The sequence below is a fragment of the Pseudomonas fluorescens genome, assembly GCF_902497855.1.
In the GTDB taxonomy this organism is placed as follows: Bacteria; Pseudomonadota; Gammaproteobacteria; order Pseudomonadales; family Pseudomonadaceae; genus Aquipseudomonas; species Aquipseudomonas fluorescens_BI.
Window position 1 is genome coordinate 459415 of the sequence record NZ_CABVHU010000002.1, and the last position, 57466, is coordinate 516880.

The following is a 57466-nucleotide window of genomic DNA, read 5'->3' on the forward strand; positions in this document are numbered from 1 at the left end:
GCCCGAAGTTTTTCTACGACTGAATTCACGACGGTCGACGAGGTGATCACTGTTGGTTCCATGAGCATCCATAACGATTGAGGGCCGTGCCTGCCCGTGGGCAGGCACGGCGATTGTTCAGAATTCCTGCTGATGCGCCGGGCCTACTGGCTTCCTGGGCTGGAAGGTATAACCCAGCTGCCCGGAAAGTACTTTGTTCGCCCGTTCGATATCGATGTCTTTTTCCCAGCGCGCGATGGCCACTGTGGCGACGCAGTTGCCGATCAGGTTGGTCAGCGCCCGGCCGATGCCCATGAACCAGTCCACCGCCAGCACCAGCACCAGGCCCACCACCGGGATCGCCGGGATTGCCGTCAGGGTCGCCGCGAGAATCACCAGCGCCGAGCCGGGAATGCCATGGGCGCCCTTGGAGGTGATCAGCGACACTAGCAGAATCGTCAGCAGGTCGGTCATGGCCAGCGGCGTGCCGGTGGCATTGGCGATGAACACGATGGCCAGGGTGAGGTAGATCGAGAAGCCGTCGAGATTGAACGAGTAGCCGGTAGGAATCACCAGTCCGACGGTCGAACTGCCAATGCCCAGATGCTCAAGCTTGCGCATGATTTGTGGCAGCACGGCATCGGAAGACGCGGTGCCCATGACGATCAGCAATTCTTCGCGCAGGTACTTGAGCAGCGGCCACATCCGCAGGCCGGACAGGCGCATCACCAGGCCGAGAATCAAGGCCACGAACGCCACGCACGTCAGGTAAAACAGGCCGACCAGGCTGCCCAGATGCTGCAGCGAATCCAGGCCATATTTGCTGGTGGTGAAAGCGATGGCGCCGAACACACCGATCGGCGCCAGACGCACGATCATGCCCATGATGCGGAAGATCACGTGGCTCAGTTCATTGATCAGCCGGGAAATACCCGACGCTGCTTCGCCGACCAGGTTCAGCGCACTGCCGAACAGCACTGAAAACAGCAGGACTTGCAGAATGTTGTTCTCCGCGAAGGCACCGATTACCGAGGTCGGGATCAGGTTCATCAGGAACTGGGAGGTGGTTTGCATGTGCTGACCGCGCTGGGCGATGTCGCCCATGTCGGCAGCGGAAAGCTGATCCAGATGAATGTTCGCGCCGCTGCCGATGCCGGTGGTGAAAGCGAACACCAGACCAATCACCAAGGCGATGGTGGTCAGGATTTCGAAGTAGATGACTGATTTGAGGCCGATGCGTCCGACCTTTTTCAGGTCGCCGGCACCGCTGATGCCGCTGACCACTACGCAGAACACGATCAGACCGATGAGCATCTTGATCAGTTTGATGAAGCCATCGCCTAGAGGTTTGAGCTGGGCCGAGTATTCAGGAAGGGTCAGTCCGCAGACGATGCCGAGCACCAGTCCGAGAACCACTTGGAGGAAGATTGAACGCGAGCACCATCTGAGCATGGGAGGAATCCTGGTCGGTGTCCTGGCTGCCGACGCTTGAGCGCATCAGATTCAGGACTTAATTATTGTGGTCTTACCGGTATGTCCAGTGCAGGGCCAGTTTACGCTGGGTTTTTTCAGGATGACAAGTGAAATAACTAAAATTGGCATGACCGGTCTTACCAGTTGCCTCGATCCCTGTAGGAGCTGGCTTGCCAGCGAAGGCGGCCGAGAGATCAGCACAAGGCTCAAAGACGCCTTCGCCAGCAAGCCGGCTCCTACAGGGAAGGCGTCCGAAAGATCAACACAAGGCTCAAGGACGCCTTCGCCAGCAAGCCGGCTCCTACAGGGGAACGCGATAAATCGCGGACAAAAAAAACCGGCCATCTCTGGCCGGTTTTTTCATTGCTGCGGTTCAGCGGGCTGATTAAGCGCCGTACACCGGCAGCTTCTTGCAGATGGCCTTGACCTTCTCACGAACGGCGTCGATCACCGCTTCGTTGTTCAGGTCAGCCAGGATGTCGCAGATCCAGCCGGCCAGTTCCTTGCACTCTGCTTCCTTGAAGCCACGAGTGGTCACAGCCGGAGTACCGAAGCGCAGGCCGGAGGTGACGAACGGGGAGCGTGGATCGTTCGGCACGGAGTTCTTGTTCACGGTGATGAACGCTTTGCCCAGAGCGGCGTCTGCGTCTTTACCGGAGATTTCCTGCTTGATCAGCGACAGCAGGAACAGGTGGTTTTCAGTACCGCCGGAGACCACGTCGAACCCGCGCTCGATGAACACGCTGGCCATGGCCTGGGCGTTTTTCACCACTTGTTGCTGGTAGGTCTTGAACTCAGGTTGCAGCGCTTCCTTGAAGCAGATCGCTTTAGCGGCGATCACGTGCTCCAGCGGGCCACCTTGGGCGCCCGGGAATACTGCGGAGTTCAGCTTCTTCTCGATGTCGGCGTTGGCGCGAGCCAGGATCAGGCCGCCACGTGGACCGCGCAGGGTCTTGTGGGTGGTGGTGGTCACCACGTCAGCGAAAGGAACCGGGTTCGGGTAGACGCCAGCGGCGACCAGACCGGCCACGTGGGCCATGTCGACGAACAGGTAGGCACCGACTTTGTCAGCGATTTCGCGGAAGCGCGGGAAGTCCAGGATCTGCGAGTAGGCAGAGAAACCGGCCACGATCATTTTCGGCTTGTGCTCGACCGCCAGGCGCTCGACTTCGTCGTAGTCGATCAGGCCATTGGCGTCGATGCCGTACTGAACGGCGTTGTACAGCTTGCCGGAGGACGAAACGCTGGCGCCGTGGGTCAGGTGACCGCCGTGGGCCAGGCTCATGCCCAGGATGGTGTCGCCGGCTTGCAGCAGGGCCAGGTACACGGCGCTGTTGGCTTGGGAACCGGCGTGCGGCTGAACGTTGGCGTAATCGGCGCCGAACAGTTCTTTTGCACGGTCGATGGCAAGCTGCTCGACCACGTCGACGAACTCGCAACCACCGTAGTAGCGCTTGCCCGGGTAGCCTTCGGCGTACTTGTTGGTCAGTACCGAGCCTTGAGCTTCCATCACCGCAGGGCTGGTGTAGTTTTCCGAAGCGATCAGCTCAATATGCTCTTCCTGGCGCTGAGCTTCTTGCTCCATGGCGGCAAAGAGATCGGCGTCGTACTTGGCAATAGTCAAATCACGGCTGAACATGGCGGTCCTCAAGGATCGGGGGCAGAAAAGGGGGGCATTCTAACCTAATGGGTTTTAGATGGCATATGAAAGGACATCATGTCGCAGACAAGTGGTGTTCATGCGCAGGATTTGCGGTGTCTGGGTAGACGTCTTCGCGGGCAAGCCTCGCTCCTACAGATATCACCGGCTGTAGGAGCGAGGCTTGCCCGCGAAGGGGCCGCCAGCCTCACTACAAGGTCAGTTCGAACACGAAGAGCGCATCATCACTGAGCTGCGCTTCAAACTGGCTCGCCGGCATCGGCCGCCCGAACAGGTACCCCTGAACCTCATCGCACCCATGCTCGCGCAGGAACTCGAGCTGCTCATGGGTCTCCACTCCCTCGGCAATCACCGCCAGATTCAGGCTGTGGGCCATGGCGATGATCGCCCGGGCAATCTGCGCATCCTGCTCGCCCGACGGCAGGCCGTCGACGAAGGAACGGTCGATTTTCAGCACGTCGATCGGGAATTGCTTGAGGTAGTTGAGCGATGAGTAACCGGTGCCGAAGTCGTCGACCGCAATGCTCAGGCCGAGGTTTTTCAGCCCGGCAAGGATCTGCATCGCCTCGCTGACTTCGCGCATCAGGATGCTTTCAGTCAACTCCAGCTCCAGGCATGCCGGCGGCAGGCCGGTCTCCTTGAGGATGGTAGCGATCCGCGTGCCGAGCTGACCGTCGGAGAACTGCCGGGCGGAAATGTTCACCGAGACCTTCGGCACCCGCACCTTGGCCTGATGCCAGGTCTTGAGCTGGCGGCAGGCCTCGCCGATCACCCAGTCGCCGACATCCACCACCAGCCCCAGCTCTTCGAGCACTGGAATGAAATCCACCGGCGGCACCAGGCCGCGACGCGGGTGACGCCAGCGCAGCAGTGCTTCGGCGCCGGTCAGGCGTTTGCCGTCGCCGCTGAACTGCGGTTGGTAGTACAACATGAATTCGTTTTGCTCCAGGGCGTGGCGCAAGTCGCTTTCCAGTTCCAGGCGCTCCAGGGCGCTGGCATTCATGTCCGCCTGATAAAACTGGAAGTTGTTCTTGCCGCGTTCCTTGGCGTGGTACATCGCGGTGTCGGCGTTTTTCATCAGCTGACTGAGCTCGTTGCCATCCTGCGGGCTCAAGGCGATGCCGATACTGGCCGTGACGAAGAACTCGCGGCCTTCGAGGACGAAGGGTTTCACCAGGCTGGCGAGAATCTGTTCCGCCACGTGAATCGCCCGGTTCAGCGCGGTTTCGCGGTTGACGCGCGGCTGCAGCAGCAAGGTGAATTCGTCACCACCCATGCGCGCCACGGTGTCGTCATCGTCGACGCAACCGAGCAAACGCGTGGCCATTTCCTTGAGCATGCGATCGCCGGCCGCATGGCCCAGGGAGTCGTTGATCGGCTTGAAGCGGTCCAGGTCGAGGAACATCAGCACCACCCAGGACTTCTGTCGCTCGGCCGATTGCAGGGCCGTGTGCAGGCGATCCTGGAACAGTGTGCGGTTGGGGAGGTGGGTCAGGGCGTCGTAATAGGCTAGGCGGTGAATCCGCTGTTCACTGGCCTTGCGCTCGCTGATGTCGGTGAAGAAGCACACATAACTGGCCAGATCGCCTTCGTCGTCCAGCACCGCGGTAATCCCGACCCAGGCGGGGTAGTGCTCGCCATTGCGTCGTTTGAGCCAGACTTCACCTTCCCAGGTGCTGTGCTGGTGCAATTGCTTGAGTACATAGCGCAGATGGGCTTCCTGCTGCTCGTCGACGGTCAGCATGCTCGGCAGCTGATCGAGCACCTGCTCCACGGCATACCCGCTGACGCGACTGAACGCTTCATTGGCCTGGACGATATAACCCGCCGGGTCGGTGATCAGGATCGCCGAAGTCGAGTGCTCGAATACCGTCGCGGCCATGCGCAGGTCTTTCTCGGCCCGGCGTTGCTGGCTGATGTCGCGACCGACACCCAGCACGCCTTCGAACCCGCCGAGTTCATCCCAGACCAGCACCAGCCTCAGTTCGATCGGAATCTTGCGCCCGTCGGCCCGCAGGCAATCGAACAGGAACAATTGGGTCTGCACCTGGTTGCGCAATAAAGTCAGTTGCTCAGGTTTGTCCAGCGCCTTGCCGATCCGGTCCATCAGGCTGTAAATGCCGCTCAGCTGTTGCGGGTTGGCGATGGTCGATTGCCAGCCGTTGCGGAAAATCCACTCGACGTCGTAACCCAGCACGACCTGTACCGACGGGCTGACGTAATTGAGGGACATCTGGCTGTCGGTGGAAAAGATCACGTCGCTGATGCTTTCGGCCAGCATCCGGTAGCGCTGCTCGCTGTCGTGCAGGGATTCGCTGGCTTCGATCTGCTCGGTGATGTCCTTGGCGACGCCTATGATCCGGGTGACCTGACCCTGTGCATCCCGCGCCAGGACCTGCTCGCGAATCTCGAACCGTCGCCACTTGCCGTCCCGGTGGCGGAAGCGCAGTTGGCACTGCAGCAATTGTCGGTAACCGGCCTGTCGCTGGGTTTGACGCGAGCGGTGATAGAAGTCGGCATCTTCGGCGTGCAGCAGAATCTCCCAGAAGTATTCGCCCATCTGCTGCAGTTCGGTACGGTTGTAACCGAGTGTCTGCCCCAGGTGGTGGTTGCTGAAGATCATGCGCTGGCTGATCACGTCCTGGACGTACAGGTGGTCTGGCACGGTGCGCACCACCTCGGACCAGAAACCTTCGCGCTCCAGCAGCGACAGTTCAACGAGCTTGCGGCGGGTGATGTCGGTGATGCTCAGGATCACCGCGTTGCAGTCGTCCTGGTCTTCCGGCAGGCGTAACACCAGCCACAGGTGTTGGTCGCGACCATTGGTGTCCTGAAGCTTGATTTCCAGTTCCAGCTGCTTGTGCTGATTGAGCACCGCTTCGAGCACTTGATTGCCAACGGTATTACCGTCCTGCGGATGGCCGTCGATCAGCAGCTTCCAGGCATGTTCGGTGGAGTTTACGTCGAGCAGTTGCAGGGCGACCTGATTGACCTCGGTAATGCGCAATTCCCGCAACAGTTGCTGACGTTGCTCCGGGATCTCCAGCCAGGCCTGCAAGCGTTCGGTGCTGTGCAGCCGGGCTTTGTCGAAGAAGCGCTTGAGCCCGGACACATCCAGTACGCACAGGGCGACACCGGTGCCTTCGAAAATATCCTGATAGCGTCGGCGGCCTTCATGCAGCTGGCGCTGGCGCCGGCGCATGTTCAACAGCGCGATGAACGGCAGCAGAGAGAGGCCCAGGCCCAGCAGGCATTTGCCGATGAACGCCGGCAGCAGTTGCTCAATCACTCGTTGCCGGTCGAACAGCCCGCGCAGTTGCCAATCGCTGCCGCTCAGGGGCACCGTCAACACGCTGTTGGCCAGCTCGTCCTGGGTCAGCGCACCGGGCTTGGCCAGGGGCAGCGTCTGATCGCGGCTGATGATCTGGTGATTGACGCGGTTTTCCACCCGCCAGAGAGGGCGGATACCGGCTTCGTTCTGTTTGGTCAGTGCTGCGAAAAACGTCGGCGCCAGGCGCAAGGCCCAGTAGCCACGGGAGCTGCCGCTGGCTTGATGCAACAGCAGGTACACCACTGAGCCATCATTGGCATTGCTGAAGTAGTGTGCCTGGGCGCGGCTGCGCCGGACCAGCTTGGCCAGGTAGTCGGCGTCCTGACTGTCGGCGGCACTGTCGCTGAGGATTTTCCCGGAGGGGCTGAGCAGTGCCAGGCTACGCAGGTCGGGTAAGGACTGTTGCAGTTTGCGCAGCAGGACCTGCTGTTCGTCGGCGCTGTGCGGTTGTTCGACGATCGGTAGCAGGTTGAGGGCGATTCGGGCGTTCAGCGCCATGTTCAGGCTGACTTGCGAAGCCAGGTCAGCGGTGTAGTCGATGGTGTATTGACGCTGGGTTTTCTGAGCTTCGCGAAGCTGATCCAGCAACTGCCAGAACAGCAGTGCGAGCAGCAATAGAACCAGTGCCGCCAGTGCGCCTTTCAGGGTTCCGCGCAGGGGCGATCCGGTCGCAGGGTCGAGTGCGCTCACGGACGCTGGCGGGGTGGCGTTAGACAAATTGTAATCCTGCGGTTGGGCTGGACTGACGCGACGTGCACTATAAGCCGGACGCCCGAAGGGCGGCTAGCATGCCTTGAGCTGTGGCAAAGTGCCAGCCCTGCCCGGCTGGACTGCCCTTCGTCATTCAGGTAGCGTTGCCGGTTACGCGGGAGCGTTCCAGCTCCTAGAATCAGACTTTTTCAGCGCGCACCTGTTGGTCTCTATCAATCGGACAACGCGCACAGTCTGGCCGGGCATCGCCTGCGCTCCAATCATTCATCAGTCACTGACCCAAGGTTCTCCATGGCTCAATACGTCTTCACCATGCATCGGCTGGGTAAAGTTGTTCCGCCGAAGCGGGAAATCCTGAAAAACATTTCGCTGTCGTTCTTCCCGGGCGCCAAGATTGGCGTACTCGGCCTTAACGGCTCGGGTAAATCCACGCTGTTGAAAATCATGGCGGGCGTCGATACCGAGTTCGACGGTGAAGCCCGTCCGATGCCGGACCTGAACATCGGCTACCTGCCGCAGGAACCGATCCTGGACCCGACCAAGACCGTACGTGAAGTGGTCGAGGAGGCGGTCAGCGTGATCAAGAACGCCCAGGCGCGCCTGGACGAGGTCTACGCGGCTTATGCTGAGGAAGATGCCGACTTCGACAAGCTTGCGGCAGAGCAAGCCAAGCTCGAAGCCATCCTGCAGGCCAGCGACGGCCACAACCTGGATCGCCAACTGGAAGTCGCCGCCGATGCGCTGCGTCTGCCGGCCTGGGATGCCAAGGTTGAATTCCTGTCCGGTGGTGAGAAGCGTCGTGTGGCCCTGTGCCGCCTGCTGCTGTCTGCCCCCGACATGCTGTTGCTCGACGAACCGACCAACCACCTGGACGCCGATTCCGTCGCCTGGCTGGAGCACTTCCTGCACGATTTCCCAGGCACCGTGGTCGCGATCACGCACGACCGTTACTTCCTGGACAACGTTGCCGGCTGGATCCTCGAGCTCGACCGCGGCGCCGGTATCCCGTACGAGGGCAACTATTCGGGTTGGCTTGAAGCCAAGTCCGATCGTCTGGCTGCCGAATCCAAGCAGCAGTCGGCCCACGAAAAAGCCATGAAGGAAGAACTGGAGTGGGTGCGCAAAGGCGCCAAGGCCCGCCAGTCAAAATCCAAGGCTCGTCTGCAACGCTTCGAAGAAATGCAATCGCAGGAATTCCAGAAGCGCAGCGAAACCAACGAGATCTACATCCCGGCCGGTCCACGCCTGGGCGACAAGGTCATCGAGTTCAAGAACGTATCCAAGGGTTATGGCGATCGCGTGTTGATCGACAACCTGTCGTTCTCCATGCCTAAAGGCGCCATCGTTGGCGTGATCGGCGGTAACGGTGCCGGTAAATCGACCCTGTTCCGCATGCTGATGGGCAAGGAAACACCGGACTCGGGCACCATCGAAGTCGGCGAAACCGTGCAGCTTGCCTGTGTGGATCAGAGCCGCGAAGACCTGGACGGCAGCAAGACGGTGTTCCAGCAAGTCTCCGAGGGCTCCGACCAGATCCGCATCGGCAACTACGAGATTCCGTCGCGTACCTACGTCGGTCGCTTCAACTTCAAGGGCGGCGATCAGCAGAAGTTCGTCAAGGACCTGTCCGGTGGTGAGCGCGGTCGCTTGCACCTGGCCCTGACCCTGAAAGAGGGCGGCAACGTCCTGCTGCTCGACGAACCGTCCAACGACCTCGACGTTGAAACCCTGCGCTCCCTGGAAGAAGCCCTGCTGGACTTCCCGGGCGCCGCCATTGTGATCTCTCACGATCGGTGGTTCCTTGACCGCGTCGCGACTCACATCCTGGCGTACGAAGACGACTCGCAAGCCGTGTTCTTCGAAGGCAACTACACCGAGTACGAAGCCGATCGTCGCAAGCGCCTTGGCGAAGCGGCTACGCAGCCGCATCGTGTACGGCACAAGAAACTGGCCTGATTTTCAGGTTGCATGAAAAACGGAGCCTTCGGGCTCCGTTTTTTTTTTGGTTTCGGATAGAGCGCGGGTGCGGCCTTCGCCGGCAAGCCGGTATACCAGATGGTGCAAACTCAAAATTGCGAATCCCCTTTAAGGTGCAAAAACATCGGTAAAACGGATTAATTTATATCCTGTGCACCATTTAATTTCACATTCGCGACATTTGGCGCTGTCATGGTGCGCATTCAGTTTGTTAAAGTCCGGCCCAATCTCTTCCAACGACAACAAATTTGCCGAGACTTTTCCATGATCGAATCCGTCGAATCCTTCCTTGCCCGACTGAAAAAGCGCGACCCTGACCAACCTGAATTCCATCAGGCCGTGGAAGAAGTCCTGCGCAGTCTCTGGCCGTTTCTTGAAGCCAATCCGCACTATCTGACCTCCGGCATCCTGGAGCGCATGTGCGAACCGGAGCGGGCAATTGTTTTCCGGATTTCCTGGGTCGATGATCAAGGCAAGGTCCAGGTCAATCGCGGTTTCCGTATCCAGATGAACAGCGCCATCGGCCCTTACAAGGGCGGTTTGCGCTTCCATCCTTCGGTGAACCTCGGCGTATTGAAGTTCCTCGCATTCGAACAGACCTTCAAAAACTCGCTGACCTCGTTGCCCATGGGTGGCGGCAAGGGTGGTTCGGACTTCGACCCTAAAGGCAAAAGCGACGCTGAAGTCATGCGTTTCTGCCAGGCCTTCATGAGCGAGTTGTATCGTCACATCGGCGCGGACGTTGACGTTCCCGCCGGTGATATCGGCGTCGGTGCCCGGGAGATCGGTTTCCTGTTCGGCCAGTACAAGCGCCTGAGCAACCAGTTCACCAGCGTGCTGACCGGCAAGGGCCCGAGCTACGGTGGCAGCCTGATCCGTCCGGAAGCCACCGGTTTCGGCTGTGTGTACTTCGCTGAAGAAATGCTCAAGCGCCGCGGCGAAACCGTCGAAGGCAAGCGCGTCGCCATCTCGGGCTCCGGTAACGTTGCCCAATACGCGGCACGCAAGGTCATGGACCTGGGCGGCAAAGTGATCTCCCTGTCGGACTCCGAAGGCACCTTGTACTGCGAGGCGGGTTTGACCGAGGAACAATGGCTGGCGTTGTTGGAGTTGAAGAACGTCAAGCGTGGACGGATCAGCGAGCTGGCCAGCGGTTTTGGCCTGGAGTTCCGTGTCGGCCAGTGCCCGTGGGAGTTGCCCTGCGATATCGCGCTGCCGTGCGCCACCCAGAACGAGCTCGACCTCGAGGCTGCCCGCGCGCTGTTGCGCAACGGTTGTGGCTGTGTGGCGGAAGGCGCGAACATGCCGACCACCCTGGAAGCGGTGGACCTGTTCATCGAGGCGGGCATTCTGTTCGCGCCGGGCAAGGCTTCCAACGCCGGCGGTGTCGCGGTGAGCGGCCTGGAGATGTCGCAAAACGCCATGCGCCTGCTGTGGACCGGTGGTGAAGTGGACAGCAAGCTCCACGCCATCATGCAATCGATCCACCACGCTTGCGTGCATTACGGCGAGGAAAACGGCCGGATCAACTACGTCAAAGGTGCCAACATCGCCGGCTTCGTCAAAGTCGCCGACGCCATGCTCGCCCAAGGCGTGGTTTAAGCCGGTTCGATCCGGATGATCTCGATCAGCTGATCGCCGGCCGGGCGTTGCCACAGCACCTCGTCACCGAGTTGCGCCCCGAGCAGCGCCCGGCCCAGCGGCGAACCCCAGTTGATCAGGCCTGCCGCGGCGTCGGCCTGATCTTCACCGACCAGTTGTACCCTTTGCTCATTATCGTGTTCATCGGCGAAGGTCACCCGGCTGCCGATCTGCACTTTTTCTGTCGAGCTGGCGGCGGTCACCACCTGAGCGCTGTGCAGCCGCTGGTTGAAATACCTCAAATCCCGTTCAAGGTCGGCCAGGCGCTGTTTGTCTTCCTGTTCGCCTTTGGCCGATTGCTCACTGTGCAGCTGTTGCAGTTCAGCGACTTTCGCCTGCAACTGGGCCAGGCCCATGGGTGTGACGTAATTGGGCTGATCGCTGACCTGCCGTTCGACCGGCTGGTCGGCTTGCGCGGCGGCGTTATCTTCATTGACGAAGGCACGACTCATGGTTTTCTCCCGTTATAGGGGTTGGGCCATGGTTGCAGGCTTTTAGTTTCGATGGATGCCTGTGAGCGACTTATTGCTGACACCAGACCCGTTCCACGACTTGTAACGAATCCATCAAACTCCACAAAACCACTGTAGGAGCTGGCTTGCCAGCGAAAGCGGTGGATCAGTCAACATCATCGTTGAATGTGAAATCGCCTTCGCCGGCAAGCCAGCTCCTACAATTGGAATGGTGGTGTATGCCGGGTCAGTAGTGATACCACTTCAGCTCAAGCATCACTTCGTTCTCGGGTGAGGCCAGGTGGCTGAATTCGCGCTGTGCGCTCAGGCGAAGCCCCAGGTTGCGCGACAATTCCCACTGCTGATTCAGGCTGACGCTACGGCGCACTTCACCATTGGTGAAGAAATCGCCCTTGGCCTCCAGGCTGAAGTTGCCCAGCGGGTTTTTCCACAGCAGGCCGCTGTTGAAACCGGCCGCCGGGGCAATGAAACCAGCGAAGTCATTGTTGTGCTCCACGCGCACGGTGCCCAGGGCGAAACCGAGCAAGTCGTCGCCCAGTTGCCAGGTACCGCCGCCCCCGCCGTTGACGTGGCTGACCAGGGTTTCGTCGTCGTGCTTGCCCGGCACGCGTTCCAGGCCGCCGGTGACTTGCCACGAGAGCGGTTGCAACAGCTCGTTGCGCGGGGTCAGGGAGCGGATGGTCGCCAGGTCCAGTTGCTGCAACTGCCACTGATTGCCTTCGTACTGGCGCAGTTTCATCTGCAGGATTTCAATCTGCGCCCCCAGCGGGAAACTCTCAGCGTTGTCGTTGAGGTCGTGATAGGCCATGCGCAGACCATATTCGCCGAAAGCCTGGTCGCCCCGGGTGCCGATACCTGCCTGCCAGGTGCGGGATTCATGGCCGTCCTCGGGCAGGCCGGGTTGCGGGATGTCCAGCTCCGGTGCGGGATTGCGGTTGATCGCCCGCAGCAGTTCGAAACTGCGCTGTGCCCGTTGCGGGTCGCGTTCCTGGCCATTGGCGCGGTAGCGCTCCAGTCGGTACGCGGCATCGATGATCAGCGCCTGGCGGTCGCGGGCCTGAGCCTTGAACGCCGGGGCTTGCAATTGCTGCTGGTCGGCGCTGACCTTCAACACCCACTGCTGCTCTTCATCGGTCAAGGGTTCGGCGCGGCTGAGCAACTCACGCTCCCGGGACGGACGATACTCAATGGATTCAACCAGCCCGGCTTCTTTCACCGCCTTCACGGTGTCGGTGGGGATCGCGGTCAGCGGGAATTGTTCGGTCAGACGCAGGCTCGGGCGGGCCACCTGCAGCAGTTCCAGCAGGCGATAAGAGCAGTTTTCGTCGAAGAAAAAGTAGTCGAACTGGATCTGTTTCAATTCCCAGACATGCTCGACCATGCGCTCGGTTTCTTGTTGAGTCAGATTCAACCGGTATTCCCACAGGTCACGATTTTCCAGACTGCGGTACTCCGAGAGTTTTTCCTGGTAAGGCACCAGCGCAAACAGGCCCGGATAGCCGCCCATCAACCCCTTCCAGGCATACAGGATGCTGTTGTCCGAGCCTTCGATATAGGCACCGAAGTTGATCGCGTAACTGAGCAGGGCGGTTTGATCGCGCTGCACGTCCGCCTGGTCGATGCGCAGCAGGGTATGGCCGAACATCGATGAAGGGCTGTTCAGATAGGCCGCTGGGAAAATCATCACCGCGCTGTGGGGCGAGACATCCTTGAACCATTGCTTGAATTCGCTGCAGTCCCGCGCCGGCAGATCGTTCAGGTCGAGCTGTGCCTTCAGCCAGCGGGTGCGGGCGGGATAGACGCATTGGGCATGCTGTTCGCCGGCAGTTGCGGGGGCATACAGCGCCTGGACCGTCGCGGCCAGTTCACGGTCGGGGTGTTCGTTGCCGTCGGGCGCGAGAAAGAATTTGCTGTCACTGACATAGCTGCGCCAGCCGCCAAGCTTGGCAGTTTCGTAATGGCCCAGGGAGATCCAGAAAGGGTCGTTGGCCAGCTGCTGCAAACGTTGATTGTCGATGTGTGGCGCGGCGGACAGCGGGGCACAGACACAGAGCGCCAGCCAGGCAAGGCGTTTGAGCATAAATGGCAACTTAAGTCGAAAAAATACAAAGACCCGGCGCGGTAGACCGCTCCACTGTAGGAGCTGGCTTGCCAGCGATGGTCGTTAACGATAACGCGCACGATCTGGTTCAACGCGGCGCCCTTGAGACCATCGCTGGCAAGCCAGCTCCTACAGTTGATTGACATACCAAAGAGGGCAGGTTCAAAAAATAAAGCCCGCTCCCGAAAAGGTGCGGGCGGGTCGAGCTTAAGCTTGAGTGGCGTACTTGACCAGACGAGGATCGTTTTTCAGGACTGCCAGGGTGTTGGTATGCACGTCTTCAGCGGTTACGTCCGCCTTGCTGAAGATCTGCTGGAAGTGCTCGTGAGTCACGGCGGCGAAGTGCGCACGGTCTTCCGGCGCCACGCCCAGTACCACGGCATAGGTCGTCAGCGCTTCGCCCTGACCTTTAGCCATGTCTTCGGACAGCTCGTTCATCATGCCATTCATGGCCAACCAGGATTTGCCGCCATAAGTCAGCGACGCATTAGTCGAGCAACCGTTGGTACCGGAGGTCATACCGAAGGTCGCGTTGCCGGAAGTGCCGTTGGTGGTGGATGCCAGGAAGTGAGCCGGGGTGCCACGCTGACCTTCGAACAGCATGTTGCCCCAACCGCAATCCGGGCCGCCTGGCGCCTGAGCCATGGCGTTGATGGATACAGCGGTGAAGAGAGTACCAAGAAGAATCCGTTTCATAGCTATGTTCTCTTTGTGTGCATACCAATGGACAGGGTCTGGCCCGATATGGCGCCAGTGGGCCGGTTATTGTTCCAGCCGCGCAGTTTGGAGTTTAGGCACGTTCCAGGGGTTCCGTGATTTTTTGCAATATATTCGCTGAAAACCTTGATTTAGACCCGGCCTGCCTGGAGATGCCGCTTTGACTATGCTTTGGCTTGAGGCGCGCCTTGCAAGTGATGCATGGGCAGCGCCAGAATGCCGCTATCTGCCCCGCCTGATGTAAGGAAGCCCGATGCCTGATCCTGTTGCTGCCAGCTTGCGTCTAGCGCCCGAAGCGCTGACCCGTCCGTTTTCCGCTGAACAGTTCAGCTTCTCTACCACCAATGATCTGGAGCCCTTTCGCGGTGTGCTTGGCCAGGAACGTGCGGTCGAAGCCTTGCAGTTCGGTGTGGCCATGCCACGCCCCGGTTACAACGTATTCGTCATGGGCGAGCCCGGCACTGGCCGGTTTTCGTTCGTCAAACGCTACCTGAAGGCCGAAGGCAAACGCCTGCAGACCCCGGCGGACTGGGTCTACGTCAACAATTTCGAAGATCCTCGCGAGCCGCGCGCCCTGGAACTGCCCGCAGGTACCGCCGGTGCCTTCATCGATGACATCAACGGTCTGATCGATAACCTGCTGGCGACGTTCCCGGCCGTGTTCGAGCACCCGTCGTACCAGCAGAAGAAAAGCGCCATCGATCGCGCGTTCAATCAACGTTATGACCGCGCGCTGGATGTGATCGAGCGCCTGGCACTCGAGAAAGACGTCGCGCTGTATCGCGACAGCAGCAACATCGCGTTCACCCCGATGTTTGAAGGCAAGGCGGTGGACGAAGCGGAATTCGCCCAGTTGCCGGAAGCCGATCGCGAGCGCTTCCACGACGACATTTCGTGGCTGGAAGAGCGGCTGAACGAAGAACTCGCCAGCCTGGCGCAGTGGAAGCGCGAGTCGAGCAATCAACTGCGCCAGCTCAACGAAGAAACCATCACCCTGGCCTTGCAGCCATTGCTCGCGCCGCTGTCGGAAAAATACGCGGAAAACGCCGGTGTTTGCGGCTACCTGCAAGCGATGCAGGTGTACCTGCTCAAGACCGTGGTCGAGCAACTGGTGGATGACAGCAAGCCTGACGCGGTCGCGCGCAAACTGCTGGAAGAGCAGTACGCGCCGAGCCTGGTGGTCGGTCATCCGGCCAGCGGCGGTGCGCCAGTGGTCTTCGAGCCGCACCCGACTTACGAAAACCTGTTCGGCCGAATCGAGTACACCACCGATCAGGGCGCTTTGTACACGACCTATCGGCAGCTGCGACCGGGGGCCTTTCACCGGGCCAACGGCGGGTTTCTGATCCTGGAAGCGGACAAAATGCTCAGCGAGCCGTTCGTATGGGATGCGCTCAAGCGCGCCCTGCAATCGCGCAAACTGAAAATGGAATCGCCGCTGGGCGAGATGGGGCGTTTCGCCACCGTGACCCTGACACCGCAACACATTCCGTTGCAGGTTAAAGTCATCATCATCGGCGCCCGGCAGCTGTACTACACGCTGCAAGACCTCGATCCGGACTTCCAGGAGATGTTCCGCGTCCTGGTGGATTTCGACGAAGACATTCCGATGGTCGACGAGAGCCTGGAGCAGTTCGCCCAGTTGCTCAAGACCCGCACCTCCGAAGAAGGCATGGCGCCGCTGACCGCCGATGCGGTGGCGCGCCTGGCGACGTACAGCGCGCGCCTTGCCGAACACCAGGGGCGTTTGTCGGCACGGATCGGTGATCTGTTCCAGCTGGTCAGCGAGGCGGATTTCATTCGTCAACTGGCGGGGGACGAGATGACCGACGCCGGGCACATCGAGCGTGCGCTGAAAGCCAAGGCCACCCGCACCGGGCGCGTCTCGGCGCGGATTCTCGATGACATGCTGGCCGGGATCATTCTCATCGACACGGACGGTGCCGCGGTGGGCAAGTGCAACGGGCTGACGGTACTGGAAGTGGGCGACTCGGCCTTTGGTGTGCCGGCGCGGATTTCCGCCACGGTCTATCCGGGTGGCAGCGGCATCGTCGACATCGAGCGCGAGGTCAACCTCGGCCAGCCGATTCACTCCAAGGGCGTGATGATCCTCACCGGGTATCTGGGCAGCCGTTATGCCCAGGAATTCCCCCTGGCGATTTCCGCCAGTATCGCTCTGGAGCAATCCTACGGTTACGTCGATGGCGACAGTGCATCGCTGGGCGAGGCCTGCACCCTGATTTCGGCCCTGTCGAAAACCCCGCTCAAGCAGTGCTTTGCGATTACCGGCTCGATCAACCAGTTCGGTGAAGTGCAGGCGGTGGGCGGGGTCAACGAGAAAATCGAAGGCTTCTTCCGACTCTGCGAAGCCCGCGGACTGACCGGTGAGCAGGGCGCGATCATTCCACAGGCCAACGTTGCCACGCTGATGCTCGACGAGAAGGTGCTGGCCGCAGTGCGCGCTGGGCAGTTCCATGTCTACGCGGTACGCCAGGCCGACGAGGCGCTGAGCCTGTTGGTCGGTGAACCGGCGGGTGCACCGGATGAGAATGGCGAATTCCCTGAAGGCAGCGTTAACGCGCGGGTGGTGGAGCGTTTGCGCGTGATCGCGGAAATGATCAGCGAGGAAGATCTCAAGGAGGCCGAGAAGGAGGCTGCGCAGGAAGCGTTGGCCGAAGCCAAACCGGCCTGACACCCACCTGAGGTCACACCCAACCCCCCTGTGGGAGCGAGCCTGCTCGCGAAGGCAATCTGTCATTCGACATGGATGTTGACTGACACACCGCTTTCGCGAGCAGGCTCGCTCCCACATTTGTATTATGTGAATACTGAATAGGTGCCATCACTCTGACGTCAATATTCACACAATGACCATTCGGCGCCTTGTGGTCTTACTTGACGTGCTAGTCAGATTTTTCTTCTATGATCAGCTCAAGGATATCGACAGTAATCACTGGATCGAGACAGCCTTCCCGTGGGGGCTGAATACCGGATCTACCGAGGGTCGCCGCCATGTCGCGCAACCTCTGCCTCACCCGTCAATGCCTGGGTCTTGTGACCCGTATCGAGTGTGCCATCCGCCCATTGGCGGGAGATACGGGCATGTGGACCTTGCTTTTCGCCGCCGGAATGGCCGGCGAACAACCTTCAGCCATCAAAGCCCAGGGCCCTTTCCATGGTCCCTTCGTGGCGGAATCGATCCTCGACACCATCGTTGAAAGCCTGACCTTGCATGGTTACGAGCTGGCTGATGACCCACAAATCTGGTGCCTGCACCTGCAAGCCCAGCTGCGGGAAATCAATGGTGGCCGTTCGCGCAATCTCGGCTTCGAGTTCCGGCCCGACCACTGAGATGACTATTGGGCAAGGTCAGCCTTGTCCAGTTTGACCTCGAAACCATATTGCACGGTGACGAGGTCAGTGCGCTGGTAAGTTTCCAGTTGGGTGGGCTGGCCGTAGAAGTAATGCACAGCGAATATCGCCGGGCCTTCTGCGCTCGCATCGTGACTGACCGACAAGATCTCCTTCAGATAATGGCCGCTGCCGTCCCTGGCGAAGAAACGCCAGTCCTGGGCGGGGAACAATTTCGAGTCGACCACCAGTGTGTTGCCTTTGATCTTCAGTCCTTTGGGTAATTGGTGGGCGTCGATGGTTTTCTTGTCGACGGTGGCCATGAACAGGGGAAAGGAGCCGACCACGTAGGCCGGCGTTTCCGGAAACAGGTTCAGGTCATAGGTGATCGTGCCGCGCGGGGGATCGACCTGGTATGCCTGCGGCGGCAATTCGATCGGCCCGTCGCGTTTGCCGTCAGCGTCTTCGGTAAAGAAAGTGACCGGGCTTTTGCCTGCGTTCAAGGCGGTGCCGAGCAGTTCATCATTGAAGCTTCTGGGATGATCGAACTCAATGCGCGCGGCACTCGGATCATCGACGGACTGACTGATGGTGACACTCTTTTTCAGTTGTTCCTCGCCCAGCGTTGCCCCCTGGAGCCAGGCCGGGGCCTGGTCGTCGTACACCACCACCGGCAACGTCAGCGGCTGGATGGATTTTGCCGTGGTGTGCCGGTCGAAGCGGCGTACCGGCAAGTTCAGGTTTTTGCGGGTTACTGTGGCAGCCGAAAAATCCAGCACGCTGACTTCCAGCGTTTCGATCGGCCCGTTGAAGTAAACCTTGGAGTAATGCTGTTTCTGTTGCTGCTCAAAGGTGCGTTGCTCCTCATCGAGCTGTTTTTCGAATGCCTCGCTCCAGGCCTTCTGCTGTTGCATATTCGCCAGTTGCTTTTGATAGAAGGCTATTTGCGCAGCGGTTTCATTGATCGAGCCCGAGCGCGAGAGGAATTGCCCGGTGCTGTCCCTGGCCTGGACGATCAACGGGTTCAACGCTGCGTCGCTGAGCTCGGCGGCCAGGGGCGCGCTGTTGCTGAATTCGATTTCGGCGTAGTTGTTGTCCATGTTCAGCAGGGTGACGCTGAGGTTATCGTTGGTACGGGTTTGACCGACGTCCTTTTGCGTCAGGTCGAAGCTGTAGAGCCGGCGCGGCGCGATGACTTCCACTTTGCCCTGCAGGCTCACCGGTTGTGGCTGGTTCTTGTTTTCGACGTCCAGGCCATCAATGAACGGGTAGGTTACCGTCAAGTCATCGGGGTTGGTCAGGTTGGAGCTCGACGGACTCAACTGAATGCCGGGATCGGTTTCCGACCATTCCGGCTGGAACGGGATGACGCGCTTGTTGCTCAAGGTCACCGACTGCCACTCCACGCCATGGGGAAAGAGAAACGCGGCCGGAATGTTGAAGTTGAAGGGGAACACTGGCTGCAGGTCGGTCAAGTAATCGGAGCTGGAGTCTTTGTGCAGCACGAACAGACCGTTGATGTAGGTGTCGACCAGATCTTGTGGCGCAGGGTAGTGCTTGAGCACGGCGAGGACGTCTTCGTCGTATTCGGTTTCCACAGGTTTGCTCTCGAGCTTGAGCTGAGCACGCTCGAGCAACAACAGTGAACCGCCGAGTTCGGCCACGGCATTCTTGAGTTTCGGATCCTGAATCGCGTCCAGAGACTTCTCGAACTGCGCCGTCTTCTCCTCGAGGCTGACCGGGTTCTTGGCATCACTCGGTGAGCAGCCGCTCAACAGCAGGGCCAGGCAAATTCCGGCGCTCGTTAAAGGCAATCGCACATCCATTTTCCCGTCTTCCTGTCCGATGTCGCTGAGCTGTCAATAGTTTGGACACTAGCAGAAAAACCTTGTCACACACGCGCAGGTTACGGATTTTTCGGTTGTTTCTGGGTGTAACGGGTGACTGGTATACTCGCGTCCATTTCCAGCCTACCTGTGAGATTCAATGGAACGCTTTATCGAAAATGCAATGTATGCCTCCCGCTGGCTGCTGGCGCCAATCTACTTCGGTCTGTCCCTTGGACTGTTGGCCCTGGCGCTGAAATTCTTCCAGGAAGTGTTTCACGTCATCCCTAACGTATTCTCGATGGTCGAGTCGGAACTGATTCTGGTGCTGCTGTCGCTGATCGACATGGCGCTGGTGGGCGGTTTGCTGGTGATGGTGATGATCTCCGGGTACGAAAACTTCGTTTCCCAACTCGACATCGATGACAACAAGGAGAAACTCAACTGGCTGGGCACCATGGATTCGTCTTCGTTGAAGATGAAGGTGGCGGCCTCCATCGTGGCGATTTCCTCCATTCACCTGCTGCGGATCTTCATGGATGCACAGAACATCGATCCCGCGCATTTGATGTGGTATGTGATCATTCACATGACCTTCGTGATCTCGGCGTTTGCCATGGGTTACCTGGACAAGCTGACCAAGCACTGATCGGTTTTTTTGCATTCCATACCGCCCGTCCGTTGCGAAACAGACGGGCGGTATCGTTTGTGGCTTGTGCTTTGAAGCGTCGAAGCCTATGCCTGTAAGAAACCTGGGTCGCCACAGTGTGAGGTGTGTTCATGAACCTGCAAGAATTGAGTGCCTATGCCATCGCCGGCAAAGTCGATGAGCTCAACCTGATCTCGATGGAAGGGGGAATCTATCTGCTGGAAGCGCGCATGCACGGCGCGGCCTATCCCCTGAGCGACGCGCGCGGCCAGGCATTTCATCTGCGCTCGGTCGAGCATGCCCGTGAAGTGCTTCATGCCTTTCCCTCCTTGCTGTTCAACGTTGTGCACACCTCGGTTCATGACGAAATGTGCGGACTCGTTGCCAGTTCGGAAGAAAGCCTGAAGATACCGATCACCTTCCGTACCGGGTGGCAGCACTGACCCCCTGATCAACGCGATGGCATCTGTGCTAGTCTGCTGGCCCTTTTGGTTCCGGGCGCTCCGGGACGCGCTGTGCACGCACGGCAAGTTCCCGGGCCGTCCGCACAGCGGAGCAGTGTCATGTCCGAAGTAAATCTGTCCACCGACGAAACCCGCGTCAGCTACGGTATTGGCCGTCAGCTGGGCGACCAACTGCGCGACAACCCGCCACCGGGTGTAAGCCTGGACGCGATCCTGGCAGGTCTGACCGACGCTTTCGCCGGCAAGCCAAGCCGTGTGGGTCAGGAAGAAATGTCCGCCAGCTTCAAGGTTATCCGCGAAATCATGCAAGCCGAAGCGGCAGCCAAGGCTGAAGCGGCGGCGGGCGAAGGCCTGGCCTTCCTGGCTGAAAACGCCAAGCGTGACGGCATCACTACCCTGGCTTCCGGCCTGCAATTTGAAGTGTTGACCGCAGGTGAAGGCGCCAAGCCATCCCGTGAAGACACCGTGCGCACCCACTACCACGGCACGCTGATCGACGGCACTGTGTTCGACAGCTCCTATGATCGTGGCCAGCCTGCAGAATTCCCGGTTGGCGGCGTGATCGCTGGCTGGACCGAAGCCCTGCAACTGATGAACGCCGGCAGCAAATGGCGTCTGTACGTGCCGAGCGAACTGGCTTACGGCGCTCAAGGCGTTGGCAGCATTGCGCCGCACAGCGTACTGGTGTTCGACGTCGAGCTGCTCGACGTTCTGTAAGCCCTTGATCCTGTAGGAGCGAAGCTTGCTCGCGAAAGCATCACCTCGGTGTCAAGTCGGAACCGAGTCGACTGCTTCGCGAGCAAGCTTCGCTCCTACAGGGTTTTGTGGTGTGTCTCATAGCTCAATCCTGTGGTGCAGATCGCTGGTCGGGCGCAACGCCCTGGCATAGCAGAACAGAAACAGATTACGCACCAGTTCCTTGAGCACCACCGGCTCGCTGGAACTCAAGCCGTTGACGTCCAGGTCACCCTGATCCTGCAGCTCGTTCAAGGCTTCTTCTTCAAGCACTGCACAGACTTCCCCGGTTTCCCGATGCAGGATCCTGAGGTAAGGGTGTGGGCGGTCCAGCCAGGCGTCGATCAAATAAGTCATGGTTCTCATCTCCATTGAAGGGTTCAATGAGAATAATTCTTATTCATTAAATAGCAAGGACCTATTGGCCGTTTGTGCTTTTTTCCGGATGTAACCTGTAGGAGCCGGCAGTGCTGGCGATGCAGGCGACGGGGTTCAGACTTGGAACCGAGTGGATGCCATTCGCCAGCAAGCCGGCTCCTACGATCACGAGGCGAGGAGGGTGAAGCACCATCCCACGCAGGGCGCAGGATGGTAATACAGCAGAATCAGACTTTTCTGACGAACTCGGATTTGAGTTTCATCGGGCCGATGCCGTCGATTTTGCAGTCGATGTCGTGATCGCCCTCGCACAGGCGGATGTTCTTGACCTTGGTGCCGACCTTGACCACCAGCGACGTGCCCTTGACCTTGAGGTCCTTGATCACGGTGATGGTGTCGCCATCCTGCAGGACGTTGCCGACCGAATCTTTTTTCACGGTGTCATCGGACGCTGCTTCGGCTTCACCACCCGCGGACCACTCGTGGGCGCACTCGGGGCAGATCAGCTGGGCGCCGTCTTCGTAGGTGTATTCGGAATTGCATTTCGGGCAGGGTGGCAACGTGCTCACTAAAGCTCCTTGGATTCAGGATCGCTAAAAAGCGCACATTATATAGGGTTTTAGGCGCCGTAGGAGCCGGCTTGCTGGCGAATGCATATACCACGGTGTTTCAGGAGCCTCGGGGTGATGCATTCGCTGTAGGAGCCGGCTTGCTGGCGATGCATACGCCACGGTGTTTCAGAAGTACCGTGGTGATGCATTCGCCAGCAAGCCGGCTCCTACGAAGGGCGGTCAGTGCGTGCGGGCGACCGCAAACTCGCTCAACTCGACCAGCGCATCGCGATACTCGCTGGCAGGCAGCGCATCGAGGCACTTGATCGCACGGGCCACGTAGTCGCGGGCCAGCTGTGCGGTGTACTCGAGGGAGCCGGACGCTTCGACGGCCTCGCGGATGCTTTCCAGGTCTTCGATGCCACCTTTCTGGATCGCCTTGCGCACCAGGGCAGCCTGTTCCGGCGTACCTTCGCGCATGGTGTAGATCAGCGGCAGGGTCGGCTTGCCTTCGGCCAGATCGTCACCGACGTTCTTGCCGAGGGTTTGCGCGTCCCCTTTATAGTCCAGCAGGTCATCGACCAACTGGAAGGCGACACCCAGGTGATCGCCGAAGGTGCGCAGCGCTTCACTCTGTTCCTGTGTGGCGCCGGCCAGGGCCGCGGCACTGTGGGTCGAGGCTTCGAAGAGCATCGCCGTCTTGCCGCGGATGACTTCCATGTAGGTTTCTTCGGTGGTGCTGGCGTCACGGACCTTCGACAGCTGCAGCACTTCGCCTTCGGCGATGATCCGCGTGGCCTGCGAAAGGATCTTCATCACCGGCATGGAGCCCAGTTCGACCATCATTTCGAAGGAGCGCGAATACAGGAAGTCGCCGACCAGCACGCTCGGAGCGTTGCCCCACATGGCGTTGGCCGTCGAGCGGCCCCGGCGCATGCCGGACATGTCGACCACGTCGTCATGCAGCAGGGTCGCGGTGTGCAGGAACTCGATGGTCGCGGCCAGCAGGCGCATGTCATCGCCTTCGCGACCCAGGGCCTTGCCACACAGCAACACTAATAACGGGCGCAGGCGTTTACCGCCGGCCGAGGTAATGTAGTCGCCGATCTTCGAGACCAGCGGCACTCGGGAAGTCAGCTGCTTCTTGATGATGCCGTCGACGGCTTTGAAATCGTCCGCCACCGCGCGGTAGAAAGCTTGGGGTTGCATCAGAGACAGTTGCTCCAGAAGGGTTGCGCGGCATGCTAGGACCCACGTCGGCGGGTGTCAAGGCACGATGGACGGCCCCTTGCATCGCCCTGTCAGCTTGCGTACAATCGCGCACCCTGAACTTCCTGGGCAGCACCTGCCTTACGCAATTGCAAACGGGCCTTCCAGCCTTATGCAGCCATGCCAGCCAATACCTCTTCTTATAAAGAGCTGGGTGAGCAGGATTATCGGAGAAATACCATGTCTTATGCAGTAATCGTTACTGGTGGCAAGCAGTACAAAGTTGCTCCAGGTGAATACCTGAAGATCGAAAAACTGGAAATCGCTACCGGCGAATCCGTTACTTTTGATCGCGTTCTGTTGGTTGCCAATGGCGACGACGTGAATATCGGCGCTCCAGTTGTTGCTGGCGCTACCGTTGTGGCTGAAGTGATCTCCCAAGGTCGTCACGATAAAGTCCGCATCATCAAGTTCCGTCGCCGTAAGCACCACATGAAGCGTATGGGCCACCGCCAGTGGTACACCGAGATCAAAATCACCGGTATTCAGGCTTAATTTCAGCCTAATTCCTCACTAGGAGAATTGAACTCATGGCACACAAAAAAGCTGGTGGTAGTACCCGTAACGGTCGCGACTCAGAAGCCAAACGCCTTGGCGTGAAGATGTATGGCGGCCAGGTTATCATTCCGGGCAACATCATCGTGCGTCAGCGCGGCACCCAATTCCACGCTGGCTACGGCGTTGGCATGGGCAAGGATCACACTCTGTTCGCTAAAATCGACGGCGTGATCAAGTTCGAAGTAAAAGGCGCCTTCGGTCGCCGTTACGTGAGCATTGTCCCGAAGACTGACGTCGTCGCGGCATAATTACGTAGTTGCTGGAAAAGCCCTGTCTCGCGACGGGGCTTTTTCGTTTGTGGGGTGAGTCTCTTGCAAAGCTGTTTGTAATGGGCGAAAGCAGCTGGATTTGCGGTCGTTGCTTGAGGTCGCTGCGCTCATTTTTGCAAGAGTCTTATGTCTTGGTTTTTTCGGCTCGTCCGTATGGCGAGAGGCGTTTTGTTATGAAGTTTGTTGATGAAGTATCGATTCGAGTAAAGGCCGGTGACGGCGGCAACGGTTGCATGAGCTTCCGTCGCGAGAAATTCATTGAAAACGGTGGCCCGAACGGCGGCGACGGTGGTGATGGCGGCTCGGTCTACATGATCGCCGACGAAAACCTCAATACCCTGGTGGACTACCGTTACACCCGGCACTTCGATGCCGAGCGTGGTTCCAACGGCGGCAGCACCGACTGCACTGGCAAGAAAGGTGAAGAGCTGGTGCTGCGTGTACCGGTCGGCACCACTGTTATCGACGCTGGTACCCAGGAAGTGATCGGCGACCTGACCAAGGCTGGCCAGAAACTGCTGGTGGCTCATGGTGGCTGGCACGGTCTGGGCAACACTCGTTTCAAGTCCAGTACCAACCGCGCTCCGCGTCAGACCACTCCGGGTAAGCCGGGTGAGGCGCGTGACCTCAAGCTGGAAATGAAGGTGTTGGCTGACGTCGGCCTGCTGGGCTTGCCAAATGCCGGCAAAAGTACCTTCATCCGTTCGGTGTCGGCCGCCAAGCCGAAAGTTGCCGACTACCCGTTCACCACGCTGGTGCCAAACCTGGGCGTGGTCAGCGTCGATCGCTGGAAGAGCTTCGTGGTTGCGGACATTCCGGGCCTGATCGAAGGCGCTTCCGATGGTGCGGGCCTGGGGATTCGCTTCCTCAAGCACTTGTCCCGTACCCGTTTGCTGCTGCACCTCGTCGACATGGCGCCACTGGATGACAACAGTGCCCCGGATGCGGCTGAAGTGATCGTCAGCGAGCTGACCAAGTTCAGCCCGTCCCTGGCCGAGCGTGACCGTTGGTTGGTGCTGAACAAGTGTGACCAGATCCTTGAGGAAGAGCACGACGCTCGCGTCAAGGAAATCGTCGATCGCCTGGAGTGGACGGGGCCGGTGTACGTGATCTCGGCCATCTCCAAGCTGGGCACCGAGCGTCTGTGCCACGACATCATGCGCTACATGGAAGATCGTGCCGATCGCCTGGCCAACGACCCGGCCTACAAGGAAGAGCTGGCCGATCTCGATCAGCGCATCGAAGACGAAGCCCGTGCCCAGTTGCAGGCCTTGGATGACCAGCGTGCCCTGCGCCGCAGCGGCGTGAAGTCGGTCCATGACATCGGCGACGATGATTGGGACGAAGAAGATGTGGATGACGAAGACGGTCCGGAAATCATTTACGTGCGTGATTGATTCGTTGCGATAAACTTAAGCGCCGCTCACATGAGCGGCGTTTTAGTATCTGGAAATCGATCGTTGGTCACAAATAACCACGATTAACGTCACGGGCAGTGCCAGGTCGCGCTGTCCTCAAGCTAAGGTTGAAGATGATGCGGAGCAAGGTGGCAGGTGCGCAGCGTTGGGTCGTGAAAATCGGCAGCGCGTTGCTGACGGCGGACGGCAAGGGCCTGGATCGCGCGGCAATGGGGGTCTGGGTCGAGCAGATGGTGGCGTTGCATGAGGCGGGCGTCGAGTTGGTGCTGGTGTCCTCCGGGGCGGTAGCCGCAGGCATGAGCCGTCTGGGCTGGACCGTGCGACCCAGTGCGATGCACGAGTTGCAGGCGGCTGCCGCCATCGGCCAGATGGGCCTGGTGCAGGCCTGGGAGTCGAGCTTTGCCGAGCATGGCCGGCATACCGCGCAGATTCTCCTGACGCACGATGACCTGTCTGACCGCAAACGCTACCTGAACGCCCGCAGTACCTTGCGTGCGCTGGTCGAGCTCAAGGTTATCCCGGTCATCAACGAGAACGACACGGTGGTCACTGATGAAATTCGTTTCGGCGACAACGATACCCTCGCGGCGCTGGTGGCCAACCTGGTCGAAGCTGACTTGCTGGTGATCCTCACCGATCGCGATGGCATGTTCGACGCCGACCCGCGTAACAACCCTGGCGCCAACCTAATTTACGAAGCCCGTGCCGATGATCCGGCGCTGGATGCGGTGGCCGGTGGTACCGGTGGCGCGCTGGGGCGCGGCGGCATGCAGACCAAATTGCGCGCTGCGCGACTGGCGGCGCGCTCCGGTGCGCACACGATCATTGTGGGCGGGCGCCTTGAGCGGGTGCTGGATCGCCTCAAGGCGGGCGAGCGGATCGGCACCTTGCTGTCGCCTGAGCGCGGCATGCTGGCGGCGCGCAAGCAATGGCTGGCCGGGCATCTGCAGACCCGCGGCACGCTGGTGCTGGATGCGGGCGCGGTGACGGCGTTGTCCAAGGGCAACAAGAGTTTGTTGCCGGTGGGTGTCAAGCTCGTCCAGGGTAGTTTTCGGCGTGGCGAAATGGTGGTCTGCGTCGCGCCGGACGGTCGTGAAATTGCCCGTGGCTTGGCCAACTACAGCGCGCTGGAGGCACAAAAAATCATTGGTCAGTCGTCTGAGGCGATTGTCAGTCTGTTGGGTTACATGGCGGAGCCGGAGTTGGTTCACCGCGATAACCTGATCCTGGTCTAAGGAATACCTGAATGCGCGTGGCAAAAGGATGGTTGGGTCTGCTGTTGGCGATGCCGCTGCTGGCCTCGGCCGAGGAGATCGGTCAGGTGTCGACAGTGTTCAAGTTTGTCGGCCCGAACGACCGTATCGTGGTCGAAGCCTTTGATGATCCCAAGGTCGAGGGCGTGACCTGCTACCTGTCGCGCGCCAAGACGGGTGGGGTGAAGGGCGGTCTGGGGCTGGCTGAAGATCGTGCGGAGGCGTCGATTGCTTGCCGTCAGGTCGGGCCAATCAGCTTCAAGGGGGAGCTGAAGGATGGCGACGAAGTGTTCAAGGAGCGCACTTCGCTGGTATTCAAGACCATGCAGGTGGTGCGGTTCCTCGACAAGAAGCGCAATACCCTGGTTTATCTGGTCTACAGCGATCGTTTGATTGAAGGCAGTCCGCAGAATGCGGTGACAGCCATTCCTATCCTGCCATGGGCGCACGTTCAATAAGCTGACGCAAATCGAAATGTGGGAGCGGCGGTGCGACGATTCGACTTGCTCGCGAAGGCGGTGTGTCAGGCGACATTAATGTCATCTGATGCTCCCTCTTCGCGAGCAAGTCGAATCGTCGCACCGCCGCTCCCACATTTTTTTGCGGTGTGCCTGGTAAATCGCAGGCAATAAAAAACCGACCCTGAGGTCGGTTTTTTAACAAGCTTATCGCTTATGCGGCAACAGCAAGGTTCAGAGCCTTGACGTGACCGTTCAGGCGGCTCTTATGACGAGCGGCCTTGTTCTTGTGGATGATGCCTTTATCGGCCATACGGTCGATAACTGGCACGGCCAGAACGTAAGCAGCTTGAGCTTTTTCAGCGTCTTTTGCGTCAATGGCCTTAACTACATTCTTGATGTAGGTACGAACCATGGAACGCAGGCTGGCGTTGTGGCTGCGACGCTTCTCAGCCTGTTTTGCACGTTTTTTGGCGGAAGGTGTGTTGGCCACCGTCGAGCTCCTCGAAAGACTTTTTAGGAAATAGCAAACAAAATAGGCCGCGAATCATGCCGATGAGTTGATGTCTTGTCAAGGGCGGTTGAGACGTTCCGCTAAGTGGTAGGTATAAAGAGGCGGGATATTTATTTCCGGCGCTTGACCTGTAAACTCGCGAGCTTTGGCTCTGTGCTGCTGCGGCGCGGAGTATCGCATAAGTGGGCGCTTTGTTCGCCTGCTGTTTATCGACAGGCACAAACTCTTTCAATGAATCTGCTCAAATCGTTGGCCGCCGTCAGCTCTATCACGATGATTTCCCGGGTTCTGGGGTTCGTCAGGGACACTTTAATCGCACGGGCATTTGGCGCGGGGATGGCGACCGACGCCTTCTTTATCGCCTTCAAATTGCCCAATCTGCTGCGCAGGATCTTCGCCGAGGGGGCGTTTTCCCAAGCCTTCGTGCCGATTCTGGCGGAATACAAAAGCCAGAAGGGCGAGGAGGCGACGCGGACCTTTATCGCTTATGTCTGCGGCCTGCTGACGCTGGTGCTGGCGCTGGTCACCGTGCTGGGCATGGTTGCCGCGCCGTGGGTCATCTGGGCGACTGCGCCGGGTTTCACCGATACCCCGGAAAAGTTCGAGCTGACCGTGAGCCTGTTGCGGGTCACTTTCCCGTATATATTGCTGATCTCCCTGTCTTCATTGGCCGGCGCGATCCTCAATACGTATAACCGCTTCTCGGTGCCGGCCTTTGTGCCGACGCTGCTCAACGTCAGCATGATCATCTTTGCGGTGTTCCTGACGCCGTACTTCGATCCGCCGGTCATGGCCCTGGGCTGGGCGGTACTGGTGGGTGGCCTGGCGCAATTGCTCTACCAACTGCCGCACCTGAAAAAGATCGGCATGCTGGTACTGCCGCGCCTGAATTTGCGCGACAGCGGGGTCTGGCGGGTGTTGAAGCAGATGGCGCCAGCGATTCTCGGTGTTTCGGTGAGCCAGATTTCACTGATCATCAACACCATCTTCGCCTCCTTTCTGGTCGCCGGTTCCGTGTCCTGGATGTATTACGCCGACCGCTTGATGGAATTGCCGTCCGGTGTGCTGGGCGTGGCTTTGGGCACGATTTTGCTGCCGACCCTTGCCAAGTCCTATGCCAGCAAGGATCGTCACGAATATTCGCGAATCCTCGACTGGGGTCTGCGCCTGTGCTTCATACTGGTGTTGCCGTGCTCGCTGGCGCTGGGGATCCTGGCGGAGCCGCTGACGGTCTCACTGTTCCAGTACGGGCAGTTCAGTGCATTCGATGCGGCCATGACTCAGCGCGCTCTGGTCGCCTATTCGATCGGTCTGCTGGGGATTATCGTCATCAAAGTGTTGGCTCCGGGCTTTTATGCGCAACAAAACATCCGAACCCCGGTAAAAATCGCGATTTTCACCCTGGTCTGCACCCAGCTGTTCAACCTGGCGTTGATCGGCCCGCTGGCGCACGCCGGCCTGGCCCTGGCTATCAGCGCCGGTGCCTGCCTCAACGCCGGCCTGTTGTTCTATCAACTGCGCAAGCAGCAGATGTACCAGCCGCAGCCTGGCTGGGCGAAATTCGGAGTTAAACTGGTGGTCGCGGTGCTGGTGATGTCCGCGGTCTTGCTGGGCGCGATGCATTTCATGCCAGCCTGGGATCAGGGGCACATGCTCGAACGATTCCTGCGTCTGGGCGCGCTGGTAACGGCCGGCGTAGTGGCGTATTTCGGCATGTTGCTGTTGATGGGCTTCCGTTTGCGCGACTTCAATCGCAAGGCGCTGAGCTGAGGTTTCGGCCTCGATAAACATGGGCGGGCCGGCAGTTTTGTCGGTTCGATCACTTTGGGTTACGGTGTTGCCTGTCGTCGGCCGCCGTGTGTGGTTATAATCGACCACTTTATGAGCAAGAAGCGCGTTATGCAGCTGGTTCGAGGCCTCCACAACCTGCGCCCCCAGCATCGGGGCTGTGTCGCCACTATTGGCAACTTTGACGGTGTTCACCGTGGTCACCAGGCAATCCTGGCAAGGCTGCGTGAACGTGCGCTCGAGTTGGGCGTGCCCAGCTGCGTGGTGATTTTCGAGCCGCAGCCGCGAGAATTCTTCGCCCCGGACACGGCACCCGCCCGCCTGGCCCGCCTGCGAGACAAATTGCAGCTGCTGGCCCTGGAAGGTGTCGACCGGGTGTTATGCCTGGCGTTCAACCAGCGCTTGAGCAAGCTCAGCGCCAGCGAATTCGTCGATACCATTCTGGTGGACGGCCTCGGCGTCCAGCATCTGGAGGTCGGTGACGACTTCCGGTTCGGCTGTGACCGGGTAGGGGATTTCGTTTTCCTGCAGCAGGCCGGCGTCCTGCAAGGCTTTTCTGTCGAAGCCGCGCAAACGGTCGAACTGGACGGCATTCGAGTCAGCAGCACCCAGGTCCGCAATGCCTTGGCCGCTGCCGATTTTGCCTTGGCCGAGCAGCTGCTCGGTCGCCCGTTCCGGATTGCCGGACGCGTCTTGCACGGCCAGAAGCTGGCCCGCCAGTTGGGTACGCCCACGGCCAACATACAACTCAAGCGTCGTCGCGTGCCGTTGACCGGGGTTTACCTGGTCAATGTCGACATCGACGGCAAGACCTGGCCAGGCGTCGCCAATATCGGCGTGCGACCCACGGTCCAGGGTGATGGCAAAGCCCACCTTGAAGTGCATCTTTTAGATTTTGCCGGCGATCTGTATGACCGGCGTTTGACGGTGGTTTTCCACCACAAGCTGCGTGAAGAGCAGCGTTTCGCCTCTCTGGAGGCGCTTAAGACGGCGATCAATGCGGATGTTGCCGCCGCCCGTGCCCTGTCGCACCTAGCGCCAATCGCTAATGAAGAGCCTTAAATGACCGACTATAAAGCCACGCTAAACCTTCCGGACACCGCCTTCCCTATGAAGGCCGGCCTGCCTCAGCGCGAACCGCAGATTCTGCAGCGCTGGGACAGCATTGGCCTGTACGGTAAGTTGCGCGAGATTGGCAAGGATCGTCCGAAGTTCGTCCTGCACGACGGTCCTCCGTACGCCAACGGCACGATTCACATCGGTCATGCGCTGAACAAGATTCTCAAGGACATGATCATTCGCTCGAAAACCCTGTCGGGTTTCGATGCGCCTTATGTTCCGGGCTGGGACTGCCACGGTCTGCCGATCGAGCACAAAGTCGAAGTGACCCACGGTAAAAACCTGGGCGCGGACAAAACCCGCGAACTGTGCCGTGCCTACGCCACCGAGCAGATCGAAGGCCAGAAGTCCGAATTCATCCGTCTGGGCGTGTTGGGCGATTTCGCCAACCCGTACAAGACCATGGACTTCAAAAACGAGGCCGGTGAAATCCGTGCCCTGGCGGAAATCGTCAAGGGCGGTTTCGTGTTCAAGGGTCTGAAGCCTGTGAACTGGTGCTTCGACTGCGGTTCGGCCCTGGCTGAAGCGGAAGTCGAGTACGAGAACAAGAAGTCCTCGACCATCGACGTGGCGTTCCCGATTGCCGACGAAGCCAAGCTGGCTGCCGCTTTCGGTCTGCCGTCGCTGGGCAAGCCGGCTTCGATCGTGATCTGGACCACCACCCCGTGGACCATCCCGGCCAACCAGGCACTGAACGTTCACCCGGAATTCAACTACGCCCTGGTCGACGTCGGCGACAAGCTGCTGGTACTGGCTGAAGAGCTGGTCGAGTCGTGCCTGGCGCGTTACAGCCTGGAAGGCTCGGTCATCGCGACCACTACCGGTAAAGCGCTGGAACTGATCAATTTCCGTCACCCGTTCTACGATCGCCTGTCGCCGGTTTACCTGGCCGAGTACGTTGAACTGGGCGCCGGCACCGGCGTGGTTCACTCCGCCCCGGCTTACGGCGTAGACGACTTCGTGACCTGCAAGAAGTACGGCATGGTCAACGACGACATCCTCAATCCGGTCCAAAGCAATGGCGTTTACGCGACCTCGCTGGAGTTCTTCGGCGGCCAGTTCATCTGGAAGGCCAACCCGGCCATCGTCGACAAGCTGACCGAAGTGGGTGCGCTGCTGCACACCACCATCATCGAACACAGCTACATGCACTGCTGGCGTCACAAGACTCCGCTGATCTACCGCGCCACCGCGCAGTGGTTCATCGGCATGGACAAAGAGCCTGTCAGCGGCGACACCCTGCGCAAGCGGGCGATCAAGGCCATCGAAGAGACAAAGTTCGTTCCGGCCTGGGGTCAGGCGCGCCTGCACTCGATGATTGCCAACCGTCCGGACTGGTGCATCTCCCGTCAGCGCAACTGGGGCGTGCCGATCCCGTTCTTCCTGAACAAGGAAAGCGGCGAACTGCACCCACGCACCGCCGAGCTGATGGAAGAAGTCGCCAAGCGCGTCGAAGTCGAAGGCATCGAAGCCTGGTTCAAGATGGACGCCGCCGAGCTGCTCGGTGACGAAGCGCCGCAGTACGACAAGATCAGCGACACCCTGGATGTCTGGTTCGATTCGGGCACCACGCACTGGCATGTCCTGCGCGGTTCGCACCCGATGGGCCACGAGACCGGTCCGCGTGCCGACCTGTACCTGGAAGGCTCTGACCAACACCGTGGCTGGTTCCACTCGTCGTTGCTGACCGGTTGCGCCATCGACAACCACGCGCCATACCGCGAACTGCTGACCCACGGCTTCACCGTCGATGAGTCCGGCCGCAAGATGTCCAAGTCCTTGGGTAACGTGATCGCGCCGCAAAAGGTCAACGACACCTTGGGCGCCGACATCATGCGTCTGTGGGTGGCTTCTACCGATTACTCGGGTGAAATGGCGGTTTCCGAGCAGATCCTGCAGCGCAGTGCGGACGCCTACCGGCGTATCCGTAACACCGCGCGCTTCCTGCTCTCGAACCTGACCGGCTTCAACCCGGCCACCGACATCCTGCCGGCCGAAGAAATGCTGGCACTGGACCGTTGGGCCGTGGACCGCACCCTGCTGCTGCAACGCGAGTTGCAAGAGCACTACGGCGAATACCGCTTCTGGAACGTCTACTCCAAGATCCACAACTTCTGCGTGCAGGAGCTTGGCGGTTTCTACCTGGACATCATCAAGGATCGCCAGTACACCACTGGCGCCAACAGTAAGGCCCGCCGTTCGGCGCAAACCGCGCTGTACCACATCTCCGAAGCGCTGGTGCGCTGGATCGCGCCGATCCTCGCATTCACTGCCGACGAACTGTGGCAGTACCTGCCGGGCGATCGCAACGAGTCCGTGATGCTCAACACCTGGTACGAAGGCCTGACCGAGCTGCCGGAAGGCGTCGAACTGGACCGCGCCTACTGGGAGCGGATCATGGCCGTCAAAGTGGCCGTCAACAAAGAAATGGAAATCCAGCGCGCGGCCAAGGCCGTCGGCGGCAACCTGCAAGCCGAAGTGACGCTGTTCGCCGAAGAGGCGCTGAGCGCCGACCTGGCCAAGCTGAGCAACGAACTACGCTTCGTGCTGATCACCTCGACCGCTACCGTCGCGCCTTTTGTTCAGGCGCCAGCGGACGCGGTAGTCACCGAAGTCGGCGGTTTGAAGCTGCAAGTGGTCAAGTCGAGCCACGCCAAGTGCGCCCGTTGCTGGCACTGCCGTGAAGACGTCGGCGTGAACCCGGAGCATCCGGAAATCTGCGGTCGTTGCGTCGACAACATCAGCGGCGCCGGCGAGGTTCGTCACTATGCCTAATGCTGCTGGCCGTTTCGGACGGCTGAGCTGGCTCTGGTTGAGTTTGCTGGTCCTGGTCATTGACCAGGCCAGCAAGTTCTACTTCGAAGGCAAGCTCGAAATGTTCCAGCAGATCGTGGTGATCCCCGATCTGTTCAGCTGGACCCTGGCCTACAACACGGGCGCGGCATTCAGTTTCCTCGCCGACAGTTCCGGCTGGCAGCGCTGGCTGTTCGCACTGATCGCGATTGTGGTCAGTGCGGTTCTGGTGGTCTGGCTCAAGCGCCTTGGCCGCAACGAAACCTGGCTGGCCGTCGCGTTGGCGCTGGTGCTGGGTGGCGCGCTGGGCAACCTGTATGACCGCATTGCTTATGGCCATGTGATCGATTTTATCCTGGTGCATTGGCAGAACCAGTGGCACTTCCCGGCGTTCAACTTCGCCGATAGCGCGATTACTGTAGGTGCTGTCATGCTGGCGCTGGATATGTTCAAAACCAAGAAAACCGGAGAAACCGTTCATGACTGAACAGGTATTGGCTGAGCAACGCATCCGCCAGAACACGGAAGTCACCTTGCACTTTGCACTGCGCCTGGAGAACGGCGACACCGTCGACAGCACCTTCGACAAAGCCCCGGCGACCTTCAAGGTCGGCGACGGTAACCTGTTGCCAGGTTTCGAAGCTGCGCTGTTCGGCTTCAAGGCCGGCGACAAGCGTACGCTGACGATTCAACCGGAAAACGCGTTTGGCCAGCCCAACCCGCAGAACGTGCAGATCATCCCGCGCTCGCAGTTCAAGGACATGGAACTGTCACCGGGTTTGCTGGTGATCTTCAACGATGCGGCCAATACTGAGTTGCCGGGCGTGGTAAAGGAATTCGATGACGAGCAAGTGACCATCGACTTCAACCATCCGCTGGCTGGCAAGGCATTGACCTTTGACGTCGAGATCATCAGCGTCAAATCGCTGTAACTGACGAAACCGGCTCGCGGTAACATACGTTCTTTCTGAATCTACGCGGTGTCCTGTAGGAGCGAGCTTGCTCGCGATGATCGTTAACGATAGCGCGTTCGTTCTGAATTAACGCGGTGTCCTGAAGTCCATCGTCGGAACGCCGCCCGGAGCAAGCTCGCTCCTGCACAGGGCAAGACACGAGGCACAGCATGCAAATCAAACTCGCCAACCCCCGTGGCTTCTGCGCCGGCGTGGACCGGGCGATCGAAATCGTCAACCGCGCCCTGGAAGTCTTCGGGCCGCCGATCTATGTGCGTCACGAAGTGGTGCACAACAAGTTCGTCGTCGAAGACCTGCGTGCTCGCGGCGCGATTTTCGTTGAAGAACTGGATCAGGTGCCGGACGACGTCATCGTGATCTTCAGCGCCCACGGTGTTTCCCAGGCTGTACGTACCGAAGCGGCCGGCCGTGGCCTCAAGGTTTTCGACGCGACCTGCCCGCTGGTGACCAAGGTGCACATCGAGGTGGCGCGCTACAGCCGCGACGGCCGTGAATGCATCCTCATCGGCCACGCCGGTCACCCGGAAGTCGAAGGCACCATGGGCCAGTACGACGGCAGCAATGGTGGAGCGATCTACCTGGTGGAAGACGAAAAAGACGTCGCTGAGTTGCAAGTGAGCAATCCCGAAAAACTGGCGTTCGTGACCCAGACCACGCTGTCCATGGATGACACCAGTCGCGTCATCGATGCCCTGCGTGCGCGCTTCCCGGCGATCGGCGGTCCGCGCAAGGACGACATCTGCTACGCCACGCAAAACCGTCAGGATGCGGTCAAGCAACTGGCCGACGAATGCGACGTGGTATTGGTGGTCGGTAGCCCGAACAGCTCCAACTCCAATCGCCTGCGTGAGCTTGCCGAACGCATGGGGACGCCGGCTTACCTGATCGACGGCGCCGAAGATCTGCAGAAGAGCTGGTTCGACGGTGTCGGGCGCATCGGCATCACCGCTGGCGCCTCCGCACCGGAAGTCCTGGTGCGTGGCGTGATCCAGCAGTTGCAGGCGTGGGGCGCTACCGGGGCCGATGAACTGGCGGGTCGCGAGGAGAACATCACGTTCTCCATGCCTAAGGAATTACGCGTGCGCTCTTTGCTCTGAGTCTTTTCCTCCCGCGCACAATGCCTGTACGGTTTTTTGACTGCGCAGGCTGACACGACCGTTCGAGGCCAGCACCACCTGGTGTTGGCTGATCGGCTCGCGGTCCGCGCAAACATGCAATGTCCCCGCTTGAAAGCCATTGTGCAGCGGTTCGCCCAGATTGCTGAAGCGTATGGACGTCCTGACATATTGATTGCCGAAAATCGGCACCCGGGTGCCACTCCGGCGTTCGACCAGCAACGGATTGCTGCTGTCCTCGTATCCCTTACCATTAACATCCACAATGATCCGCCAGCCTTGGCTCCAGTCGCCGTCGATGGCGTGAATCATGACGGTCTGGCTACGTGTGATCGCTTCGCTCCTGGCGCTGCGCAGGCCAGCGACCAGCGAGTTCGCCGCTTCCTCGCGATGGTTCGCCTCGGTGAGTGCCGCCAAAGCCGGACTGACCAATGACAGAACAATCCCGGTAATTGTCAGTCCCATGAGCAGTTCGATCAGGCTGAAACCTTGCTGACGCATGACAACTCCCTCCCTGGAGTGGTACCCCGCACGATCCATGCGCAGGTAATGGCAAATCAACCGTACATCTGCCGGTCGAATGTTCTAGCGTGTAGAAGCAGGTATAGCCGACGGCTACGGAGGGCAACGATGGATCATCGTACAAAAGGTTTCACGCTGATCGAGTTGCTGGTCGCACTCGCGGTTTTTCTGATCCTGATCACGATAGCTGTTCCGGCATTTACCCGTTCAGTGCAAAGTACCAAGGCCGACACCGAAATGGGCGATCTGCAACGCGCTCTGAACTTCGCCCGACTGGAAGCCATCGACCGGGGCATTACCACCCAGCTCCGTCCGACAGAAACAGGCAAAGTCTGGACCGGTGAGCTGGCTGTTTACGACGCTAGTGTCAAACCGCCCATTGTATTGCGGGTTGTTCCGGCAATGAGCAGCGGTGCGGGTCTGACGCTAACCTCAGGCGTGACCGCGATCGATTTCAACAATCTGGGCGGGTTGGCGGCACCCTCTGCGCCGGTCGTGATCAGCTACGTATTGGGGGCGCAAAGCAGGACGCTGAATGTGTGTTTGAATGGACGAATTCTATTGGGTGGAAGTTGCGGATGAGGGGATGGAGCAAGCGTGCACAGGAGGGCATGACGCTGATCGAGGTTTTGGTGGCGTTGGTGATACTGAGCGTCGGTCTGTTGGGGGCTGCGGCGATTCAGCTCAATGCGCTGAAGTACACGGACAGCTCGCGGATGACCACCCAGGCCAGCTTTATCGCCTACGACCTGATGGACCGCATTCGCGCCAACTCCACTGAGGATTACACCGTCACACCGCCGACCTCGAGTAACCCGCAGGTCGCCCGGGATCAGGACCTCTATGAGTTTACCTCCAACATTGTCAATTCCCTCGGCGCCAGCGCGACAGGCAGCGTCACGCTCAAGCAGCGCGTGTACACCATCACCATCACTTGGGACGACTCGCGGGCGGCCAATACCGCCAATTCGCGACGCAGCTATGTGCTGACCAGTCGCGCCACAGTCGACCCTGTGTCCAAACCATGAATAAAGCTAACAAAGGCTTCGGCCTGATCGAATTGTTGATCGCCATGGCGTTGAGCCTGATCGTGGTGCTGGGCGTTGCACAGGTTTTTATCGCCGCCAAGAACACTTATGTCAGCCAGAACGCCGCAGCCAACATGCAGGAAGACGCACGATTCGTGCTGAGCAAGATGATTCAGGAAATCCGCATGGTAGGGATGTTTGGTTGTCAGGGGACTATCAAAGACTCAGTCTCGACGGGTGATTTCAGTCTCAGAAAGAAGGAGCCTATCAATTGGGACAATGCGAGCCAGAAATTGACCCTGTTGACAGCGGATGTCGGCCGCAGTGGGACGCCGACCTGGACGGTGATATCCAGATGTGGACTAGGCGGCACCGTCACCAGCCCGGGCACCGACGACCCTGCAATCGCTTACCCGGGAGTACGGGAACCTGGTGATGGGCAAATTGCATTTCCAATCCGACGGCTGATCTACAGCCTTAAGAATAACCAGCTGACAATGGGAGTCGGCAACGGTACACCGACTCAGGCGGTGCTGATTGACAACGTCAGTGCCTTCAATGTGAGCTTCGGCGTCGAGGGTTCGACCGGAGCCTTGAGTTACATCAGCAACCCGTCTGATACGAGCTTGATTCGGAGCGTGCATCTGACGTTGACCCTCTCTGACCCGAATAACCGGGTACGCAATCAAACCTTCAAAGTGGTTGCTGCTTTGCGCAACCGGTTACCATGAGAGAAGGGCTGATGAAGGTTTCGATGACTTCTCATCATCAGCGCGGCATGGCGTTGCTGGTCAGCCTGGTGTTTCTCTTGCTGCTGACATTGATCGGCATTTCATCAATGCAGAATGCCACCCTGCAAGAAAAAATGGCCGGCAGCGTGGCCTTGCGCAATCAATCGTTCCAGACCGCCGAAGCCGCACTGCGTATTGGTGAAAGTGCCGTGCAGCTGGACACTTATGTGCTGCCGGTCTGCAGTGGTAACCAATGCGCGCCACCGGGCGAATCCAAGACGATCACCGGCGCCGGATTCAACTCTACTTCGGGGGTGACCTGGATCGCCGCCGGTGGTGGTTTCTACGGCGTGCAAAATATCGGCACCACATGGGACGCCGTGAACATGCCTAGCGGCTCGACAACGCTGTACCGGGTGACCGCCGTGGCCATTGCAGGTAACAACGTTCGCACCGTGGTGGAAAGTATTTATGCGAAGCAGTGAATGGGGCACCTGCGTGTGGAGAATGTTTTACGGCCTCGTGCTGGGGTTGTATCTGTCAGCCCCGGTTTATGCGTTCACCCCCTCGGACTCACCGCTGCTGAGTGCCGCCGCCGTTCCGCCCAACGTGATGCTGCTGATCGATGACTCGGGAAGCATGAACAACATCATCTGGGCGCCAGGGTTCGATCCGACGGTCAACCGCGCGCAGGTCGCCAATTGCAGTTCCAACACCTCATGCTTCAGCGGTCAGAATCTGGACATGAGCGACACCAATATCCTCCTGTCCAGCCTCAATCGGGGCGGGTGCTCAACCAGCGGTAACTGGTACGGTTTCTATCGCGGCTTTCTTGGGCTGTCATCCGTATGCCTGAAGCTGCCCGACCCGGTGGGCAACGAAAATACTCGCTACACCGCCAACTACTTGTCTTATCTGGTGGGCCTGGCCAATGGTTCGAACCGGGATTTCACCACTGGCACCGGTGCGATCCCCAACGATTACCGGATGAGCGTGGCACAGGATGTGTCGACAAACCTGGTCAGCAGCAATCGCGCGCTGCGAATCGGCCTGGCGACGTTTAACCCGCCCAACAGCAGCAACTCCGGCCCCGGCGGTTTCATTGCCCGCCCGGTCAGTGACCTGGCTCCCGTCAGCGGCAGCGTCACCCAGACCCAGGCCAACACCAACTACAGCGCCCTGATCGCCTCGATCAGTGGCTTGAGTGCAATTGCCAATACCCCATTGGCGGAATCCTATTACGAGATAACCCGGTACATGCGCGGCATGGCGCCGTACCACAACTCGACACCGACCACCTACACCAGCCCGATCCAGTATCGCTGCCAAAAGAACTACGGCGTGGTGATCACCGATGGCTTGCCCACGTTCGACCGGACCTTTCCCACCAATGATCCGCTCGGCGGCAGCCGTTTGCCGAACTGGGATGGCATCGCCACCAACGATGGCGACAACCTGTTCGGTGACGCAGAGGGCGATACCCTGTACCTGGACGACATCGCCAAATTCGCCTTTGACATCGACATGCGCACCACCGGCACCGATGCCGCGGGCAAAAGCTGGAACGCGGTGGACTTCCCCAAGCAGAACATGAACACCTACACCGTAGGTTTCACCGCAGCGAACCAGATGTTGTCGGACGCCGCCAATTACGGGCAGGGCAAGTACTATCAGGCGACCGACAGTGCCGGCCTCAATACGGCACTGTCATCGGCCTTGAGCGACATCACGTCCAAGGCCGGTTCCGGAGGCAGCGGCATCACCAGCAGTTCGATCGTCGGGGTCGGCTCCTCCTATTACCAGACCAGCTATGACCCCAAGGACTGGCGCGGCACGATCAAGTCCTATGGCTTCACCTCCAGCGGCGAAGTCAATACCGCCTCGGTGCTCTGGACGACCGACACGGCCATCGTGCCCGGCGCCACGGCACCGACCTATCAGTCCTGGAATACCCTGACCAACGCTCCCATAACCTTGGCCTACACCAACTTTTCCCCGGCGCAGCAGACGATCCTCGGTCAGGGTTTGCCTACCGGCATTACCGGAGGCGATCTGGTGGAGTGGAGCAAGGGCATCAACAAAACCGGGTTGAAACCGCGCAGCGTATTACTCGGCGACATCATCAATTCGCCCCTGGTACTGGCATCGCCATCGGACAAGACCGCCGCCGACCTGGTGGGCGATACCAGCTACAGCACCTACCTGGCCACCAAAGCCGCCAACATGACCGCCAGTCTGGTGGTCAACGCCAATGACGGTTTTGTGAGCGTCATCAACCCGGCCAACGGCACCCGGCGTTATGCCTACATGCCGTCCAGTGTGCTGCCATCGCTGCGCACTATCGCCGACACCGCCTACCTTAACGGTGTCGGCCACGAGTTTCTGGTCGATGGTCAGCTCGGGGTGTTCGATGCCCAGCTCAACAGTGCCTGGAAAACCCTTGCACTGGGCGGTACCGGCGCAGGCGGCAAGACGTTTTACGCCGTGCAGCTGTACGACGCTGCGGCCGGCAACGTGTCCAAGGCATTATGGGAGATCACTGCGCCGACCACGGCCAATACGGCGAACGTGTTCAATGACCTGGGTTATGCCTACGCCCGTCCGGAAGTGGCACGCTTGGCCGATGGGCGCTGGGCGGCTTTCATCTCCAACGGCTATGGCAGCCATTCGGGGGTGGCGGCGTTGTACGTGGTGGACATTCGTGATGGGTCGCTGATCAGGAAAATTGTCATCGACAGCAGCGAAACCACCAACGGCCTGTCCTCGGTGAAACTCAAGGTCAACTCGCAAAATATGGCGCAGGCTGCCTATGGCGGTGACCTGAAAGGGCGGTTGTGGAAGTTTGACCTGAGCGGCGCCCCGGACACCTGGGGCGTGGCGTTTTCCGGCAAGCCGTTGTTTACCACCGCGGGGGGCGCCGCTCAGCCGATCACGGCGCAACCGTTGCTGGCGGACAATACCCTGGGCGGCAAAGTGGTATTTTTCGGCAGCGGAAAATTCAACGAGACGGCCGACAAGACCAACAAGGATCTACAAGCGTTCTATGCGGTGTGGGACGCTAACGGTGGCACCGGGCAAATCACCACCTCCAGTTTGCAGGCCCAGGCGGTGACGGGCGTGTTTTCGGGAAGCTCGGGGCAGTTCATCACCACCAGCCAGAACGAAGTGACTTATCCGGCCGAGAAGGGCTGGTACCTGCCACTGGTCTACAACAGCGTGTTGAACGGTGAGCGGGTGATCAACCAGGCGGCTTTGGTTCTGGGAAGAATCGTATTTACCACCGCCAGCGTCGACACCACGGACCCTTGTGCCAGTTTCGGCACCGGCAAACTGATCGAACTGGATGCATTCAGCGGTAAAATGTTCAACTACGCGGTACTCGATACCAATGGCGATAACCTGGTCGACAGCAGCGACACGATTTCCAGCGGGGTGATTTTCACCGGCGGGATGCCGGTGCTGAATGCCATCGTCAACGGCGGCACCGCCAAGATCGTGGGCGATTCCAGTGCGTCGGTGACCAGGCTGACTGAAAAGGGCGGCGGCGGTGACAGTCGGCGCATCATGTGGCGACAAATACAGTAAGTGAGAGTTGAGGCATGCGTAGATCCAACCGAGGTTTTACCCTGATTGAAATCATGATCGTGATTGCGATCATCGGGATCGTCATCACCATTGGCTACCCGAGCCTCACCGAGTACGTGAAGAAAGGCCGCCGGACTGAAGTGGCGGGTTTGCTATCCGAGCAGGCGCAAATTCTCGAACGGTTTTATTCGAAGTCAAATGTCTACACCGGTGCTGGTCTGAGCGCCGGCAATGATTTCTACACAATCACTCCGGCCTTGACCGATCAGGCCTTCAAGTTGACGGCTGTGCGCAAGGCCGGCAGCGCCATGGCGACGGACAAGTGCGGGGATTTCACTATCACCAACACCGGCGTCAGAAGCATGGAGAATGCTGCAGCGGGCCTGACCACCAAGGATTGCTGGGGTCGCTGATTTCCTTTTCGGGCGCCTTTTTCGCCCTCTGTCTATTTAACGGTTGGATCAGAACATGACCAGGCAACAGCAAGTGGTGATTGTCGGTGGCGGCGTAATAGGATTGCTCACGGCATTCAATCTCGCCTCCGAAGTGCAGAGCATTGTATTGCTGGATCGCGCGAATGTCGGTCAGGAGTCCTCCTGGGCCGGTGGCGGTATCGTTTCCCCGCTCTATCCATGGCGCTACAGTCCGGCGGTCACTGCGTTGGCCCATTGGTCCCAGGACTTTTATCCACAGCTGGGCGAGCGCTTGTTCGCGGCGACCGGCATAGATCCCGAAGTGCACACCACCGGTTTGTACTGGCTGGATCTGGATGATGAAGTCGAGGCGCTGGCCTGGGCCGAGCGTGAAAACCGGCCGTTGCGGGCTGTGGATATCTCGGCGGCCCACGATGCGGTGCCGGTGCTCGGTGCCGGTTTTTCCCGGGCGATCCATATGGCCGATGTGGCCAACGTACGCAATCCGCGGTTGGTGAAATCCCTCAAGGCTGCGTTGCTGGCGCTGCCCAACGTGACCATTCATGAGCACTGCGAAGTCGGCGGGTTCATCCGTGAAGGCGCTGCTGTCGTCGGGGTGCAAACCTCGGCGGGCGCCATTCATGGCGATCAGGTGGTGCTGACGGCTGGCGCCTGGAGTGGTGATTTGCTCAAGAGCCTGGGTCTGGAGCTGCCGGTCGAACCGGTCAAGGGACAGATGATCCTTTACAAGTGCGCGGCAGACTTTCTGCCAAGCATGGTACTGGCCAAGGGGCGTTATGCGATTCCTCGGCGCGACGGGCACATTCTGATCGGCAGTACGCTGGAGCATGAAGGATTTGACAAGACACCGACCAAGTCAGCCCTGGAAAGCCTGAAGGCGTCGGCAGTGGAGTTGATTCCGGCATTGGCGGAGGCCGAAGTGGTCGGACATTGGGCCGGGTTGCGGCCGGGCTCGCCAGAGGGCATTCCTTACATTGGCCGGGTGCCCGGCTTTGAGGGCCTGTGGCTCAACTGCGGGCATTACCGCAATGGGCTGGTGTTGGCGCCGGCGTCCTGTCAGTTGTTTGTGGATGTGATGGTGGGGCGTGAGCCGATTATCGATCCGGCGCCGTATGCGCCCACCGGACGGATCTAGCCGCGGAATATTGGTCGCTTGTCAGATCGCCTTCGCGAGCAGGCTCGCTCCCACAGGGGTCGAGGTTGCCCGCGGTTCTGTGTTCACAGCAGATCCCTGTGGGAGCGAGCCTGCTCGCGATGGGGCCCTCAATCCAGGCCCAATTTCTTCAGCCGATAACGCATCGACCGAAAAGAAAGATTCAACCGCTGAGCCGCCGCCGTACGGTTCCAGCGGGTTTCCTCCAGCGCCTGAAGGATCAGTTTGCGCTCAACGTTTTCCAGATAATCCTCCAGATTGTCGATCTGCGTCAGGTCCGGTACACCGCCTTGCGCGGCACAGTTGCCTTCGGCCAGGCGCAGGTCGCCGGCTTCGATCTGTTTGTTCTCACACAGCGTGTGAGCCCGTTCGAGCATGTTCTCCAGTTCCCGCACATTGCCCGGAAAACGATAGCTTTTCAGGGCGTCGAGGGCGTGTGGATGGAGTCTGGCGGCGGGCTGGCCACTGCCGGCTGCCAGGCGTTTGAGAACATGGATGGCCAGGGTCTCGATATCGTCGCGACGTTCGCGCAAGGACGGAACCCGCAGCTCGATCACGTTCAGCCGATAGTACAAATCCTGGCGGAAGCGCTCGGCGGCGACTTCGGCGTCGAGGTCTTTGTGGGTGGCGCAGAGGATGCGCACATCGACCACGGTTTCCTGTTGGCCACCGACACTGCGCACGGCTTTTTCCTGAATCGCCCGCAGCAGCTTGACCTGCATCGCCAGCGGCAAGTCAGCCACTTCGTCGAGAAGCAGCGTACCGCCATGGGCCGCCTGGAACAGGCCGGGCTTGTCTTCGATGGCACCGCTGAAGCTGCCTTTGCGGTGGCCGAAAAACTCGCTTTCCATCAATTCCGAGGGGATCGCCGCGCAGTTCACCGGGATAAAGGGTCGATTGGCCCGCGGTCCCTGCTCGTGGATCAGTCGCGCGACCAGTTCCTTGCCGCTGCCAGACTCGCCGCTGATGTACACCGGGGCCTGGCTGCGGGCCAGTTTGTCGATTTGTTTGCGCAGGCTGCGCATGGGCAATGAGTCACCCAGCAACTGCCGATCGACGGTGCTGCTGGCGCCGCCCGGCGCAGTCAGGCGCAGGGCGCTGGTGACCAGTTCCCGCAGGCGGGAAAGGTCTACCGGTTTGGTCAGGAAGTCGAAGGCCCCGGCCTTGAGTGCGTTGATCGCTGTTTCAAGGCTGCCATAGGCCGTAATCATCGCCACCGGTACTTGTGTATGGCGTTGCTGGATGTAGTGCACCAGCTCCAGGCCGGTGCCGTCGGGCAGACGCATGTCGGTCAGGCACAGGTCGAAGGTCTCGCGTGTCAGCAGGGCCTGGGCTTCGCCAAGGTTGCGGGCACTGAAAGTGTCGAGTTTCATTCGTCCCAGGGTGATTTCCAGGAGTTCGCGGATGTCCGGCTCGTCGTCGACGATCAGGACTTTTTGCCGTGGGCTTGTGTTCAACTTTGTTTCCGTCCGTGAGCAAAGGTGATACGAAAGCAGCCGCCGCCTTGGCGTGGTTTGAAGTCTAGGCGGGCCTGGTTGCTTTCGCACAGCTCACGGGACAGATAAAGTCCAAGTCCCGTTCCCTGGGTGCTGGTGGTGAAAAACGGTTCGAACAGCTGTGCCTGATGGTCCGGTGCCACGCCGGTTCCATCGTCCCGGACCTCGAGAATCGGCAGCTGGCTGTCGCGGTCGACAAACAGTTCGAGCCAGACCTGCGCCCGGTCGTGGACCTGGATGCTATGGCGCCAGCCGTTGCGCACCAGATTGTCGAGTATCTGGGTCAGCTGGTTCGGGTCCATCAGGGTTGTGAAGTCGCCCGATCCCGTGTGCAGGTGAATCTGCTGGCGCTCGGTCGCGCGCTCGCGGGTTTCGGCGACGAACTGTTCCAGCCACGGCTTCAGGTCGAGCCGTTGCGCCACGGTCTGTTGGCGACGGGACAGTTGCAGGACGTTTTCGATTACCCGATTCATTCGCTGAGAGTGGTCTTGAATAATCTGGGTCAGACGTCGATCCGCCCCATTGAGTTCCTCTGATTCCTGTAATAGCTGCGCGGCGTGACTGATGGCGCCCAGTGGATTGCGGATTTCATGGGCAATGCCGGCCGTCAGGCGGCCGAGGGCGGCGAGTTTCAATTGTTGGGCCTGTTGGGCGATCTGGGCGAGGTCTTCGAGAAACACCAGCGTCTGGTAGTGGGGGCTCTGGTCCAGGGCAATAAAGCTCGGTTGCAGCTCCAGGCCACTGCCGTCGACTTTGACGCTCTGGGGGCGCAGCGTCGGATTGTTGAGCCACAGGTGCAGGCGTTCGACCAGGGCGGGCGAGTAATCATCGATCAGATGGCCCTCAAGCCCGTCCCGCCCCAACAGGGCCAGCGCACCGTGGTTAGCCAGTTGCACCCGTCGCTGGTTGTCGAGTACCAGGATGCCGGTGCGCATGCGTTGCAGGATCAGCGCATTGAGGGCTTCGAGGCCGACCACTTCGCTGGCCCGTTGCTCGGCCAGGCTTTCACTGACTTCCAGGCGCCGGGTCAGTCCCTGGACCAACAAGGCTGCGGCGAAGCACAGGGCGCCCAGCGTGCCGACTTGCAGGTAGTCGTTGGGGCTGGTCGGATGGCTGAAGCTTATCAGCAGGCTCAGCCCGACGATGCCGAGCGCGCCGACAGCGGCAATCAGCAAGCCGATATGCCGCCGCAACAAGGTGTTGCTGATCGCCACCGACACGATCAGCAGATTGCCGATGGCGCTGGCCACGCCGCCGCCGGCGTAGAACAGGCCGCACAGCAGCAGCACGTCGGTCAGTGCCAGACTGAACAACTGCGCCGGGCGGCGGGTGTTCTCTAGAAACACCACCAGCAGAATATTGAGGACCAGGTACAGCCAGCTGCCAGTGCGCAGCAAGTGGTCATTGGCGAACTTCAGCAACTGGTTGTCCATGTTGCTGGATATCAACAACACCAGGATGAGGCCGACGCTTAAACGGTAAAGATGATAGAGGCGCAGCAGTCGCTGGGCTTGTTTGCTGCCGGGACTGGACGTCTCAGCGGTCACTTGAACCCGGGCCTTGCTCAAGGTGAGCCTGGCTGCAATACCACTGTTGTTGGAGGTTCAGCGCGCGGTCGCGGGGCAGGTGGACGCCGCAATGCGCGCAGCGGACCATTGGCGCCGCTTCCAGCTCGGCGGAGGACTTGGGGGCGGAGGAAGAAGCCTTGAACTTGCGCCAGAACCATACCGCAGCGGCAATCAGGGCGATCCAGAACAATAAACGAAGCATGGCGAGCTGCTTTATGACGAGTGATTCAGCAGTTTAGCTAAGGACATCTCCAGCGCACAGCGTTATAACGCTGCGTAACACTGTAGGAGCCGGCTTGCTGGCGAATGCGGTGTGTCAGTCAAATAGATGCTGGCTGATACACCGCGTTCGCCAGCAAGCCGGCTCCTACAAAGTGTGCGTCTATCAGTCGAACACGCCGAAGGTCATGTAGCTGAACCACGAGCGGTCGCTGTTGTTGGCTTCGGGCTCAGGTTCCTCTTCTTCGATCACGTCGCCATCTGCATCTTTAGGCTTGAGATCGCTTGGAATCGCGTCCTTGGCTTCCTGATACTGCCTCTGGACGTCCTGGTTGGCGCGGGTTTCGCCCGGCGGCAGCGGTGGACGGGACTCGATCAGGCCCAGGGTGGCCTTGCTCAACCACGAACGGTTGTCGGCTTCTGCGACCGAAGGCGTGAACTGACCGTCGACCAGGCTTGGATGGTTCGGGTAGTTGAGCTTCAGGGTTTCGAGGCTGGTGTTGGCCAGTTCGTCCAGGTGCAGACGCTGGTAGGCCTCGGTCATCACCGCCAGGCCGTCACCGACCGACGGGGTTTCCTGGAAGTTTTCCACCACGTAGCGACCACGGTTCGCCGCGGCGACATAGGCCTGGCGGGTCAGGTAATAGTCGGCAACGTGAATCTCGTACGCGGCCAGCAGGTTGCGCAGGTAGATCATGCGCTGCTTGGCGTCCGGCGAGTAGCGGCTGTTCGGGAAGCGGCTGGTCAGTTGGGCGAACTCGTTGTAGGAGTCGCGAGCGGCACCCGGGTCACGTTTGGTCATGTCCAGCGGCAGGAAGCGCGACAGCAGGCCAACGTCCTGGTCGAAAGAAGTCAGGCCCTTGAGGTAGTAGGCGTAATCGACGTTCGGGTGCTGTGGGTGCAGTCGAATGAAACGCTCTGCGGCGGACTTCGCAGCCTCTGGCTCGGTGTTCTTGTAGTTGGCGTAGATGAGCTCGAGTTGAGCCTGATCAGCGTAGCGACCGAACGGGTAACGCGACTCCAGGGCCTTCAGCTTGGCTGTGGCGCTGGTGTAGTTGCTATTGTCCAGATCGTGCTGAGCCTGCTGGTACAGCTCGACCTCGCTCAGGTTTTCGTCTACGACTTCCTTCGATGAGCAAGCAGCGGTCAATGCGAGGATGGCGATCAGCAGCAGGTGTTTCACTTGCATGGCGGCTTGCGTCCCTATGACGGCCGCTGTCTTGGGCGGGGCCGTCCTGTTATGATGAGCGCCCCGTTGAATAGCTTCGGGGCAAAAGACGCCGTATTTAACCACAAGCGCGCAGCCGAAACCAAAAGCTGTGCCGACGCCTAGTCTGAGCATGTCCGATAAAATTGAACTTCGCGCAGAGGTGCCGTCCGAATTGGGCGGCCAACGCCTCGATCAAGTCGCCGCACAATTATTCGCTGAGCACTCGCGCTCGCGCCTTTCCGCCTGGATCAAAGACGGCCGCCTGACTGTGGATGGGGCGGTTATCCGCCCGCGAGACATCGTTCACGGTGGCGCCATTCTTGAGTTGACTGCCGAGCAGGAAGCTCAGGGCGAATGGATCGCTCAAGACATCGAGCTGGACATCGTCTATGAAGACGACGACATCCTGGTGATCAACAAGCCTGCGGGCCTGGTGGTGCACCCGGCTGCCGGTCATGCTGATGGCACCTTGCTCAACGCCTTGCTGCACCATGTGCCGGACATTATCAATGTGCCCCGCGCCGGGATCGTGCATCGCCTGGACAAGGACACCACCGGTCTGATGGTGGTGGCCAAGACCATTCAGGCGCAGACGCAGCTGGTCACGCAACTGCAGAGCCGCAGCGTCAGCCGCATCTACGAATGTATCGTGATCGGTGTAGTCACCGCCGGCGGCAAGATCAATGCGCCGATCGGTCGTCATGGCCAGCAACGCCAGCGCATGGCCGTCATGGAAGGTGGCAAGCAGGCCGTCAGCCATTACCGCGTGCTCGAGCGTTTCCGTTCCCACACTCACGTGCGGGTCAAGCTTGAAACCGGTCGTACGCACCAGATTCGGGTCCACATGGCCCACATCAACTTCCCGTTGGTCGGAGATCCTGCCTACGGCGGTCGTTTCCGCATCCCGCCGGCAGCCAGTGTGACCATGATCGAATCGTTGAAGGCTTTTCCGCGTCAGGCCCTGCATGCGCGGTTCCTGGAGCTGGATCATCCGACCACCGGTAAACGCATGAGTTGGGAATCGCCACTGCCGGACGACTTCGTCTGGTTGCTGACGCTGCTCAAGCAAGACCGCGAGGCGTTCATCGGATGAGTGACTGGCTGATTCCTGACTGGCCTGCGCCGGCCGGGGTGAAAGCCTGTGTGACCACCCGTGCGGGCGGCGTCAGTCTGGCGCCGTTCGACAGCCTCAACCTCGGCGATCACGTCGACGACAGCCCCGAAGCCGTTGCCGAAAACCGTCGTCGCCTCACCGAGCATTTCTCCATTCAACCGGCCTGGTTGCAGCAGGTTCACGGCATTGCCGTGGCTCATGCCGACCCGGGCCTGGTGGCGACTGCCGACGCCAGCTGGACGGCGACGCCCGGTATCGCCTGCACGGCGATGACGGCCGATTGCCTGCCAGTACTCTTCTGCGACCGTGCCGGCACGCGTGTGGCGGCGGCCCATGCCGGTTGGCGCGGGTTGGCGGCGGGGGTGCTGGAAGCCACCCTCGACAGTCTGGCTGTGCCGCCTGCCGACGTGCTGGTCTGGCTCGGTCCTGCCATTGGCCCGCAAGCCTTTGAAGTCGGCCCGGAAGTGCGCGAAACCTTCGTCGAACAACTGCCTGAAGCCGCCGAGGCCTTTGTGTCGAGCCAAAATGCTGGCAAATTCATGGCTGATATATACCAGCTGGCGCGGTTGCGTCTGGCTGCCCGCGGTGTCACTGCCATCTATGGCGGTGGTTTCTGCACCGTGACCGATCCACGCTTCTTTTCTTACCGGCGCAGTCCTCGCACCGGTCGGTTTGCCTCCCTTATCTGGCTCTAGTGCCCTGTCTCAGGGCACGAACGCTAGACTTGCCTGACCTGCATCAACATCACGACGCTTGAATCTCCCAGAATCGACCACATCTAATGAGGTATCTGGCAGGTTTCTTCATTCAGGATGTTTTATCGGTCCGGCCTGCTCAAAAGGAAGGTGACCCATGCGTATAGACCGTTTAACCAGCAAGTTGCAGTTAGCCTTGTCCGATGCCCAATCCCTGGCCGTCGGTCTCGATCATCCGGCCATTGAACCGGCGCACTTGATGCAAGCCATGCTTGAACAGCAGGGTGGCTCGATCAAGCCGCTGCTGATGCAGGTGGGCTTCGACATCAACAGCCTGCGTAAAGAGCTGACCAAAGAGCTCGACCAACTACCGAAAATCCAGAACCCCACCGGCGACGTCAATATGTCGCAGGATCTGGCGCGCCTGCTCAACCAGGCCGATCGCCTGGCCCAACAGAAAGGCGACCAGTTCATTTCCAGCGAACTGGTGCTGCTCGCCGCCATGGACGAGAACAGCAAGCTTGGCAAGTTGTTGCTCGGCCAGGGTGTGAGCAAAAAAGCCCTGGAAAACGCGATTACCAACCTGCGTGGCGGTGAGGCCGTCAATGACGCCAACCACGAAGAGTCGCGCCAGGCCCTGGACAAGTACACCGTCGACCTGACCAAGCGCGCCGAAGAAGGCAAGCTCGATCCGGTGATCGGCCGTGACGACGAAATTCGCCGGACCATCCAGGTGCTGCAACGTCGCACCAAGAACAACCCGGTGCTGATCGGTGAGCCTGGCGTCGGTAAAACGGCGATCGCAGAAGGCCTGGCCCAGCGCATCATCAACGGTGAAGTGCCCGATGGCCTGAAAGGCAAGCGCCTGCTGTCCCTGGACATGGGGTCGCTGATTGCCGGCGCCAAATATCGCGGCGAGTTCGAAGAGCGCCTCAAATCCCTGCTCAACGAGCTGTCGAAGCAGGAAGGGCAGATCATCCTGTTCATCGACGAACTGCATACCATGGTCGGCGCCGGCAAAGGCGAAGGCTCGATGGATGCCGGCAACATGCTCAAGCCGGCATTGGCTCGCGGCGAGTTGCACTGCGTGGGTGCCACCACGCTCAACGAGTATCGCCAATATATAGAGAAGGATGCCGCCCTCGAACGGCGCTTCCAGAAAGTCCTGGTGGATGAGCCGAGCGAAGAAGACACCATCGCTATCCTGCGTGGCCTGAAAGAGCGTTACGAGGTTCACCACAAGGTGGCGATCACCGACGGCGCGATCATTGCCGCCGCCAAGCTCAGCCATCGCTACATCACCGATCGTCAATTGCCGGACAAGGCCATCGACCTGATCGACGAAGCCGCCAGCCGCATCCGCATGGAAATCGACTCCAAGCCGGAAGTGCTGGACCGTCTGGAGCGGCGCCTGATTCAGCTGAAAGTCGAATCCCAGGCGCTGAAGAAAGAAAGCGACGACGCGGCGAAGAAACGCCTGGAAAAACTCCAGGAAGAGATCGCCCGCCTCGAGCGCGAGTACTCGGACCTGGAAGAAATCTGGAATTCGGAAAAAGCCGAAGTCCAGGGTTCGGCGCAGATCCAGCAGAAAATCGAACAGTCCCGTCAGGAACTGGAAGCCGCGCGCCGTAAAGGCGACCTGAACCGCATGGCCGAGCTGCAATACGGGATCATCCCGGACCTGGAGCGCAGCCTGCAGATGGTCGACCAGCACGGCAAAAGCGAAAACCAGTTGCTGCGCAGCAAGGTGACTGAAGAAGAGATCGCCGAAGTCGTGTCGAAGTGGACCGGCATTCCGGTGTCGAAGATGCTCGAAGGCGAGCGCGACAAGCTGATGAAGATGGAAAGCCTGTTGCACCAGCGTGTGATCGGCCAGGACGAAGCGGTGATTGCCGTTTCCAACGCGGTACGGCGTTCGCGGGCCGGGTTGTCCGACCCGAATCGCCCGAGCGGCTCGTTCATGTTCCTCGGCCCGACCGGGGTCGGTAAAACCGAGCTGTGCAAGGCGCTGGCCGAGTTCCTCTTTGATACGGAAGAGGCGATGGTGCGGATCGACATGTCCGAATTCATGGAGAAACATTCCGTGGCTCGGCTGATCGGTGCGCCACCAGGCTATGTAGGCTATGAAGAAGGCGGTTACCTGACCGAGGCGGTGCGTCGCAAGCCTTACTCGGTGATCCTCCTGGACGAGGTCGAGAAGGCCCACCCGGACGTCTTCAACATCTTGCTGCAAGTACTGGAAGATGGCCGCCTGACCGACAGCCATGGCCGTACGGTGGATTTCAAGAATACCGTGATTGTCATGACGTCCAACCTGGGGTCGGTGCAGATCCAGGAACTGGTCGGAGACCGTGAGGCGCAACGTGCGGCGGTGATGGATGCGATTTCCACACACTTCCGGCCGGAGTTCATCAACCGGGTCGATGAAGTGGTGATCTTCGAGCCGCTGGCGCGGGATCAGATCGCGGGCATCACCGAGATCCAGTTGGGGCGTCTGCGCGCACGTCTGACCGAACGGGACCTGAAGCTGGAACTCAGCCCAGAGGCGATGGACAAGCTGATCGCGGTCGGTTACGACCCGGTATACGGTGCACGACCGCTCAAGCGAGCGATCCAGCGCTGGATCGAGAACCCGTTGGCGCAGCTGATTCTGTCGGGTCGGTTCATGCCCGGCGATACCGCCAAAGGGACCGTGGAGAACGACGAAATCGTCTTCGTTTGATCCACGGCGGCACTAAAAGAGCAGAGGCCTCGCATTGCGAGGCCTTTTTTTCATTAGGTTGTTGAACTCAAAGGAAAAGGCTTGTAAAGTGCGCCCCGCAGTAAGTCGCTCCGAAGGGTTTCCGCTCCCCAAGCAGGAATCCAAAATAAGTTGCAAATCATTAACTTGAAAGCAATTTAGGGGGTTGACAGAGGTGCTGAAGATTGTAGAATAGCGCGCCTCAGACACACGAACGCAGCGATGCGAACGGGTCGAAGAGAACGCAGTAAAGCTTCAAAGTTGTAAATTGAAATGTGTAGTTCCGTGATAGCTCAGTCGGTAGAGCAAATGACTGTTAATCATTGGGTCCCAGGTTCGAGTCCTGGTCACGGAGCCAATTTCAAACCGGGGTATAGCGCAGTCCGGTAGCGCGCCTGCTTTGGGAGCAGGATGTCAGGAGTTCGAATCCCCTTACCCCGACCATTTTTGGGTCGTTAGCTCAGTTGGTAGAGCAGTTGGCTTTTAACCAATTGGTCGTAGGTTCGAATCCCACACGACCCACCATTTTTGAAACCAGTTAACGCTGGAATCGAATCTTAAGATCAGAGGCCAAAAGCGCTGATCGAAGAAGGCGACTTGGAAAGGTCGCCTTTTTTTTACCGGGGTATAGCGCAGTCCGGTAGCGCGCCTGCTTTGGGAGCAGGATGTCAGGAGTTCGAATCCCCTTACCCCGACCATATTAAAAATCCTCGTATCGAAAGATACGGGGATTTTTTTTGTCTGCGAAAAAAGCTCAGGCGTGCTGCAAATCATTGTGGGAGCGAGCCGCCCGGAGCAGGCTCGCCCCCACAGGTTTTTAGTGAAGCTTCAGGCGAGGCTCGGTCCCGCGTCCGATCTTGCTGCCCAGCATCAGCATCGCCGTGCGGAAAGCGCCATACAGTGCCATCTGGTGCATGCGGTACAGCGATACATAAAACATCCGTGCCAGCCAACCTTCGAGCATTACGCTGCCGGTCAGGTTGCCCATCAAGTTACCCACAGCCGAAAAACGCGACAGCGAGATCAACGACCCATAGTCGGTGTATTTGTACGCCGGCAGGGCCTTGCCTTCGATCCGCAATTTTAGCGATTTGGCCAGCAACGACGCCTGCTGATGCGCAGCCTGGGCCCGTGGCGGCACATTGCGATCAGTGCCCGGCTGCGGGCAGGCCGCGCAGTCACCAAAGGCGAAGATGTTTTCGTCGCGGGTGGTTTGCAGGGTTGGCAGCACTTGCAGCTGATTGATGCGGTTGGTTTCCAGGCCATCGATGTCCTTGAGAAAGCCCGGTGCGCGAATCCCGGCGGCCCAGACTTTGAGGCTGGCGTTGATCACTTTGCCATCGACGGTGATCAGGCTGTCGGCCGTCACTTCGCTGACGGCGGCATTGGTCATGACATTGACCCCGAGTTTCTCCAGGGTTTTATGCACAGGCCCGCCAATCCGTTCCGGCAGGGCAGGCAGCACCCGTGGCCCGGCTTCGATCAGGGTGATGTGCATGTTTTCCGGCTTGATCCGGTCCAGGCCATAGGCCGCCAGTTCATGGGCGGCGTTGTGCAGTTCGGCGGCCAGTTCGACCCCGGTGGCACCGGCACCGACAATGGCGACGCTGATCTGCTCGATCGTGTCGGTTTGCCCGGCGTGGGCGCGCAGGTAGTGGTTGAGCAATTGCTGGTGGAAGCGCTCGGCCTGCTTGCGGGTGTCGAGGAACAGGCAATGCTGCGCCGCGCCCTGGGTGCCGAAATCATTGGTGGTGCTGCCAACGGCAATGACCAGCGAGTCGTAGCCCAGTTCACGGGCTGGCACCAATTCCACGCCGGCTTCGTCATAGGTCGCGGCCAGCTGGATTTTCTTCTGTGCGCGATCAAGCCCGCTCATGCGCCCCAGCTGGAACTCGAAGTGGTTCCATTTGGCCTGGGCAACATAGTTGAGTTCATCTTCGGAAGAGTTCAGGGAACCGGCCGCCACTTCGTGCAACAGCGGTTTCCAGATGTGGGTCAGGTTCGCGTCGACCAGCATCACGCTGGCCGTGCCGCGCTTGCCCAGAGTCTTACCCAGACGGGTAGCCAACTCCAGACCGCCGGCGCCGCCGCCAACGATGACAATACGATGAGTCATGGGGATATCTCGCAAGGCTAAAAGAAATCGGTGCAATTACCCGAGCGAGCGCAAGGCAGCTCATAGCGTCAGGTAACTGATAAATCGGCTCAACAGGCCCAGGCCAATGGTCACTGCCAACACCACCACCAGGAGCATCCACGGCCGAAAAGGCCGGCGCTCGACACGGTGCTGGGACAGTCGCAGGTACTCTTCGACATGCTTCTGGTCTTCGGGTTTCAGGCGGCTGGTCATTTTCGGGCCTCGTCAGGTAGACGTTGCTGAATGTCTGGAAGCTACAAGCGGGTTTTACCCCGCGTTGAACGGAGCATAGCCGCTGTCTGGTATGGGCTCGACGTGCACCCTGTCGTCCAGGCGAATGATTCCACTTTGTAACACCCGGGCGGTGATTCCGCCATGTCCCCGCACGGCCTGAAAGGTCCCGGGGCCGAGGTTGTCCTGCAGACGGGCACAGGGCTGGCACCAGCCGGTGGTTTCGAAAATCGCCTGGCCGATCCTGAAGCGTCGGCCTTTGAGGCTGAACAGATTGATGCCGCTGACGACGATATTGCGCCGCAGGTCCTGAGGTAGCACCGGGTGGTCATCCGCGCGGCCCATCAGCGCACTGATCACCGCCAGATGTTCCCACTGAATCAGCGTTACCTGGCGCGCATTGCGTATGCCGGGACGAGCGCGGTCACCTGTCAAGCCTGCTTCGAGCCGTGCTTGCACAGCCTCGAGCTCGATCATTGGCGCATGACGCTCCGGCCGCACGCCGATCCAGCGAACGCGACCTTGTTGCGGCACTTCGGCAATCAATGCCTGCAATGGAGTCACAGGCTGATCCCGACGTCGAACACAATACTGCGACCCAGGTTGCTGCGCAGGAAGTCCGGTGCGTCCGGGTGCGCGAACAGCACCCGTGCGAACGTCGGGCCGACCAGCGACAACGAACGCCAGCCCTGGCGCAGGTATTCGGTAGGTGGCGGGAAATGACTGTTGAGGTCGAGCACTTCGCGCTTGAGGCTGGCGAAGGCAATGATGTCCAGCTCCCCCAGGTCCATGCCGCGTTCCTTGTAGTTATGCGCTTTTTTGCGCAAGGTCGGTGCCAGTCTCAACAAGAACTCATTGGCCGGGATGCGCCTGGGCTTGGCCTCGCGACGCACCAGCTGGCTCAGGGAAAACGCGCTGCGCCGTCGTTGCAGTTCATCGCGCCACTCGTCATTGAGGCGCCGGCCTTCGTCAAGGACGAAGAACACCTCGAAACTGGCGTCACGGAACAGCACATCCGGCGGCTCCCCGGCCGGTGCGAACTCGTCGGCGCGGTAGGGAATGTTCAGGCCCTGCAACAGGCGCTGGCACACCCAACGCTCACGCTCCCATTTGCGGGCATTGGAGAGAAACGCGTTGGCTTGCTCGGCCGCAATGGTCAGCAGGCGTAAGTAATCTGAATCATCCATAGGCCCAAGCTTAGCGTTCAAATGCGATCGCAAAGAAGACAGTTTATCAAAGAAGCCCGGAAATCTGGCCGATCTGCAGTGCGTCGTCCTCGCAACACAGGCATCCCGCGCCCGGTCAGGGCATTGCACAAAACGGATAGCGATCTGCGCAAAGCGGATATTGCCGCGTGCCTGGCAGCTTTACCCTCGGCTTTACGGGACGTTAGCCGCGTTAACGACGCTCTTAAAACAACAACAAGAGATAGATGCCATGCGCAAGATCGACGTACATGAGGTTATCGACAACGCACGATTCAACCGTTTTCACTGGATGGTGCTGTTCTGGTGTGCCCTGATCATCATCTTCGATGGTTACGATCTGGTGATCTACGGCGTAGTGCTGCCGATGCTGATGAAAGAGTGGGGGCTCAGTCCCTTGCAAGCGGGCGCGCTGGGCAGTTATGCGCTGTTCGGCATGATGTTCGGCGCGCTGTTCTTCGGGCCGCTGTCGGACAGGATTGGTCGCAAGAAAGCCATCACGATCTGCGTGATGCTGTTCAGCGGTTTTACCGTGCTCAATGGATTTGCCCGCAACCCCACCGAGTTCGGTATTTGCCGATTCATTGCCGGCCTGGGCATTGGCGGGGTGATGCCCAACGTCGTGGCGTTGATGAACGAGTACGCGCCAAAGAAAATCCGCAGCACGCTGGTGGCGATCATGTTCAGTGGCTACTCGGTGGGCGGCATGCTTTCGGCAGGGCTCGGTATTGTGCTGATCCCGAGTTTTGGCTGGCAATCGGTGTTCTACGTGGCGGTGCTGCCATTGCTGTTGTTGCCGCTGATCATGTACTTCCTGCCCGAGTCGGTGGGTTTCATGCTGCGCCAGGGGCGCAATGAAGAGGCGCGCACCATCCTGCAGCGGATCGATCCGGCTTACGTCGCGCAAACCGGCGATCAACTGCACATGAGTGATGCGAAGGGTACTGGCACTCCGGTGCTGCAACTGTTCCGCGAAGGCCGAGCGCTGCGTACGCTGATGCTGTGGCTGGCGTTTTTCTGCTGCCTGCTGATGGTCTACGCCTTGAGTTCCTGGCTGCCGAAACTGATGGCCAACGCCGGCTACAGCCTGGGCTCGAGTCTGTCGTTCCTGCTGGTACTCAACTTCGGTGCCATATTCGGCGCGGTGGGTGGGGGTGTACTGGGTGACAAACTCAACTTGCCGCGGGTGCTCGCGGTGTTTTTCGCCGGTGCCGCCGTATCGATCACCCTGCTGGGATTCAACAGCCCGATGCCGGTGCTGTACCTGCTGATCGCGATTGCCGGTGCTACCACTATCGGCTCGCAGATCCTGTTGTACGCCTGCGCTGCGCAGTTCTACTCCATGACCATTCGCTCCACCGGCCTGGGCTGGGCGTCGGGCATCGGGCGCAACGGCGCCATCGTCGGACCGCTGCTGGGCGGTGCCTTGCTCGGGATCAACCTGCCGCTGCAGCTGAACTTCATGGCCTTTGCCTTGCCCGGTGCCGTTGCCGCGATAGCCATGACCGTGTTCGCCATCAGCAGCCGGCGCAGTGCCCGGCAAAAGTTACCTGTCTCCCAGCAAAAATCGTCTGACGGGGCTGTTGGCGAGGTTTCATGAAAACGTTATTCCAGGACTTTTCCCTGTCGGCGGCAGTCGCCGGATTTATCGCGACGGTGATTTCATACGCCGGCCCGTTGGTGATCATCTTCCAGGCGGCCGAGACCGCGCACCTCTCGCGAGAAGTGTTGTCGTCCTGGGTCTGGGCGATCTCCATCGGCAGCGCCGTGCTCGGCATCGGCCTGAGCCTGCGTTATCGCGTACCGGTGATCATCGCGTGGTCGGCGCCGGGTTCGGCGTTGCTGGTGGCGCT

The 57466-nt window shown here is 59.6% G+C and carries 51 protein-coding genes and 4 tRNA genes (2 of these 55 running past the window's edge); 34 read left to right on the plus strand and 21 right to left on the minus strand.

Features of this window, described 5'->3' with window-relative positions; translation table 11 throughout:
• From F8N96_RS06985 to F8N96_RS07010, 4 genes are all read right to left on the minus strand, one after another.
• Window positions 1-50: the 5' end (the start) of a FadR/GntR family transcriptional regulator gene (locus F8N96_RS06985; RefSeq protein WP_064675797.1), read on the minus strand. 655 nt of this gene lie to the left of the window's left edge; the window shows 50 of its 705 coding nt (coding positions 1-50); its start codon is at window positions 48-50; its stop codon lies beyond the left edge, outside the window.
• A gap of 67 nt (window positions 51-117) precedes the next feature.
• Window positions 118-1431, minus strand: a complete 1314-nt coding sequence (locus tag F8N96_RS06990; protein WP_150797192.1) for a C4-dicarboxylate transporter DctA — start codon at window positions 1429-1431, stop codon at window positions 118-120.
• A 406-nt stretch (window positions 1432-1837) separates the two neighbouring features.
• Complete coding sequence (gene glyA / locus F8N96_RS07005; protein WP_109634995.1) at window positions 1838-3091, minus strand: serine hydroxymethyltransferase; 1254 nt, start codon at window positions 3089-3091, stop codon at window positions 1838-1840.
• 211 nt (window positions 3092-3302) lie between these two features.
• A complete protein-coding gene (locus F8N96_RS07010; RefSeq protein WP_150797193.1) occupies window positions 3303-7160 on the minus strand; it encodes a bifunctional diguanylate cyclase/phosphodiesterase in 3858 nt (1285 codons plus the stop codon).
• A 285-nt stretch (window positions 7161-7445) separates the two neighbouring features.
• On the opposite strand from F8N96_RS07010, the gene ettA reads away from it, so the two are divergent.
• A complete protein-coding gene (gene ettA, locus F8N96_RS07015) occupies window positions 7446-9110 on the plus strand; it encodes an energy-dependent translational throttle protein EttA (protein ID WP_150797194.1) in 1665 nt (554 codons plus the stop codon).
• Between the two features lie 285 nt (window positions 9111-9395).
• Window positions 9396-10733, plus strand: coding sequence for an NADP-specific glutamate dehydrogenase (gene gdhA / locus F8N96_RS07020; protein WP_150797195.1), 1338 nt, complete (start codon window positions 9396-9398; stop codon window positions 10731-10733).
• On the opposite strand, the gene F8N96_RS07025 is transcribed toward gdhA, so the two are convergent.
• From F8N96_RS07025 to F8N96_RS07035, 3 genes are all read right to left on the minus strand, one after another.
• A complete protein-coding gene (locus F8N96_RS07025; protein ID WP_150797196.1) occupies window positions 10730-11224 on the minus strand; it encodes a GreA/GreB family elongation factor in 495 nt (164 codons plus the stop codon). The genes gdhA and F8N96_RS07025 overlap by 4 nt on opposite strands.
• 247 nt (window positions 11225-11471) lie before the next feature.
• Window positions 11472-13325 carry a DUF4105 domain-containing protein gene (locus tag F8N96_RS07030; protein WP_150797197.1) on the minus strand — a complete coding sequence of 618 codons (1854 nt, stop codon included), beginning with the start codon at window positions 13323-13325 and terminating at the stop codon, window positions 11472-11474.
• Between the two features lie 228 nt (window positions 13326-13553).
• Window positions 13554-14042 (minus strand): DUF3015 domain-containing protein, encoded by a 489-nt coding sequence (locus F8N96_RS07035; protein WP_064675806.1) that lies wholly within the window; start codon window positions 14040-14042, stop codon window positions 13554-13556.
• 274 nt (window positions 14043-14316) lie between these two features.
• Between F8N96_RS07035 and F8N96_RS07040 the strand changes: the two genes are divergently transcribed.
• Both F8N96_RS07040 and F8N96_RS07045 read left to right on the plus strand, forming a co-directional pair.
• Complete coding sequence (locus tag F8N96_RS07040) at window positions 14317-16755, plus strand: Lon protease family protein (RefSeq protein WP_150797198.1); 2439 nt, start codon at window positions 14317-14319, stop codon at window positions 16753-16755.
• A gap of 320 nt (window positions 16756-17075) precedes the next feature.
• Window positions 17076-17414, plus strand: a complete 339-nt coding sequence (locus F8N96_RS07045) for a hypothetical protein (RefSeq protein WP_150764916.1) — start codon at window positions 17076-17078, stop codon at window positions 17412-17414.
• Between the two features lie 5 nt (window positions 17415-17419).
• On the opposite strand, the gene F8N96_RS07050 is transcribed toward F8N96_RS07045, so the two are convergent.
• Window positions 17420-19240, minus strand: coding sequence for a hypothetical protein (locus F8N96_RS07050; protein WP_150797199.1), 1821 nt, complete (start codon window positions 19238-19240; stop codon window positions 17420-17422).
• A 160-nt stretch (window positions 19241-19400) separates the two neighbouring features.
• On the opposite strand from F8N96_RS07050, the gene F8N96_RS07055 reads away from it, so the two are divergent.
• The 3 genes from F8N96_RS07055 (at window position 19401) to F8N96_RS07065 (ending at window position 21070) form a co-directional block, all read left to right on the plus strand.
• Window positions 19401-19889, plus strand: a complete 489-nt coding sequence (locus F8N96_RS07055; protein WP_150764914.1) for a TIGR00645 family protein — start codon at window positions 19401-19403, stop codon at window positions 19887-19889.
• Between the two features lie 131 nt (window positions 19890-20020).
• Complete coding sequence (locus F8N96_RS07060) at window positions 20021-20332, plus strand: DUF6482 family protein (RefSeq protein WP_150797200.1); 312 nt, start codon at window positions 20021-20023, stop codon at window positions 20330-20332.
• A 120-nt stretch (window positions 20333-20452) separates the two neighbouring features.
• Window positions 20453-21070 carry an FKBP-type peptidyl-prolyl cis-trans isomerase gene (locus tag F8N96_RS07065; RefSeq protein ID WP_150797201.1) on the plus strand — a complete coding sequence of 206 codons (618 nt, stop codon included), beginning with the start codon at window positions 20453-20455 and terminating at the stop codon, window positions 21068-21070.
• Between the two features lie 117 nt (window positions 21071-21187).
• Here F8N96_RS07065 and F8N96_RS07070 read toward each other — a convergent pair whose 3' ends face one another.
• The 3 genes from F8N96_RS07070 to F8N96_RS07080 all read right to left on the minus strand — a co-directional run bounded on the left by F8N96_RS07070 (window position 21188) and on the right by F8N96_RS07080 (window position 23226).
• On the minus strand, window positions 21188-21445 hold the full coding sequence (locus tag F8N96_RS07070) for a hypothetical protein (RefSeq protein ID WP_150797202.1): 258 nt from the start codon (window positions 21443-21445) through the stop codon (window positions 21188-21190).
• A gap of 248 nt (window positions 21446-21693) precedes the next feature.
• Entirely contained in the window at window positions 21694-22035 is a 342-nt protein-coding gene (locus F8N96_RS07075) for a zinc ribbon domain-containing protein YjdM (RefSeq protein ID WP_150797203.1), read from the minus strand.
• A gap of 222 nt (window positions 22036-22257) precedes the next feature.
• Window positions 22258-23226: a polyprenyl synthetase family protein gene (locus F8N96_RS07080; protein WP_150797204.1), complete on the minus strand. Its 969-nt coding sequence runs from the start codon at window positions 23224-23226 to the stop codon at window positions 22258-22260.
• Between the two features lie 240 nt (window positions 23227-23466).
• Between F8N96_RS07080 and rplU the strand changes: the two genes are divergently transcribed.
• From rplU to F8N96_RS07105, 5 genes are all read left to right on the plus strand, one after another.
• Entirely contained in the window at window positions 23467-23781 is a 315-nt protein-coding gene (gene rplU / locus F8N96_RS07085; RefSeq protein WP_003176051.1) for a 50S ribosomal protein L21, read from the plus strand.
• A gap of 35 nt (window positions 23782-23816) precedes the next feature.
• Window positions 23817-24092, plus strand: a complete 276-nt coding sequence (rpmA, locus tag F8N96_RS07090) for a 50S ribosomal protein L27 (protein ID WP_007901871.1) — start codon at window positions 23817-23819, stop codon at window positions 24090-24092.
• A 194-nt stretch (window positions 24093-24286) separates the two neighbouring features.
• On the plus strand, window positions 24287-25510 hold the full coding sequence (gene cgtA / locus F8N96_RS07095) for an Obg family GTPase CgtA (protein ID WP_150797205.1): 1224 nt from the start codon (window positions 24287-24289) through the stop codon (window positions 25508-25510).
• 137 nt (window positions 25511-25647) lie between these two features.
• Window positions 25648-26766: a glutamate 5-kinase gene (gene proB / locus F8N96_RS07100; RefSeq protein ID WP_150797281.1), complete on the plus strand. Its 1119-nt coding sequence runs from the start codon at window positions 25648-25650 to the stop codon at window positions 26764-26766.
• 11 nt (window positions 26767-26777) lie between these two features.
• Window positions 26778-27242, plus strand: coding sequence for a CreA family protein (locus tag F8N96_RS07105; RefSeq protein WP_138964186.1), 465 nt, complete (start codon window positions 26778-26780; stop codon window positions 27240-27242).
• A 214-nt stretch (window positions 27243-27456) separates the two neighbouring features.
• On the opposite strand, the gene rpsT is transcribed toward F8N96_RS07105, so the two are convergent.
• On the minus strand, window positions 27457-27735 hold the full coding sequence (rpsT, locus tag F8N96_RS07110) for a 30S ribosomal protein S20 (protein ID WP_008154937.1): 279 nt from the start codon (window positions 27733-27735) through the stop codon (window positions 27457-27459).
• A gap of 252 nt (window positions 27736-27987) precedes the next feature.
• On the opposite strand from rpsT, the gene murJ reads away from it, so the two are divergent.
• The 6 genes from murJ to ispH all read left to right on the plus strand — a co-directional run bounded on the left by murJ (window position 27988) and on the right by ispH (window position 35527).
• Window positions 27988-29526, plus strand: coding sequence for a murein biosynthesis integral membrane protein MurJ (gene murJ / locus F8N96_RS07120; protein WP_150797206.1), 1539 nt, complete (start codon window positions 27988-27990; stop codon window positions 29524-29526).
• 129 nt (window positions 29527-29655) lie between these two features.
• Window positions 29656-30606 carry a bifunctional riboflavin kinase/FAD synthetase gene (ribF, locus tag F8N96_RS07125; protein WP_191630714.1) on the plus strand — a complete coding sequence of 317 codons (951 nt, stop codon included), beginning with the start codon at window positions 29656-29658 and terminating at the stop codon, window positions 30604-30606.
• Window positions 30607-33438, plus strand: a complete 2832-nt coding sequence (gene ileS / locus F8N96_RS07130) for an isoleucine--tRNA ligase (protein WP_150797208.1) — start codon at window positions 30607-30609, stop codon at window positions 33436-33438. It abuts the gene before it with no gap.
• Complete coding sequence (gene lspA / locus F8N96_RS07135) at window positions 33431-33943, plus strand: signal peptidase II (protein WP_150797209.1); 513 nt, start codon at window positions 33431-33433, stop codon at window positions 33941-33943. The genes ileS and lspA overlap by 8 nt, the downstream gene beginning before the upstream one ends.
• Window positions 33944-33950: 7 nt before the next feature.
• Complete coding sequence (fkpB, locus tag F8N96_RS07140) at window positions 33951-34388, plus strand: FKBP-type peptidyl-prolyl cis-trans isomerase (RefSeq protein ID WP_191630718.1); 438 nt, start codon at window positions 33951-33953, stop codon at window positions 34386-34388.
• A gap of 191 nt (window positions 34389-34579) precedes the next feature.
• On the plus strand, window positions 34580-35527 hold the full coding sequence (ispH, locus tag F8N96_RS07145) for a 4-hydroxy-3-methylbut-2-enyl diphosphate reductase (RefSeq protein ID WP_150797211.1): 948 nt from the start codon (window positions 34580-34582) through the stop codon (window positions 35525-35527).
• Here the strand turns inward: ispH and F8N96_RS07150 are convergent.
• Window positions 35504-36046, minus strand: a complete 543-nt coding sequence (locus tag F8N96_RS07150) for a GspH/FimT family pseudopilin (RefSeq protein ID WP_150797212.1) — start codon at window positions 36044-36046, stop codon at window positions 35504-35506. The two genes, ispH and F8N96_RS07150, sit on opposite strands and share 24 nt — an antisense overlap.
• 129 nt (window positions 36047-36175) lie before the next feature.
• On the opposite strand from F8N96_RS07150, the gene F8N96_RS07155 reads away from it, so the two are divergent.
• From F8N96_RS07155 to thiO, 7 genes are read left to right on the plus strand one after another with little or no spacing between them, the layout of a single operon-like run.
• Entirely contained in the window at window positions 36176-36649 is a 474-nt protein-coding gene (locus F8N96_RS07155; RefSeq protein ID WP_150797213.1) for a GspH/FimT family pseudopilin, read from the plus strand.
• Window positions 36646-37095, plus strand: a complete 450-nt coding sequence (gene pilV / locus F8N96_RS07160; protein WP_150797214.1) for a type IV pilus modification protein PilV — start codon at window positions 36646-36648, stop codon at window positions 37093-37095. The genes F8N96_RS07155 and pilV overlap by 4 nt, the downstream gene beginning before the upstream one ends.
• Complete coding sequence (locus F8N96_RS07165; protein WP_150797215.1) at window positions 37092-37826, plus strand: PilW family protein; 735 nt, start codon at window positions 37092-37094, stop codon at window positions 37824-37826. Before pilV ends, F8N96_RS07165 begins: the two co-directional genes overlap by 4 nt.
• A 23-nt stretch (window positions 37827-37849) precedes the next feature.
• Window positions 37850-38311, plus strand: coding sequence for a PilX N-terminal domain-containing pilus assembly protein (locus tag F8N96_RS07170; protein WP_412071802.1), 462 nt, complete (start codon window positions 37850-37852; stop codon window positions 38309-38311).
• Entirely contained in the window at window positions 38298-41411 is a 3114-nt protein-coding gene (locus tag F8N96_RS07175) for a pilus assembly protein (protein ID WP_150797217.1), read from the plus strand. The genes F8N96_RS07170 and F8N96_RS07175 overlap by 14 nt, the downstream gene beginning before the upstream one ends.
• Window positions 41412-41425: 14 nt before the next feature.
• On the plus strand, window positions 41426-41824 hold the full coding sequence (locus tag F8N96_RS07180; RefSeq protein ID WP_150797218.1) for a type IV pilin protein: 399 nt from the start codon (window positions 41426-41428) through the stop codon (window positions 41822-41824).
• Window positions 41825-41879: 55 nt separating this feature from the next.
• Window positions 41880-42980, plus strand: coding sequence for a glycine oxidase ThiO (thiO, locus tag F8N96_RS07185; protein WP_150797219.1), 1101 nt, complete (start codon window positions 41880-41882; stop codon window positions 42978-42980).
• Between the two features lie 128 nt (window positions 42981-43108).
• Here the strand turns inward: thiO and F8N96_RS07190 are convergent, their stop codons facing one another.
• The 4 genes from F8N96_RS07190 to F8N96_RS07205 all read right to left on the minus strand — a co-directional run bounded on the left by F8N96_RS07190 (window position 43109) and on the right by F8N96_RS07205 (window position 47470).
• Window positions 43109-44455, minus strand: a complete 1347-nt coding sequence (locus tag F8N96_RS07190) for a sigma-54-dependent transcriptional regulator (protein WP_150797220.1) — start codon at window positions 44453-44455, stop codon at window positions 43109-43111.
• Window positions 44452-46041, minus strand: a complete 1590-nt coding sequence (locus tag F8N96_RS07195) for a sensor histidine kinase (RefSeq protein ID WP_150797221.1) — start codon at window positions 46039-46041, stop codon at window positions 44452-44454. The genes F8N96_RS07190 and F8N96_RS07195 overlap by 4 nt, the downstream gene beginning before the upstream one ends.
• Window positions 46031-46264, minus strand: a complete 234-nt coding sequence (locus F8N96_RS07200) for a PP0621 family protein (RefSeq protein WP_128870787.1) — start codon at window positions 46262-46264, stop codon at window positions 46031-46033. Before F8N96_RS07200 ends, F8N96_RS07195 begins: the two co-directional genes overlap by 11 nt.
• 183 nt (window positions 46265-46447) lie before the next feature.
• Window positions 46448-47470 (minus strand): outer membrane protein assembly factor BamD, encoded by a 1023-nt coding sequence (locus F8N96_RS07205; RefSeq protein WP_150797222.1) that lies wholly within the window; start codon window positions 47468-47470, stop codon window positions 46448-46450.
• 151 nt (window positions 47471-47621) lie between these two features.
• Here F8N96_RS07205 and rluD point away from each other — a divergent pair, with 151 nt between their 5' ends.
• From rluD to F8N96_RS07240, 7 genes are all read left to right on the plus strand, one after another.
• Window positions 47622-48584: a 23S rRNA pseudouridine(1911/1915/1917) synthase RluD gene (gene rluD / locus F8N96_RS07210; protein ID WP_046048807.1), complete on the plus strand. Its 963-nt coding sequence runs from the start codon at window positions 47622-47624 to the stop codon at window positions 48582-48584.
• Window positions 48581-49300, plus strand: a complete 720-nt coding sequence (gene pgeF, locus F8N96_RS07215; protein ID WP_150797223.1) for a peptidoglycan editing factor PgeF — start codon at window positions 48581-48583, stop codon at window positions 49298-49300. Before rluD ends, pgeF begins: the two co-directional genes overlap by 4 nt.
• Window positions 49301-49457: 157 nt before the next feature.
• A complete protein-coding gene (gene clpB / locus F8N96_RS07220) occupies window positions 49458-52022 on the plus strand; it encodes an ATP-dependent chaperone ClpB (protein ID WP_150797224.1) in 2565 nt (854 codons plus the stop codon).
• Between the two features lie 300 nt (window positions 52023-52322).
• Window positions 52323-52398, plus strand: a tRNA-Asn gene (locus F8N96_RS07225).
• 9 nt (window positions 52399-52407) lie between these two features.
• Window positions 52408-52484: transfer RNA gene (locus F8N96_RS07230), tRNA-Pro, on the plus strand.
• A 5-nt stretch (window positions 52485-52489) separates the two neighbouring features.
• Window positions 52490-52565 (plus strand) — tRNA-Lys (locus F8N96_RS07235).
• A gap of 96 nt (window positions 52566-52661) precedes the next feature.
• Window positions 52662-52738: transfer RNA gene (locus F8N96_RS07240), tRNA-Pro, on the plus strand.
• 119 nt (window positions 52739-52857) lie between these two features.
• Here F8N96_RS07240 and F8N96_RS07245 read toward each other — a convergent pair.
• From F8N96_RS07245 to F8N96_RS07260, 4 genes are read right to left on the minus strand one after another with little or no spacing between them, the layout of a single operon-like run.
• Window positions 52858-54156 carry an NAD(P)/FAD-dependent oxidoreductase gene (locus tag F8N96_RS07245; RefSeq protein ID WP_150797225.1) on the minus strand — a complete coding sequence of 433 codons (1299 nt, stop codon included), beginning with the start codon at window positions 54154-54156 and terminating at the stop codon, window positions 52858-52860.
• 60 nt (window positions 54157-54216) lie between these two features.
• A complete protein-coding gene (locus tag F8N96_RS07250) occupies window positions 54217-54390 on the minus strand; it encodes a DUF3094 domain-containing protein (protein WP_064675841.1) in 174 nt (57 codons plus the stop codon).
• 54 nt (window positions 54391-54444) lie between these two features.
• The gene (locus F8N96_RS07255) at window positions 54445-54972 is read right to left on the minus strand and encodes an MOSC domain-containing protein (RefSeq protein WP_150797226.1); all 528 of its coding nucleotides are present in this window, start codon (window positions 54970-54972) and stop codon (window positions 54445-54447) included.
• Window positions 54969-55595, minus strand: a complete 627-nt coding sequence (locus tag F8N96_RS07260) for a DUF1780 domain-containing protein (RefSeq protein ID WP_007970534.1) — start codon at window positions 55593-55595, stop codon at window positions 54969-54971. The genes F8N96_RS07255 and F8N96_RS07260 overlap by 4 nt, the downstream gene beginning before the upstream one ends.
• A 250-nt stretch (window positions 55596-55845) precedes the next feature.
• On the opposite strand from F8N96_RS07260, the gene F8N96_RS07265 reads away from it, so the two are divergent.
• Together F8N96_RS07265 and F8N96_RS07270 are read left to right on the plus strand one after the other, a co-directional pair.
• Complete coding sequence (locus F8N96_RS07265) at window positions 55846-57213, plus strand: aromatic acid/H+ symport family MFS transporter (protein WP_150797227.1); 1368 nt, start codon at window positions 55846-55848, stop codon at window positions 57211-57213.
• Window positions 57210-57466, plus strand: the 5' end (the start) of a protein-coding gene (locus tag F8N96_RS07270) for a benzoate/H(+) symporter BenE family transporter (RefSeq protein ID WP_150797228.1). It continues 964 nt past the right edge of the window; only the first 257 of its 1221 coding nucleotides appear in the window; it begins with the start codon at window positions 57210-57212; its stop codon lies off the right edge, out of view. The genes F8N96_RS07265 and F8N96_RS07270 overlap by 4 nt, the downstream gene beginning before the upstream one ends.

Coding starts and splice junctions, on each gene's coding strand:
- F8N96_RS06990 (WP_150797192.1), bottom strand. CDS start 1,431: ATGCTCAGATGGTGCTCGCGTTCAATCTTCCTCCAAGTGGTTCTCGGA.
- glyA (WP_109634995.1), bottom strand. CDS start 3,091: ATGTTCAGCCGTGATTTGACTATTGCCAAGTACGACGCCGATCTCTTT.
- ettA (WP_150797194.1), top strand. CDS start 7,446: ATGGCTCAATACGTCTTCACCATGCATCGGCTGGGTAAAGTTGTTCCG.
- gdhA (WP_150797195.1), top strand. CDS start 9,396: ATGATCGAATCCGTCGAATCCTTCCTTGCCCGACTGAAAAAGCGCGAC.
- F8N96_RS07025 (WP_150797196.1), bottom strand. CDS start 11,224: ATGAGTCGTGCCTTCGTCAATGAAGATAACGCCGCCGCGCAAGCCGAC.
- F8N96_RS07030 (WP_150797197.1), bottom strand. CDS start 13,325: ATGCTCAAACGCCTTGCCTGGCTGGCGCTCTGTGTCTGTGCCCCGCTG.
- F8N96_RS07035 (WP_064675806.1), bottom strand. CDS start 14,042: ATGAAACGGATTCTTCTTGGTACTCTCTTCACCGCTGTATCCATCAAC.
- F8N96_RS07040 (WP_150797198.1), top strand. CDS start 14,317: ATGCCTGATCCTGTTGCTGCCAGCTTGCGTCTAGCGCCCGAAGCGCTG.
- F8N96_RS07045 (WP_150764916.1), top strand. CDS start 17,076: ATGTCGCGCAACCTCTGCCTCACCCGTCAATGCCTGGGTCTTGTGACC.
- F8N96_RS07050 (WP_150797199.1), bottom strand. CDS start 19,240: ATGGATGTGCGATTGCCTTTAACGAGCGCCGGAATTTGCCTGGCCCTG.
- F8N96_RS07055 (WP_150764914.1), top strand. CDS start 19,401: ATGGAACGCTTTATCGAAAATGCAATGTATGCCTCCCGCTGGCTGCTG.
- F8N96_RS07060 (WP_150797200.1), top strand. CDS start 20,021: ATGAACCTGCAAGAATTGAGTGCCTATGCCATCGCCGGCAAAGTCGAT.
- F8N96_RS07065 (WP_150797201.1), top strand. CDS start 20,453: ATGTCCGAAGTAAATCTGTCCACCGACGAAACCCGCGTCAGCTACGGT.
- F8N96_RS07070 (WP_150797202.1), bottom strand. CDS start 21,445: ATGACTTATTTGATCGACGCCTGGCTGGACCGCCCACACCCTTACCTC.
- F8N96_RS07080 (WP_150797204.1), bottom strand. CDS start 23,226: ATGCAACCCCAAGCTTTCTACCGCGCGGTGGCGGACGATTTCAAAGCC.
- rplU (WP_003176051.1), top strand. CDS start 23,467: ATGTCTTATGCAGTAATCGTTACTGGTGGCAAGCAGTACAAAGTTGCT.
- rpmA (WP_007901871.1), top strand. CDS start 23,817: ATGGCACACAAAAAAGCTGGTGGTAGTACCCGTAACGGTCGCGACTCA.
- cgtA (WP_150797205.1), top strand. CDS start 24,287: ATGAAGTTTGTTGATGAAGTATCGATTCGAGTAAAGGCCGGTGACGGC.
- proB (WP_150797281.1), top strand. CDS start 25,648: ATGCGGAGCAAGGTGGCAGGTGCGCAGCGTTGGGTCGTGAAAATCGGC.
- F8N96_RS07105 (WP_138964186.1), top strand. CDS start 26,778: ATGCGCGTGGCAAAAGGATGGTTGGGTCTGCTGTTGGCGATGCCGCTG.
- murJ (WP_150797206.1), top strand. CDS start 27,988: ATGAATCTGCTCAAATCGTTGGCCGCCGTCAGCTCTATCACGATGATT.
- ribF (WP_191630714.1), top strand. CDS start 29,656: ATGCAGCTGGTTCGAGGCCTCCACAACCTGCGCCCCCAGCATCGGGGC.
- ileS (WP_150797208.1), top strand. CDS start 30,607: ATGACCGACTATAAAGCCACGCTAAACCTTCCGGACACCGCCTTCCCT.
- lspA (WP_150797209.1), top strand. CDS start 33,431: ATGCCTAATGCTGCTGGCCGTTTCGGACGGCTGAGCTGGCTCTGGTTG.
- ispH (WP_150797211.1), top strand. CDS start 34,580: ATGCAAATCAAACTCGCCAACCCCCGTGGCTTCTGCGCCGGCGTGGAC.
- F8N96_RS07150 (WP_150797212.1), bottom strand. CDS start 36,046: ATGCGTCAGCAAGGTTTCAGCCTGATCGAACTGCTCATGGGACTGACA.
- F8N96_RS07155 (WP_150797213.1), top strand. CDS start 36,176: ATGGATCATCGTACAAAAGGTTTCACGCTGATCGAGTTGCTGGTCGCA.
- pilV (WP_150797214.1), top strand. CDS start 36,646: ATGAGGGGATGGAGCAAGCGTGCACAGGAGGGCATGACGCTGATCGAG.
- F8N96_RS07165 (WP_150797215.1), top strand. CDS start 37,092: ATGAATAAAGCTAACAAAGGCTTCGGCCTGATCGAATTGTTGATCGCC.
- F8N96_RS07170 (WP_412071802.1), top strand. CDS start 37,850: ATGACTTCTCATCATCAGCGCGGCATGGCGTTGCTGGTCAGCCTGGTG.
- F8N96_RS07175 (WP_150797217.1), top strand. CDS start 38,298: ATGCGAAGCAGTGAATGGGGCACCTGCGTGTGGAGAATGTTTTACGGC.
- F8N96_RS07180 (WP_150797218.1), top strand. CDS start 41,426: ATGCGTAGATCCAACCGAGGTTTTACCCTGATTGAAATCATGATCGTG.
- thiO (WP_150797219.1), top strand. CDS start 41,880: ATGACCAGGCAACAGCAAGTGGTGATTGTCGGTGGCGGCGTAATAGGA.
- F8N96_RS07200 (WP_128870787.1), bottom strand. CDS start 46,264: ATGCTTCGTTTATTGTTCTGGATCGCCCTGATTGCCGCTGCGGTATGG.
- F8N96_RS07205 (WP_150797222.1), bottom strand. CDS start 47,470: ATGCAAGTGAAACACCTGCTGCTGATCGCCATCCTCGCATTGACCGCT.
- rluD (WP_046048807.1), top strand. CDS start 47,622: ATGTCCGATAAAATTGAACTTCGCGCAGAGGTGCCGTCCGAATTGGGC.
- pgeF (WP_150797223.1), top strand. CDS start 48,581: ATGAGTGACTGGCTGATTCCTGACTGGCCTGCGCCGGCCGGGGTGAAA.
- clpB (WP_150797224.1), top strand. CDS start 49,458: ATGCGTATAGACCGTTTAACCAGCAAGTTGCAGTTAGCCTTGTCCGAT.
- F8N96_RS07245 (WP_150797225.1), bottom strand. CDS start 54,156: ATGACTCATCGTATTGTCATCGTTGGCGGCGGCGCCGGCGGTCTGGAG.
- F8N96_RS07250 (WP_064675841.1), bottom strand. CDS start 54,390: ATGACCAGCCGCCTGAAACCCGAAGACCAGAAGCATGTCGAAGAGTAC.
- F8N96_RS07260 (WP_007970534.1), bottom strand. CDS start 55,595: ATGGATGATTCAGATTACTTACGCCTGCTGACCATTGCGGCCGAGCAA.
- F8N96_RS07265 (WP_150797227.1), top strand. CDS start 55,846: ATGCGCAAGATCGACGTACATGAGGTTATCGACAACGCACGATTCAAC.